Annotated in this window: 51 protein-coding genes; 23 read left to right on the top strand and 28 right to left on the bottom strand. The window is 66.1% G+C overall.

What is annotated here, in order from left to right; all coding sequences use genetic code 11:
* Positions 1 to 1,023: 1,023 nt before the first annotated feature.
* From ACWEKR_RS31165 to ACWEKR_RS31135, 7 genes are all read right to left on the bottom strand, one after another.
* Complete coding sequence (locus ACWEKR_RS31165) at positions 1,024 to 1,986, bottom strand: hypothetical protein (RefSeq protein WP_452357504.1); 963 nt, start codon at positions 1,984 to 1,986, stop codon at positions 1,024 to 1,026.
* Positions 1,987 to 2,504: 518 nt separating this feature from the next.
* Entirely contained in the window at positions 2,505 to 2,780 is a 276-nt protein-coding gene (locus ACWEKR_RS31160) for a hypothetical protein (protein WP_452357503.1), read from the bottom strand.
* A gap of 99 nt (positions 2,781 to 2,879) precedes the next feature.
* Positions 2,880 to 4,307, bottom strand: a complete 1,428-nt coding sequence (locus tag ACWEKR_RS31155) for an EndoU domain-containing protein (RefSeq protein ID WP_452357502.1) — start codon at positions 4,305 to 4,307, stop codon at positions 2,880 to 2,882.
* 5 nt (positions 4,308 to 4,312) lie between these two features.
* Positions 4,313 to 4,609, bottom strand: coding sequence for a WXG100 family type VII secretion target (locus tag ACWEKR_RS31150; RefSeq protein ID WP_452357501.1), 297 nt, complete (start codon positions 4,607 to 4,609; stop codon positions 4,313 to 4,315).
* Positions 4,606 to 4,950, bottom strand: coding sequence for a WXG100 family type VII secretion target (locus tag ACWEKR_RS31145; protein ID WP_452357500.1), 345 nt, complete (start codon positions 4,948 to 4,950; stop codon positions 4,606 to 4,608). The genes ACWEKR_RS31150 and ACWEKR_RS31145 overlap by 4 nt, the downstream gene beginning before the upstream one ends.
* Positions 4,951 to 5,351: 401 nt before the next feature.
* Positions 5,352 to 5,717 (bottom strand): IS3 family transposase, encoded by a 366-nt coding sequence (locus tag ACWEKR_RS31140; RefSeq protein ID WP_452357499.1) that lies wholly within the window; start codon positions 5,715 to 5,717, stop codon positions 5,352 to 5,354.
* Positions 5,718 to 5,719: 2 nt separating this feature from the next.
* Positions 5,720 to 6,136, bottom strand: coding sequence for a transposase (locus tag ACWEKR_RS31135; RefSeq protein ID WP_452357516.1), 417 nt, complete (start codon positions 6,134 to 6,136; stop codon positions 5,720 to 5,722).
* A gap of 101 nt (positions 6,137 to 6,237) precedes the next feature.
* Between ACWEKR_RS31135 and ACWEKR_RS31130 the strand changes: the two genes are divergently transcribed.
* The 6 genes from ACWEKR_RS31130 (at position 6,238) to ACWEKR_RS31105 (ending at position 17,444) form a co-directional block, all read left to right on the top strand.
* A complete protein-coding gene (locus ACWEKR_RS31130) occupies positions 6,238 to 6,933 on the top strand; it encodes a vWA domain-containing protein (protein ID WP_452357498.1) in 696 nt (231 codons plus the stop codon).
* A gap of 22 nt (positions 6,934 to 6,955) precedes the next feature.
* The gene (locus tag ACWEKR_RS31125; RefSeq protein WP_452357497.1) at positions 6,956 to 8,326 is read left to right on the top strand and encodes a protein kinase domain-containing protein; all 1,371 of its coding nucleotides are present in this window, start codon (positions 6,956 to 6,958) and stop codon (positions 8,324 to 8,326) included.
* Positions 8,316 to 11,621 (top strand): DEAD/DEAH box helicase, encoded by a 3,306-nt coding sequence (locus ACWEKR_RS31120; protein WP_452357496.1) that lies wholly within the window; start codon positions 8,316 to 8,318, stop codon positions 11,619 to 11,621. The genes ACWEKR_RS31125 and ACWEKR_RS31120 overlap by 11 nt, the downstream gene beginning before the upstream one ends.
* 7 nt (positions 11,622 to 11,628) lie before the next feature.
* The gene (locus ACWEKR_RS31115; RefSeq protein ID WP_452357495.1) at positions 11,629 to 13,128 is read left to right on the top strand and encodes a helix-turn-helix domain-containing protein; all 1,500 of its coding nucleotides are present in this window, start codon (positions 11,629 to 11,631) and stop codon (positions 13,126 to 13,128) included.
* 124 nt (positions 13,129 to 13,252) lie between these two features.
* Positions 13,253 to 15,523, top strand: coding sequence for a hypothetical protein (locus tag ACWEKR_RS31110; protein ID WP_452357494.1), 2,271 nt, complete (start codon positions 13,253 to 13,255; stop codon positions 15,521 to 15,523).
* Position 15,524: 1 nt separating this feature from the next.
* On the top strand, positions 15,525 to 17,444 hold the full coding sequence (locus ACWEKR_RS31105) for a hypothetical protein (RefSeq protein ID WP_452357493.1): 1,920 nt from the start codon (positions 15,525 to 15,527) through the stop codon (positions 17,442 to 17,444).
* Between the two features lie 375 nt (positions 17,445 to 17,819).
* On the opposite strand, the gene ACWEKR_RS31100 is transcribed toward ACWEKR_RS31105, so the two are convergent.
* A complete protein-coding gene (locus ACWEKR_RS31100) occupies positions 17,820 to 18,566 on the bottom strand; it encodes a hypothetical protein (protein ID WP_452357492.1) in 747 nt (248 codons plus the stop codon).
* A 504-nt stretch (positions 18,567 to 19,070) separates the two neighbouring features.
* Between ACWEKR_RS31100 and ACWEKR_RS31095 the strand changes: the two genes are divergently transcribed.
* Positions 19,071 to 20,165, top strand: a complete 1,095-nt coding sequence (locus tag ACWEKR_RS31095) for a fatty acid desaturase family protein (RefSeq protein ID WP_452357491.1) — start codon at positions 19,071 to 19,073, stop codon at positions 20,163 to 20,165.
* Positions 20,166 to 20,353: 188 nt separating this feature from the next.
* Here ACWEKR_RS31095 and ACWEKR_RS31090 read toward each other — a convergent pair whose 3' ends face one another.
* The 3 genes from ACWEKR_RS31090 to ACWEKR_RS31080 form a co-directional block, all read right to left on the bottom strand.
* A complete protein-coding gene (locus ACWEKR_RS31090; RefSeq protein WP_452357490.1) occupies positions 20,354 to 20,863 on the bottom strand; it encodes a putative immunity protein in 510 nt (169 codons plus the stop codon).
* A complete protein-coding gene (locus ACWEKR_RS31085) occupies positions 20,860 to 21,465 on the bottom strand; it encodes a putative immunity protein (RefSeq protein ID WP_452357489.1) in 606 nt (201 codons plus the stop codon). Before ACWEKR_RS31085 ends, ACWEKR_RS31090 begins: the two co-directional genes overlap by 4 nt.
* A gap of 329 nt (positions 21,466 to 21,794) precedes the next feature.
* Positions 21,795 to 25,346 (bottom strand): WXG100-like domain-containing protein, encoded by a 3,552-nt coding sequence (locus ACWEKR_RS31080; protein WP_452357488.1) that lies wholly within the window; start codon positions 25,344 to 25,346, stop codon positions 21,795 to 21,797.
* 327 nt (positions 25,347 to 25,673) lie between these two features.
* Between ACWEKR_RS31080 and ACWEKR_RS31075 the strand changes: the two genes are divergently transcribed.
* The 3 genes from ACWEKR_RS31075 (at position 25,674) to ACWEKR_RS31065 (ending at position 28,704) form a co-directional block, all read left to right on the top strand.
* Entirely contained in the window at positions 25,674 to 27,389 is a 1,716-nt protein-coding gene (locus ACWEKR_RS31075) for a WXG100 family type VII secretion target (protein ID WP_452357487.1), read from the top strand.
* A 342-nt stretch (positions 27,390 to 27,731) separates the two neighbouring features.
* Positions 27,732 to 27,884, top strand: coding sequence for a hypothetical protein (locus ACWEKR_RS31070; protein WP_452357486.1), 153 nt, complete (start codon positions 27,732 to 27,734; stop codon positions 27,882 to 27,884).
* Positions 27,885 to 28,053: 169 nt separating this feature from the next.
* Positions 28,054 to 28,704: a hypothetical protein gene (locus tag ACWEKR_RS31065; RefSeq protein ID WP_452357485.1), complete on the top strand. Its 651-nt coding sequence runs from the start codon at positions 28,054 to 28,056 to the stop codon at positions 28,702 to 28,704.
* Between the two features lie 87 nt (positions 28,705 to 28,791).
* Here ACWEKR_RS31065 and tuf read toward each other — a convergent pair whose 3' ends face one another.
* From tuf to hppD, 7 genes are all read right to left on the bottom strand, one after another.
* Entirely contained in the window at positions 28,792 to 29,982 is a 1,191-nt protein-coding gene (gene tuf / locus ACWEKR_RS31060; protein ID WP_063024777.1) for an elongation factor Tu, read from the bottom strand.
* Between the two features lie 100 nt (positions 29,983 to 30,082).
* Positions 30,083 to 32,185 (bottom strand): elongation factor G, encoded by a 2,103-nt coding sequence (gene fusA / locus ACWEKR_RS31055; protein ID WP_195092041.1) that lies wholly within the window; start codon positions 32,183 to 32,185, stop codon positions 30,083 to 30,085.
* A 137-nt stretch (positions 32,186 to 32,322) separates the two neighbouring features.
* Positions 32,323 to 32,793: a 30S ribosomal protein S7 gene (gene rpsG / locus ACWEKR_RS31050; RefSeq protein WP_014353063.1), complete on the bottom strand. Its 471-nt coding sequence runs from the start codon at positions 32,791 to 32,793 to the stop codon at positions 32,323 to 32,325.
* Between the two features lies 1 nt (position 32,794).
* Complete coding sequence (gene rpsL / locus ACWEKR_RS31045) at positions 32,795 to 33,169, bottom strand: 30S ribosomal protein S12 (protein ID WP_039801925.1); 375 nt, start codon at positions 33,167 to 33,169, stop codon at positions 32,795 to 32,797.
* Positions 33,170 to 33,511: 342 nt separating this feature from the next.
* The gene (locus tag ACWEKR_RS31040; RefSeq protein ID WP_452357484.1) at positions 33,512 to 34,069 is read right to left on the bottom strand and encodes a DUF3558 domain-containing protein; all 558 of its coding nucleotides are present in this window, start codon (positions 34,067 to 34,069) and stop codon (positions 33,512 to 33,514) included.
* A 10-nt stretch (positions 34,070 to 34,079) separates the two neighbouring features.
* Positions 34,080 to 34,601, bottom strand: a complete 522-nt coding sequence (locus ACWEKR_RS31035) for a DUF3558 domain-containing protein (protein WP_452357483.1) — start codon at positions 34,599 to 34,601, stop codon at positions 34,080 to 34,082.
* Between the two features lie 56 nt (positions 34,602 to 34,657).
* Entirely contained in the window at positions 34,658 to 35,860 is a 1,203-nt protein-coding gene (gene hppD, locus ACWEKR_RS31030; RefSeq protein ID WP_452357482.1) for a 4-hydroxyphenylpyruvate dioxygenase, read from the bottom strand.
* A 160-nt stretch (positions 35,861 to 36,020) separates the two neighbouring features.
* On the opposite strand from hppD, the gene ACWEKR_RS31025 reads away from it, so the two are divergent.
* Positions 36,021 to 36,545, top strand: a complete 525-nt coding sequence (locus ACWEKR_RS31025; RefSeq protein WP_195092048.1) for an Lrp/AsnC family transcriptional regulator — start codon at positions 36,021 to 36,023, stop codon at positions 36,543 to 36,545.
* Between the two features lie 10 nt (positions 36,546 to 36,555).
* Here ACWEKR_RS31025 and ACWEKR_RS31020 read toward each other — a convergent pair whose 3' ends face one another.
* Positions 36,556 to 37,668 (bottom strand): winged helix DNA-binding domain-containing protein, encoded by a 1,113-nt coding sequence (locus ACWEKR_RS31020; protein ID WP_452357481.1) that lies wholly within the window; start codon positions 37,666 to 37,668, stop codon positions 36,556 to 36,558.
* A gap of 18 nt (positions 37,669 to 37,686) precedes the next feature.
* Positions 37,687 to 38,661: an NADPH:quinone oxidoreductase family protein gene (locus tag ACWEKR_RS31015; RefSeq protein WP_452357480.1), complete on the bottom strand. Its 975-nt coding sequence runs from the start codon at positions 38,659 to 38,661 to the stop codon at positions 37,687 to 37,689.
* Between the two features lie 145 nt (positions 38,662 to 38,806).
* On the opposite strand from ACWEKR_RS31015, the gene ACWEKR_RS31010 reads away from it, so the two are divergent.
* From ACWEKR_RS31010 to ACWEKR_RS31000, 3 genes are all read left to right on the top strand, one after another.
* Positions 38,807 to 39,136, top strand: a complete 330-nt coding sequence (locus ACWEKR_RS31010; protein WP_452357479.1) for a type VII secretion target — start codon at positions 38,807 to 38,809, stop codon at positions 39,134 to 39,136.
* Positions 39,133 to 40,260, top strand: coding sequence for a transglycosylase SLT domain-containing protein (locus tag ACWEKR_RS31005; protein ID WP_452357478.1), 1,128 nt, complete (start codon positions 39,133 to 39,135; stop codon positions 40,258 to 40,260). Before ACWEKR_RS31010 ends, ACWEKR_RS31005 begins: the two co-directional genes overlap by 4 nt.
* A 188-nt stretch (positions 40,261 to 40,448) precedes the next feature.
* On the top strand, positions 40,449 to 41,243 hold the full coding sequence (locus tag ACWEKR_RS31000; RefSeq protein ID WP_195092057.1) for an acyl-[acyl-carrier-protein] thioesterase: 795 nt from the start codon (positions 40,449 to 40,451) through the stop codon (positions 41,241 to 41,243).
* Positions 41,244 to 41,807: 564 nt separating this feature from the next.
* Here ACWEKR_RS31000 and ACWEKR_RS30995 read toward each other — a convergent pair.
* The gene (locus ACWEKR_RS30995; RefSeq protein ID WP_452357477.1) at positions 41,808 to 43,478 is read right to left on the bottom strand and encodes an FAD-dependent oxidoreductase; all 1,671 of its coding nucleotides are present in this window, start codon (positions 43,476 to 43,478) and stop codon (positions 41,808 to 41,810) included.
* A 181-nt stretch (positions 43,479 to 43,659) separates the two neighbouring features.
* Between ACWEKR_RS30995 and ACWEKR_RS30990 the strand changes: the two genes are divergently transcribed.
* Positions 43,660 to 44,151, top strand: a complete 492-nt coding sequence (locus ACWEKR_RS30990; protein WP_452357476.1) for a SixA phosphatase family protein — start codon at positions 43,660 to 43,662, stop codon at positions 44,149 to 44,151.
* 23 nt (positions 44,152 to 44,174) lie between these two features.
* On the opposite strand, the gene ACWEKR_RS30985 is transcribed toward ACWEKR_RS30990, so the two are convergent.
* Positions 44,175 to 44,378 (bottom strand): hypothetical protein, encoded by a 204-nt coding sequence (locus ACWEKR_RS30985; protein WP_159849860.1) that lies wholly within the window; start codon positions 44,376 to 44,378, stop codon positions 44,175 to 44,177.
* A 58-nt stretch (positions 44,379 to 44,436) separates the two neighbouring features.
* Between ACWEKR_RS30985 and ACWEKR_RS30980 the strand changes: the two genes are divergently transcribed.
* The 6 genes from ACWEKR_RS30980 (at position 44,437) to ACWEKR_RS30955 (ending at position 48,603) form a co-directional block, all read left to right on the top strand.
* A complete protein-coding gene (locus ACWEKR_RS30980) occupies positions 44,437 to 44,808 on the top strand; it encodes a glyoxalase superfamily protein (protein ID WP_159849858.1) in 372 nt (123 codons plus the stop codon).
* 97 nt (positions 44,809 to 44,905) lie between these two features.
* Positions 44,906 to 45,337: a MerR family transcriptional regulator gene (locus ACWEKR_RS30975; protein WP_452357475.1), complete on the top strand. Its 432-nt coding sequence runs from the start codon at positions 44,906 to 44,908 to the stop codon at positions 45,335 to 45,337.
* Positions 45,334 to 46,344 (top strand): aldo/keto reductase, encoded by a 1,011-nt coding sequence (locus ACWEKR_RS30970; protein ID WP_452357474.1) that lies wholly within the window; start codon positions 45,334 to 45,336, stop codon positions 46,342 to 46,344. Before ACWEKR_RS30975 ends, ACWEKR_RS30970 begins: the two co-directional genes overlap by 4 nt.
* Before the next feature lie 22 nt (positions 46,345 to 46,366).
* On the top strand, positions 46,367 to 46,660 hold the full coding sequence (locus tag ACWEKR_RS30965) for a putative quinol monooxygenase (protein ID WP_452357473.1): 294 nt from the start codon (positions 46,367 to 46,369) through the stop codon (positions 46,658 to 46,660).
* Between the two features lie 162 nt (positions 46,661 to 46,822).
* A complete protein-coding gene (locus tag ACWEKR_RS30960) occupies positions 46,823 to 47,617 on the top strand; it encodes a GNAT family N-acetyltransferase (protein WP_452357472.1) in 795 nt (264 codons plus the stop codon).
* Positions 47,614 to 48,603, top strand: a complete 990-nt coding sequence (locus ACWEKR_RS30955) for a pirin family protein (RefSeq protein ID WP_452357471.1) — start codon at positions 47,614 to 47,616, stop codon at positions 48,601 to 48,603. Before ACWEKR_RS30960 ends, ACWEKR_RS30955 begins: the two co-directional genes overlap by 4 nt.
* 152 nt (positions 48,604 to 48,755) lie before the next feature.
* Here ACWEKR_RS30955 and ACWEKR_RS30950 read toward each other — a convergent pair whose 3' ends face one another.
* Both ACWEKR_RS30950 and ACWEKR_RS30945 read right to left on the bottom strand, forming a co-directional pair.
* Positions 48,756 to 49,232, bottom strand: a complete 477-nt coding sequence (locus ACWEKR_RS30950) for an SRPBCC family protein (RefSeq protein WP_452357470.1) — start codon at positions 49,230 to 49,232, stop codon at positions 48,756 to 48,758.
* The gene (locus ACWEKR_RS30945; RefSeq protein WP_452357469.1) at positions 49,229 to 49,561 is read right to left on the bottom strand and encodes an ArsR/SmtB family transcription factor; all 333 of its coding nucleotides are present in this window, start codon (positions 49,559 to 49,561) and stop codon (positions 49,229 to 49,231) included. The genes ACWEKR_RS30950 and ACWEKR_RS30945 overlap by 4 nt, the downstream gene beginning before the upstream one ends.
* Before the next feature lie 277 nt (positions 49,562 to 49,838).
* On the opposite strand from ACWEKR_RS30945, the gene ACWEKR_RS30940 reads away from it, so the two are divergent.
* Entirely contained in the window at positions 49,839 to 50,462 is a 624-nt protein-coding gene (locus ACWEKR_RS30940) for a hypothetical protein (RefSeq protein WP_195092075.1), read from the top strand.
* Here the strand turns inward: ACWEKR_RS30940 and ACWEKR_RS30935 are convergent.
* Positions 50,459 to 51,313 (bottom strand): helix-turn-helix transcriptional regulator, encoded by an 855-nt coding sequence (locus tag ACWEKR_RS30935; protein WP_452357468.1) that lies wholly within the window; start codon positions 51,311 to 51,313, stop codon positions 50,459 to 50,461. The genes ACWEKR_RS30940 and ACWEKR_RS30935 overlap by 4 nt on opposite strands.
* Positions 51,314 to 51,413: 100 nt before the next feature.
* Between ACWEKR_RS30935 and ACWEKR_RS30930 the strand changes: the two genes are divergently transcribed.
* Positions 51,414 to 52,424 carry an aldo/keto reductase gene (locus ACWEKR_RS30930; protein ID WP_452357467.1) on the top strand — a complete coding sequence of 337 codons (1,011 nt, stop codon included), beginning with the start codon at positions 51,414 to 51,416 and terminating at the stop codon, positions 52,422 to 52,424.
* 96 nt (positions 52,425 to 52,520) lie between these two features.
* On the opposite strand, the gene ACWEKR_RS30925 is transcribed toward ACWEKR_RS30930, so the two are convergent.
* The 3 genes from ACWEKR_RS30925 to ACWEKR_RS30915 form a co-directional block, all read right to left on the bottom strand.
* The gene (locus tag ACWEKR_RS30925) at positions 52,521 to 52,991 is read right to left on the bottom strand and encodes a PaaI family thioesterase (protein WP_452357466.1); all 471 of its coding nucleotides are present in this window, start codon (positions 52,989 to 52,991) and stop codon (positions 52,521 to 52,523) included.
* A 143-nt stretch (positions 52,992 to 53,134) separates the two neighbouring features.
* The gene (locus ACWEKR_RS30920) at positions 53,135 to 57,088 is read right to left on the bottom strand and encodes a DNA-directed RNA polymerase subunit beta' (RefSeq protein ID WP_452357465.1); all 3,954 of its coding nucleotides are present in this window, start codon (positions 57,086 to 57,088) and stop codon (positions 53,135 to 53,137) included.
* 99 nt (positions 57,089 to 57,187) lie between these two features.
* Positions 57,188 to 57,405 (bottom strand): hypothetical protein (locus ACWEKR_RS30915; protein WP_356968766.1); only part of this gene is annotated, 218 nt, incomplete at its 5' end.

Genomic DNA, 57,405 nt, shown 5'->3' with positions numbered 1-57,405 from the left:
TCCGAAGGGGACGCCATACCCGTAGACACAGACATCCTCAGCCGAGGACGCCGTCAGACGAGACTGCGAACACCCTCACCTCACCAACACCGCCCAATGTCGAGCAGCCACCCACGTCCACTCCCGCGCGAAGACCGCCGCACCCATCTGAGCAGCTCAACCTCGTCTCCTTCTCGGGCCCAACGTCATTGTCGCTAATATCATTCGACGTACCAGGTCTCGAAACGGTTTTAGTCGATCGCGATGCCATAGCGATCTACCCGTCGCGTCGACACAATCTCAGGCACCGACCCGCTTACCGGGCGGACCGCAGGGCCGACACGGCGGGCGAACACCATGCCTGGCCCACGACCAACACCGTGTCGACTCAACTCATCCCAAACTCGCAGCGTGACAACGTGATTCCCGTGAACGAGCCGGACAGCAGATTGACACATAACCCCAGGTAGGACAGCCACGCAGGGCTGCGCGTGACCACCTGTGAACACAGAAAAACCCCGAACCGACAAGCCCGGGTTCGGGGTTCGAGTCCTGCTGTCACCTACCGCTCGGCGGAGGTGGGGACGGCAGGCGTCCAGCGAGGCGATGCGACGTCAAACTGGAGTAGTCACCGACGATGGCCACGCGTTGAACGCCGCATCGTCGCTCAGCCTAGGACGAAATCCGCTTCGACTGCCATCGACCAGAGTAGATCCCTAGGTCACCCACGTTGCTTCTTCGATGTTCCCGGCCCAGGACACATCGAAGAAGGGAACGGCAAGCGACCGGCACAAAGCCCGTCACGACGCTCAGATCGAGTAGCGGCCTACGACGACCAGGCGTATTCCCGTTGCCCATGTTTTGCGTGTCCTGCCGAGTACCGGTACCTGCGACGCTCGATTGACCTGACCCCGCTGGTTCGATCAGGTGGACCGAATCACGGGGTCCAGTCACGATGAAACCTGCACCGTGAGAATTCAATTCGGAGTCATGACCTTCGGGAAGATCGAAGCCCCGGACTTTCGGCTGGCTACCCGCTGCTGCTCACTGGTATTGCGGCACTCGCACCACGACGATGCCTGCGACGTTGTCGGGCATGTTTGATACCACGCGGTCCTCGTTGAAGTCGCCCGCGGTGATCTCAAGGACGTAGCCGGGCGGAGCGTGCCGCAGAGGGTTGAGCGTGTGCTCGAAGTACCTTAGACCCCAGTGCCCGGTGTCGTCGGGGACGTCGCAGAAGACCGAGCCAAGCTGGTCATGACCGCCATAGTGCGCACTTACGACACTCGTCGATACTGCGCTGAACTGCTCGGAGCGAGCTCTCAACACCCGGTCGATCATCGAACGGGCGACTGCTCGTGTGCCGTCCTGCCGATTCTGTAGGAAGTCCGAGAGTTCCGGTGCGAGCTGGTTCTTGAGCGCCGGTATCAGCGGTGGGCTCGCCGGGGGCCGTGTCCACATGTCCTCCAGTGCCACAGACCGCCCATAGGTCGAGGCAGCGTCACTCACAAGCAGTTCGTCTGCAAGCAGGGCAGGCATCAGGGAGAGAGTGCGCTTGACGCAATGGACACAGCGCCCGCTCCGGTGAACGTCCGGGCAGCGCTCCCACCTCCGGTAGCCACCTGTCCCGAGGTAAAGCGCATATACAGGCAGGAGGCCCAGCGCCGCAGCAGCGGAACGCAGCACCTCGCGTTGCGAGCGCGCCGCGCCCCTCGCTCCGTAGCCGAAGTCGAAGTTCCACTTGCTCCTCGTCACGGTCACGCGCTTCGCCTGGACGAGCATCCCGTAAGCGTCCGCGCCGTCCACCCACCACCAGACCCAGTCGGCACCACTGAGAACTTCGGCTCGCTGGGTAAACGGAACGACGGTAACTGCCCGGGAGGTGTGGGCTGTCACGATCTCAGTAATTGTCGTCTCGCTCCACCGCAGGCCCGTCCGCTCGCACGCAGCCATATGCCGAACGGCCTGGACGCGAGCCCATCTGAACGCATTCTCGACCGCCGTCATGGTCTCATCCTCCTACGCGAAACCGGACAAGAGTGCACCACCGCCGCCCGTCAGCTACCACCGACAGTTCCACCGCGCGACGCCCACCCATCCCCGAACAATCACCGTCCGTGGTCACGCGACAGCCCAATAGGCGTAAGACACCGCGACACTGAGATCCGGTGCGTACCCATGATGACCAGTCGTTGCCCGGTTGCCCAGGGGCTGCGTGTCCATCGCCCCGGGACCGAACCACAGGGATCAGGCCAGTCTCCGTCTCCGCGTCGCTGACCGCGGCACCCGATCGGTACGCAGTAGCGAAATCTGTAGGCACACGACAGGCCCAGCGTCCAGCCGGGGTGATGTACTACCCACCCGCCCTTGACCCCTAGAGCCCCTCAGAAGTCGAACCACCCGGCCTGCTGCGGCACAGTACCGGCAGCCACCCTGACCAAGAAACCGCTACCGGAGATATAAGCCGGAACCGCACCGCCGCCGCGCACGACTCCGCCGTCCGCCCCCGATCGGAACACAAGGATCTACGCGGTGACCACGTTAAGCTCCGAGAGCACGCCTTGGGGATCGTTGAGGTAGCGGCATCCCTCCACTGGGGGATTGAACTGGCCGAGCACGTTCGCCACGGCATCGCGTTCCGCTTCAGTGACCGGGATCCGGCGCTTGATCAGACTGGCGCACAGCACGTCGACGAGCATCGCCCACTCACCCACGTCGCTATAGGTCCGGTAGCTGTCGACCAGGTCGGAAGGCAGGCGGTCGGCGACGCTTTCGAGAAGGTCTCGCGAGTCCTTGCTCATCTTGTTGAGCCGACGGTTACGGGCTTCGATAGCTTGCGGGTCTCGCTGACGCTTTCGCGCTTCTCGTGCCGCCCTGTCCGGATTCATCGCTCTCCTAGCCTATTTGATCGGGTCGCCATTCGCGTCGTTCCTGACTACACCCTCGCCGCCGATGGGGTAGCCGGTCACCACTGAGCCGTCGGGAGCGACGATGACTTCGATTTGGACGCCGTTGCGGGTGCCGTTGACTTTCCAGTTGCCGTTGTCCTGGAGGACTGGCGGCTGGTCCGGGTTCTTCGCGACGTCGACTATTCGGTCGATGATTTTGTCGTCTTCCCAGTCATCGGTGTCGGGGAACTCGGTCTTGTTGGGCATTCCAGTCCCGGGCGCGTGCCCACCACCGTTGATGTCGTCACTCCCGTCGCCGTCGAGGATATGGATCCGTCGTTTGTGAGAAATAGTAATGTTCGCCGGGTTGGGCTTCGCCCCCTCCACCTTGTCCCACTGGTTCCCGCTACTGCCACCATCGGTCAGCTTGACGGTCATTGCCGCGATACCGTCGAGAGCGGCTTTGGTGCCGCCCTGAGCGAGGTCGGGGATGGCCGAGAACACGCCCGAGCCGGCAGAACCAACGGAGGTGACCGCCTCGTAGATGTGGATGAGGTCACTGGCATGAACAGCAGTGCGGATAACCGCTGCCGTCGCCGTGACGACTTCTGTGGTCACCGCAGCGCCACCGGCGGCGGCAGGCCCAGCGGCGACACCGCCTGTTACGACGGCTAGGACTCCGACGACCGCGATCGTGACAGCTATCGATGCGGCGAGCTCCTTGTTGGCGTCGGAGACGGCTTTCTGGATGTCGGAGCGCATTTTGTCGAGAGCGTCGTAGTGTCCCTGGACCGGTCCGTATAACGCTTTCGCGGCCTGAGCCAACAGTTCCGCGGCTTTCTGCAGCGTGGACAGTTTCTCTTCGATCGCGATGATGTTCGGGTCGGTACTGTCTGCGAACTTGGCATTGATGCCCTTGATCCGCTCTGCGGCCCCGGTGATGTTCGTGTGCTCGGAGAACGTTTTCCACGCCTCTGCGGCAGTGTGCAACTTGGTGACGTCCCCGTTGGGGATCTTGCCGACCTTCTCCAGTAGGCCCGTGATCGGGCTGTCGATTCCGGATCCGTTGTCCCCCTTCGCGGTAGCGGGGAGGTCCATCCCGGTGTCGTACAGCAGTTCGGACTCTGTTGGACGTGTCGGTTCGGCGCCGCTGGTGGTGGAGCGGTTAGCCTGCCACCAGTTGTAGCCGGTGGCGGCAAGCACATCGCCGTATCGCTGCAGTGCGTTCGCCAGGGCCGCTGTCAGTTGGACTATATCGCTGGCGTACTGGTCGTAGGCGGTGATCCATGCCTGGCACTTCTCGTGGTTGCCTGCCATTCCGCCGCACTCGTGGACCAACGTGGACAGCAACGGACCCAACGCGAGAGAGATGTCGCTGGCGAGCAGCTGGCATTTCTTGGCCGCATCGAAGTAGATGCCGGAATCGATGGTCCATCCCATGGGCGTTATCCGCCGTTGAGCATCTGCTTGTTGACCTCGGCAGCGTTGATGTACTTCGTGTGTGCCTTGCGGGCGGCGTCGCTCATGTCGCGGACGCCCTCCGCGAACTCCCGCGCGGCTGTGACCCATTTCGTATGCGCTTCGAAATAGGCCCGGCCTGCGACACTTTCCCAACTGGTACCGGTGAGTCCTGCTACCTTGTCGTCGATGTCGTCGAGGTGATCACTGATGAATCCGGCCAGGCCGGACAACCTGGCGACGATCTGGTCCAGTTGGTCGACATCGACGGTGAACTCGCTCACGGAAGCTCCAGGCTGGATGCCGAGGTGTTCAACGCTGATGCGTTGGTGCAGTCGCGGCTTTCGTAGGTTTGGGCGGAAACACCAAGCTTTTCAGCCATCTCCCTCAACGCCGTGATGATCTGACCTCCCCCATCGCGGACCTCGGACCACCCTGCGGAGAAGTCGGTCGCTGCGCCGCCAGACCAGCCCCCGTCGAGCAAAGTCGCGACGTCCTGAGCTACGGATCGCAAGGCGGACTGCAAGGATTCCGCTAGCTCGTAGGTGTATTGCCCAACCTCTCTAACCTCCTCTGGCACAACCGAAATGCTTGCGCCGGAGGCTGAATCTCCCCCATCAGTCATGGCTGGACCGTAGCGATCACCTCCAGGGGTGTCAATCCCGCTGCGTAATGCAACGCAACACCCCGTCCGACACCGCTCGCTCAACCACACGGTGTCGTACTGATCAGTCTCTCAGATTGGGATACGTACCCGTGTGGCGCATTCGGAGGCGACCTACCTGCTACTCATCGAGGGCAGCTGCTGGGCGATGTCGCTTCTCCTCGTCGCTATTCCCTGGCCGGGATCGGTCGTCTTCACTGGAGCGCTGCGCTCCGGCTGGGTCACTGGTGGAAGACGACGGAGCCGTATGGGGACACGCAGTAGGGACTGCGCCGCGGTGGTGCGATCCGTAGGAGACCGATGAGAATGGGCTCGGTGATGAATATCGACGAGTGCATCACCGCCGGCGACTCCTGGGATGGTCACCGCCTTGCGGACGGGGTCGCATCCGCCACCCACAGGCGGTTCGGGCGATCGGCGGTGAAGACGCGTTCGACCAGATCGGGTGCCGGTGCGTGCAACCCGGCGCCTCGCATGATCCGTTCCACTCGTTTACGGCCGACCGCGATCCCTCGCCGAGCCAGCATCGCATGCACCCGGGGCGAGCCATAGCTCCCGCCTGAGCTGGTGTGGATATCGACGATCTCGGCCAGGAACGGTTCGTCGGCGATCTGCCGCGCCGACGGCGCCTGCAGGCGTTTGCGCCACCAGTAGTAGGTGGACGAGGCGATACCGAGCACCCGCAACACGAGTTCGACCGAGTGCGGGCTGTCTTCGACGAAGCGCACGATTACCTCGGGGTCTGGTCGAGCTCCGAGGCGAAATAGGCGCTCACGGAACGCAGGATGTCGTTGGCCCGCTCCAGCTCCGCGACCTGCTTACGCAGCCGCTTGTTCTCCTCGGCCAGATCGACATCCGCCGGTTCCGGACGCCGGCCGGCATCAGCCTGGCGGATCCAGTTCCGCAACGCTTCGTGATGAACACCCAACTGCTGCGCCAACTTCCGGACCGTCGGTTTCGGGTCCGAGTCCTGATACAACCGGACCGCCCGAGCCTTCAACTCGTCCGGGTACTTCTCGACCGTAACAACTCTTGACGTCTGCTTCGATAGTCCGCATGGCAACCATGCTTCCGCGGTAGGAAGTCCACACGGCAAGTCCGAAAGCACCCTGCCGCAGGAGATCGTGCGTCCAGAATGCCGGTGCATGCACTCGGCAACAGCCATTGACACCGAACGTACGCGATCCTACATTGGAGGGCTTTGCGTTCAGAGGCCGATCGTTGGGTACAACGCCCAGGGGGATACATATGAACGAGCCGACTACCACCTCGCATTCGACGGGTGGCACAGTTCCGCCCGCAGGATCCGGCGGCCCACGTGGCCGTACTCCTCGCCCACTGCCGGTGTTGGTGCTCGCCGACGTGAGCGGCAGCATGGAAGGCGAGAAGATCATCCAGCTCAATCGGAGCATCCACGCCATGTTCCGCAGTTTCGCCACCGCCGATACTCCGCGCGGACTGGTCCACGCCGCCGTGATCACCTTCGGCGGCGAGTCCGCGGTTCTCCACCAGCCGATGACTCCCGCCAACGAATTGCAGTGGACGGACATGGCCCCTGGCGGCCGCACCCCGTTCGGCCACGCACTGCAACTCGCGCGCGAAGTACTGGAGGACGAGCAACAGGTGCCCACCCGTGCATTTCCTCCGACCCTTGTCCTCGTATCGGACGGCGCGCCCACCGACGAGTGGATAGACCCACTGGACGATCTCTTGGAGACCGAGGTCTGCCGGTCCGCGTTACGGCTCTCACTCGGCATCGGCGTGGACCGTACGTCGGAAACCACGCGCCCCCTAGAGATGTTCAAAACCCCGGGGATGCCGATGATGACCAGCGAGAACGCACACGAGATCAGCACCCGTTTCCGATGGATCACCGCGACGATGACGCAGAATTTCCAGAGAATGCCCGGTTCTCGAAGCATCAGCATCGAGGATCTGGCCTGACATGCATACGTTTCATCCCGACATGTCAAGGGAGCACCCTTCCAGCGTCGAGACCGCTGACGGAACCATCGTGGCCCTGCGGCCGGAGCCCATCGGTCACGGCGGTGAGGGAACGATCTACCGCGCGGAGAACGGGCGATCGGCGGTCAAGATCCTAAATACCAAGTCCAAGAACGCGGATGTCATCGCTCTCAGGTTGAAGAGACTCGCTTGGCTGCCGCTGGAGAACATTCCGGTCTGCCGACCAGTCGCACTTCTGGCACCGCCACATACCGGCTACACGATGGAACTCCTGGAAGACATGGTCGCGCTGCGGGCCATCTGCGGCGTCCCGGACAAGGACTTCGCTACTTGGTATGCCGAGGGCGGTGGACTACGGCGCCGCTTGGTCCTGCTGTCCCGGTGTGCGGAGATATTGAGTGCACTGCACGAGCGTGGTGTCGTCTACGGCGATGTCTCCCCCGGCAACATCCTCATTTCCGAGCACAACGACTTCGACCAGGTATGGCTGGTCGACGCCGACAACCTCCGAACCGAGACCAGTGTCGATGATCGAAGGCTGGGCACCCCTCTGTACACCGCGCCGGAAATACTACGCGGTACCAGCGGAAATACGCCTGCCACCGATATGTATTCGTTCGCGGTTGTCGCCTATGAAACGCTCACGACGAACCACCCGCTGCTGGGTGACTTCGTGGCGGACGGGCCCCACGAGTTGGAGGATGACGCCCAGCTGGGCCTGCTTCCCTGGATCGATCACAGCACGGACCTGCGCAACCGCTCGACGGTCGGATTGACGGCCTCGCAAGTCACAACCGCCGCACTACGCGATCTTTTCACCCGCACGTTCGAGGACGGAATGGTCGAGCCCCGCGTACGCCCAGCCGCCTCGGAGTGGGCGAGCGCACTGTGGTCCGCGGCAGGCCGGACCGTGCGCTGCACCGCATGCCGGCAGACCTACCTGGTTGCGAGTCAAGCTTGCCAATGCGGCAGACCACGCCCCGACGTCATGGTCATCCATGTCGCTGAGCACTTCCCAAGGGTTGGCGAGTTCCACTCCGACACTGTGCCGATTCCGGAACAGACGCTCGTGCTCCAAGCCGGTGCAGAACTCGTCGTACGCGCCCGCACAACTCACGTGGACGCGATCGACGGCGACCGAAACGAAATCACTTACACATGGCACGGTGACGACACCGTGGAAGTCCGCAATGTCGGTCAGACCGTGATCCGGCGCGTTCCACCCAGGGGAGGAAGCGGCCAGCAGTTCTTTCCCGGTGTACGAGTGACCGACGACCGTAACGCTCCCTGGGCGTTGCACTTCGGCTCGGAACGTGAGCGTCATCGCGTCCTGTGCCTCGGGACGATCGGGGGAGGCGGCGGTGCGCGCTGACAACTTGACCATCGGCGAGCAACTGCTGGTGGAAGTCGAACTCGCGGAACGGCGCCTACCGAAGTGGTTCAGGCCGCCGCGGCCAACCTGTGAAGAAATGCAACTGACCGTTGTAGGCGGCAGGCCCGTTGTGCACTATCAGGACCATCCTCCGGTGAACATCACCGCCCGCGGTGACGTTGTCGAGCTGTTCACCGATCCCGCCACCGCGGTTGTCGCCTGGGTCGCGGCTACGCGCGCCCCGTCGACAGTCGCTCTCCAATGCCACGTGTTCCAGAAAATTCCCCTGCCCGGACAGTTGTCGATCGCGATCGACGACGCTGTGATGGAGAAGGCTCGCATCGCCGCAAAGGCACGGTCAGCCGACTTCGATGCGATAGCCCGCTGGTTCACAGACGAGTTCGTCCTTGCACCGTCCGGAATCTGCGACCAGCCGCGCATCATCTATACAGGTCGGCCCGGAGATGGCCCGGATCCGCACGCTACCACGGCATTCCGATTGCACGGGCGTCGATGGGCAGCCGATATCGCCTTACGCGAAGACCGGCTCCAGGTGGTACGGATGACCGACTCGTCTCGGCATGCCGACCGGCTGCGGCCGTGCCTGAGTACGTCCACAGTACGTTTCGTCGACCGCAGTTCGGCCACCGTCGCCGATGAGATACTGCGCGCGGCATTAGCCGGGTTGGGCAAGGACCGGAAATCGTATCTGGAGCTGTGGCACGAATACAACGAGATCGAGCGGGAATCTCTCCTCGTCGCAGCCAGGGCGATGGGTTGGGCCGCATATCACAGTTGTTCGATCCACGCCGACGGGCAATGGCGTTTCGATATCGCCACCGGATCCAACGGCGACAAACTGCTCGCTACCCTGGCTGCCACCAGTTCTGCGGTCGAACTGGAGGTTGCCGCCGAACTACCACCTGAGTTCTCCGGCGGCCGGGGCCGTCATTCTCGTGGCATCCCTGGCGAACTCTCCACGGTGAACAAGGTCAACCGGACGTTGCATATGGCGCTCGACGGCGATCGCGACCCTTCTCCCTCCGGGTACATCTACCGCTCGTTGACCGGCGATCGTGTCCGGCTGGCCCGCCGCGACGACGCAAGGGAACGGATCCAAAACGGACACGCCGAAATGCCTGGGCTACGACTGCTCATCGAGGGAATTCCCTTGAAGCGCGCTGCGACTTCCTCCGGGCGTGCGCGTCAGCGGATCATCGATTCCGCATTGCGAGCCACGTTCGGGACGGCTGAGCCTACCGCCACTCAAATCGCGGCGCTCCGCATGGCACTGGAGACGCCTGATGTGCTACTCGTCCAGGGACCACCGGGAACCGGCAAGACTCAGTTCATCACTGCTCTGCTGACCTGTCTCGACAGGCTGGGCGACCGAGCGGTGACGATGAACCGGACCCTGCTCAGCAGTTTCCAGCAGAACGCGGTGGACAATGTGTCCGGACGCGCGCGGCACCACGGCCTTCCGCCCACCCGGGTGAGCCCGAAGGGCGATGCCAACCGCGAGAATGTGCGGGAGTGGCGCGACGAGACAGTGGCAAAAGTCAGCGCCCACCTGCAGGTGATTCGCCCCGAAGTCGGTACTCGCGACGTCGTCACGCGGGTCCGACGAATAGTTTCGGCCTATCGGAGTTCGCCGACCAACGACACCGATCTACGGGACATGCTGAGCACTCTGCACCAGCTGACCGTGGACGTCCTGCCTCCTCCTTTGCTCGGCAGATTGACCAAGTTGGAGAGCGAGCTGTCCGCCCGAACACGCCAGCACACGGCCCTGATCGACCACGAACGCCTCGATGCGCTCCGAGTGGTGCGTTCGATTCGCGCCACTCCCGTCGCTTTCGATGACGACGGGCCGGCGAGAGCACGGTTCGCTCAGAAGTGTCTGAGCCGAATGGGGCTGCTCGACGAAGACGGTCGCGCACTGCTGACGCAGGCGGGTACAGCATCCACGGCCGCGCCCCGGCTGCTGTCCGCACTGTCCGATCTAAAGTTGGAGCTCTTCGATCGGCTTCGTCCGCGCCTTACTGCCACGGACGGGCTCGCGAATCGCAGGTCCGACGTAGAACTCCTGCTCGAGGAGATCTCGGATGCGGTAGCCGAAGCGCACGCCGACTCCGGGGACGGCATCGACGATGTCATGCGCGCCTATTTGGACAATCTGCGGCAAGGCATCGCCCCCGTCGAGCAGACGCTCTCGCGCTACAACTCCGTCTTGGCCGCGACGGTGCAGCAGACGAACTCGACGGAAATGAGCAGAATCCTGGACGCACCACTCCCCGTGTTCGACACAGTCATCGTCGATGAGGCAGCCCGGGCAAACCCACTGGATCTGATGATTCCCTTGGCGTGTGCACGAGGGCGCATCATCCTCGTCGGCGATCACAAGCAATTGCCCCACGTGCTGGAGCAAAAGGTCGAGCGAGAACTCCGGCGTAGCCGGACTCGGGGAGATTCCGATCTGTCCAAGAGCATGTTCGAGCGGTGGTTCGACATGTTCTCGTCGGAACGACCGCCGGTACGGACCATCCGATTGGACGTGCAGTTCCGCATGCATCCGGAGTTGGGTCGCTTCATGAGCGAAACCTTCTATGGCGGTACCAAAGCTGTGACGTCCCACTCATCGACCCATTCCCTCACGCAAGAGCTGGGCGACTACGCGGGCAAAGTGGCGGCGTGGATCGATGTACCCCTTTCGCAGGGAGGTGAGCGCAAGTCGGGGACGAGCCGGTACAGACCCGTGGAAGCCAAGCGACTCGCCGAGGAGCTATCCGTTCTGGCACAACGCGACGCGGACCGGAATCTGACGTTCGGTGTCATCACCTTCTACCGCGCGCAGAAGGATCAACTCGAAGAGGAACTGGTCGAGCTGGGTCTAGGGGTCAAAAACGAGCAAGACGAGTTCCAGCCGATCCCCGCTATGGCGTTCACAGCCGGCGAGCGGCCTAGACCTCGACTGAGTGTCGGCACGGTAGATGCCTTCCAAGGGATGGAGTTCGATGTGGTGCTGCTTTCGGTGACCCGAAGCAGCAAGCCGGCGCAGAACCCGGACGACATGGCCACAGCGGTCCAGCGGTACGGCCATCTGCTCAGCGACAGCCGCATGTGCGTGGCGATGAGCAGGCAGCGCAGGCTACTCGTTGTGGTCGGCGACGCGGCCATGGCGCGTCGGGGCGCCATGCCGGATGCCATCGACAGCTCCAGGCGAGCAGCCGCGGAAGGGATTGTCGGATTTCTGGAACTGTGCCAAGGGGCGTACGGTGCCGGCATTCGACTTTGACTCACCCGTGCTCGCACCGCGCCACACCGCGTACTCCAGCCCGAACAGCTGGCTGTTGTGGCCGACCTTCCGCTATCGGGTGGTCGCCCCGGTCGTCCACGAGGACAGCCTGAACATTTTCCAGGAAGCGGTACTCGGACTCGTCCGGGCAGGACTGCGGGAAGAGCGTGAGATGGCCGACCTGCTCGGCCTCGCGCCGGAGTTGGTGTCCCTGGTGATCTCCGATCTCCGCGGCCAGCGATTGATCGACCACCGCGGTGTCATCACCTCGACCGGGCGTGCTGCCCTGCAGGACGGATTCGCCGAGCCCACCTCGAACGTGGTGACACATGTGTTCCAGGACGTCTTCACCGGCACCTTGCTTCCGATCGAGGACGCGTCACCACAGTGGGCTCAGGTCGAGTGGCGGCGTAGCAGACGTGCCAGGCTCATCCTCGGCACCGCGGGCGCGCCGAGGGACCAGGACGCGCTGGCCATCGAGGCAGGTTCGCCCAGGGTGGATCCCCCGACTGCGGACCATATAGTCGAAATGGTCTCGAGAGGGATTCGCTCCCGACGGGACGGCGTCAGCCGAGATCGGGCATGGACCCGCTCCGCACCAGAACGGGTGATCAAACGCGTCGCGCTGATCGGAGCGCCCGATCCCACCTACGTTCCGCTCGTTGTCCAGCTCGACAAACGTGGAGACAGCGGAGCGGAAAGCACCACCTGGTCGGTCGTCAACACTATGGCGGGTGCACCCAGTACCTACCTGCGGCGACTCGTCGCAACCCGCGCGCAGCACAGCGGGCCTCTGCGTGACCGGATCGACAGGCTCGTCGGCAGGAGCAGCGAAGCGCTGTTGGCGGAGTACGACCGGCTCGACGTCGAATTACGCAGACGCATCGGGGAAGGCTTGGAAAGCCGCTTCACCGCTTCGATACGAGCACATCGTGAACTGCTCGAACTGCTGACCTTGATAGAGCGAGATGTCGAGCGCACGCGCACCGCTGGGGACCACTCGACCGAGGTCGCGTCGGTCGTACAGCGAACGTGGCAAGTCCATGAACTCGTTCTTCGGGAGATCGTGGCGCGGCATCGAGTACCGGATGGCGTCCTCGCCCAGCTGAGTGATCCACTCGCGGGCCCACTCAGCAGAAGTTGCGCGACGATCGGTCTCCAAGTCTCGGAGCACAGGCCGCTGCGGAGCTCAGCCGAAAAGCTCCGGCGCGATCATTCGAAGACCCATCACACGAATACTCCCACCCTTCTCGCGCTGTGTGTCCTGTCGGCCGAAGCCGGAGACGCCGAGCATCCGTTTCGGCGTCTGACCACTTCTTATCCAACGCTGATCACCAGATTGACCGCGATGTCGGGGGATCGCAACAGCATCGCGCACGGCGGACCGGACGAACTCAACATTGAATTCGCGGAATCTGCCTGGCGGCTGACGCAGGACACCGTGTCGGCGTACTTGAACCTTCCACTGTTCACCCAGACTCTCGCAAAGGAAACTCCCGTTGGCTAAGAGAAGGCCGAGCCGCAACTCACGAGTTTCCCACTCCGTTCCCGGAGCGGGGAAAGCGACAGCCGGGAAGGAACATAAGGCCGTCTTGGCCGCTCAGATGGCCGCGGCAGTGGACACACAACTCATGGCCGCGGCCACGGCCGAGAGTCTGCCTGTGCCGGAGTGGTCCGATACCGGTCAGGAGCAGTCGCTGATCGCCGCGTTCGAGATTCTCGACAGTAGACGCAAGATCTACGAGGCATGCGCAGCCTCAGCGGCGAATCGACTGCGCGCCATCGAAGCACGCGAGCAAGAAGTCATCGACGCGAAGCAGAATCTGTCACTGGAGCGGGAAACACTGGCCGCTGCCGCCGAAGACGTCGAGCGCACCCAACAGCAGCTCCGGGATGCCAAGGCGACACTAGCGTTGCGGGAGGCGGAGATTCGCGCTTCGGAAGCCGAAGCGAAGGCCGGATTCGTCGCGATCGGCGAGACAGCACGAACTGAACTGGAAAAGGAGCTGGCCGAACGACGCGAGAGAGCCGATGCCGAGATCATCGCCGAACGGAGAAGGACGGCCGAGCACATCGAAGAGCTCGAGCGCGACGCCCAGCGACGACGAGCCGATCTCATGGCGGAAATCCGCGCCGCCGAGGAACGAGTTCGTCTGCGCGACATCGAGCTGGCCGAGCGCGAACAAAGGATCCGGCGCGATTGGAGGGCACTGCGGGAACAGTCGATGGAACTCGACGAGCGTGAACAAGCTATCGCCAGCCAGACGAGGAGCACGCTGGCCGCGGAAAGCGCGGAAACCGAACGTATTCGGCACCTGTCCCAAATCGAAGTCGAATCAGCGCAGCTCCACATCAAAGAGCTGACCGAACGCCTGCGCAAGGCCCAGGAGGCTCTGATGTCCCTTGGCTCGAACCCCACGGCGATTCTCGACGAACTCGCGCGCCTACGGGAGCAGAACGCCGCCCTGCAGGACAAACTGGCGGCCAGATTGTCCGATGACGACGTGGAAAAACTCCGGTTCCTGGAACGGAGTGTGCAGGAAATCTCGGCCGAACGAGAGCGCTTGAGTTACGAATGCCAACGCCTCAAAGGCAACGTTCTGGCCAACGAGATAAACCTCCTCAAAGTCAGGCAGCTGGAGGACGCCGAACACGAGTTTCATGTGATCTCCCGCGGATATGAAGCGCGCATCGCTGAACTGCAGGCGACCATAGAGCAGGTGTACAACGACCGACCGGATCCGGGAACACCGCTGTTTCCACGATGCGTCGGAATGGATGACGACCCTCAACTCACCGAATCCGGTGTCCTGCTCCACGAGCCAGTCGACTTGTCCAAGCTGACACGGTCGTTGCAGGCGACGATGTTCCGTGAGAGCAAGCGCGCGTACCGCATCAGCGACATCGCGGTTTTCCTTGGTGGCATGGCAATGAGCCGACTGCACCTGCTGGAGGGAATGAGCGGTATCGGCAAGACATCGTTGCCGAAAGCCTTTGCCGCGGCGATGCATACCGACTGCGCTGTCATCGAAGTCCAAGCCGGCTGGCGGGACCGGTCCGACTTGTTCGGGCATCTCAACACCTTCGAGAAGCGCTTCGAGGAAAGCGACTTCCTCCAGGCACTCTACCGAGCCCAAACCCCGCGCTACCGCGGCCGGCCGTACTTCGTCGTGCTGGATGAAATGAACCTTTCCCGCCCTGAGCAGTACTTCTCGGTCATCTTGTCGAAGTTGCAGAACGACGACGGCAAGCCGATCAACCTCGTCGGCGCACCCGCGGGACGCGAACCCGCGCTGCTGGTCGACGGCATCGGGATCCGGCTACCCGACAACGTGTGGTTCGTCGGCACGGCGAATCAGGACGAGTCCACGCTCGAATTCGCCGACAAGACTTACAACCGGGCACATCTCATGGAGTTGCCCGCGCATCGGCCGCAGGTCGTCGACCGCCGAGACAGTGTGCAGCCACTGTCGTTGCGTTCGCTCCAATCGGCCTTCGACAACGCCGAACAAGAGCACAGCTCGGCTGTCGCGCTACTCACCGATCTGATAGGAAACCTCGCCGACGATCTCTGGCAGATCGGCAGGCTGCAGGTGAGCCCGCGAGTCGAAGATCAGTTGCGCAAGTTCGTCCCGGTGGTGATATCCGCGGCGAACGGCGCGAGCCCGAATGAGCAGCACGACTATGGTGACGCCGACCAGGACGGGCGGTCGCTGGCGGCGGATCACTTTCTCGCGTATAAGGTGCTGCGGTCTATTCGCGGGCGCTTCGATGTGACAGCCGATCGGATCGAGCGCCTTCGCGAGTCGTTGATCTTGCACTGGGGAAGCTCCGATCTCGTCGGTGCGCCGATCCGATGCTTGCGCATGTTCGACGAGGAGCGTCGCCGGAGGGAAGGGTGATATGGCTGTTACTCCCGGTCACCCGAAATTTGTTCCGGGCGAATCGAGCGCGCAGGCGATCTCGCGCGAGTTCTCCGAATCGCTCGGCCGAGACGACACCGCGCCGATCGACCACGAGGGCAAACCCGATCTGCTGGTTACCGCCTCAGTAGTCGCACTTGCCGACCGGCTTGCCGGTGAACCGGTCACCGATTGGGTTTCGCAGAGCGTATTCGTACCGGACGCGTCGGCCAGAGCAGTCCTGACCGAACTCGATGTCACGATCACCGAGACACTGGGAATGCTCGCCGACGTGTGCGCCCGGCCGCAGGACCGACTCGACCACACGACCGAACTCGTCCGAGCGGGGCTGGCACGCAGGGTTCCGCCCCGAGGTCTGACGAGACTGGCAAGCCACACCGCGGATTGGGCCGGCATAGAATACGGCACCGTACATCCTCTTCGGCTGCTTACGATTCGCTATACGGCCGACGTCGACTTCTATGAGAATCGGGTCGCGGCCCAGCTCGTCGACCGCCTCAGCAGCTACGTGAACAGGCGACTCGCGGAGCTGCACGTGTTGGCTGCGGGCTTGGCGGACCTGGACGAATACAACCGGGCACTCGGCCGACGACAGTCGTGGCGAGCGCAATGGCGGATAGCGCAGCTCGTTTCGGATGTCATGGCGGATCACCGGTCATCGGTCGCGGTCGTCGCACAGAGTATCGAGACGCTGACCAAACTCAGAGACAGTCTGGGGATGCTGAAGGGGACGCCGCTACTGCGCCGGGCCAACCGGCGGATCCGGTTGCCGATGCGCTTGATGCGCACCAATTTGTTCGTCCAAGAGCGGCGGTATCGCAAAGTAGGCCAGCTCTGGGAGGGCTGGGCGACACACGAGACCACCGCAGTCGAATGGCAGAAGCAGGCGGAGGCTCGCTTCGCCGCGGCTTACGGCTCCTACGTCATGATCATGACCGTTCGTTCCCTGACCGTCCTCGGTTACGCATTGGAGAGCGGGGGGACGCATTCGGTCCGCCTACGTCGGCACGGGGAGGAACTGACCGTGAGCTCTGGCGTCGAAGGCACGGTCACCATCTCGACGGAGCGAGGAGCGCTCGCCAGATTGCTCCCGATCACAGTCGACCTGAGCGCGGCGGTTCCCGACCATGTTCGCGCACAATGGGTCTCCTATCTGAGCCGCGACAGGACCGTGATCGTTGTCTATCCCGGACTCCGGTCCGCACGAACGGCTCTACCCGAGACCGATCGCGCGATACTGCACTCGTCGCCCGGAGGCGTCGTCCCGCTCAGCCCACTGGAGATCGAGGGCGAGGAGCGCTTGGCTCGCGCACTGCGCTGGCCACTCCAAGGCCGACGCTACCTCGACTACCCACTGGCCATCGAGACGAAGGCTCAGTTCCGGCCGGCTGGCTGGTTCCAGGCAGGGCCGCGTGGATATGTCCAGGTTCTGCGCAGACCGCACCGCGACGAAATCGATGCGGTCATGCGGGAAACGACATCGCCTCAACGCGATGACGTCCGGCGACCTGACGAGGTAGCCGGCTTGGTCATTTCCGAGGTCGACCGGGTTATGGCCGTCATCGATACCTGTCCGCTGTGCTCGGCGGAACGGGCACGACTGCAGCCCCGGGACTCCGACACCTTCAAATGCCGGTGTGTCGCCTGCTCTGCCACATGGGGGTTGAACCGGTGTGGGTCATGCGGCCAGCGCTACCCGTTCCTGCTTGGCCTCAACGCAGTGGTGGACAGCAGTGATGGGGATCGCCTGGATATGACGGTTGGGGCGGACCTGCTCGCCGAGACCTGCTCCTCGAGCGAGCCCGGCCAAGAGCCCAGATTCCACTGTTGCTGGTGTGACCATTGCGGTGGTATGCCGACCTGCGGCTGTACGCCCCGCGACTTCCCCATCGACGTATGAAGGGCCTGTTGAGCCGACCTTTCCACTGACTCGACGCACCACCGCCTCCCGAATGAAGGTCCTCGACGAGTTCGATGCCCTGACGCCCGGCGTCATTCAGGCGCGTCGTCGAAGAGTTAGCCGATCTCCATGAAGTTGCCGACCTACTCGGGAAACTATCCGCTTCGATCACCCACCGTCCACCCGAAACCGCACATCGTCTCCCTTCCCTCGTTCGACGCACCCTGCCCTGGGCACGACGTATAAGGGAATGGGGTCAACCGGTCCGTGCAGGCGCACCGCAATCGTCAGATCCGGTACGTGCCCGTAATGACCAGACGTTTTCCAGTTGCCCATGTTTCGCGTGTCCTGCCGAGGGCACCATATTGTTGCAGGTCAGGCAGGGGAACGACAATCGTCGTTCCCCTGCCGTTCCTTTGGGCGTCCGCCGGTCGATGAAACGTTCACGACGCCACTCGGATACCTAGGCGAGAGAGCACTCGGCGCTGCACGGCAACGCCAGTCACCCTGAGCAACATCGTCAGGCCCGAACGGCGGACAGAACTCCTCATCGCTCGAGAGGATCCGGAGGTCGGGCTTCACTCGGACAGTGTCGCCATCCACGTGCGTACCCGAGTGGAGCGTCAGGTCGGTCAGATCGGGAAGCGGTGGCAGCGAAACAGACTGGCCGTACAGGTCGAGAGTCAGCGACTTCAGCCCGGGCACGTCGCTGAGCACATCGAACGTCGCGACATCGACCCCGGACAGAATCAGATGACGCACCGGAACTCCACTCAGTTGCCCGAGATCCACGCGCGCAGGGCCACCCAGGAGGAGTCGATCCCACGACCGGACGTGGCCCTCGTGAGTCCGTGTCAGCGGTCCTAGATCCATGCCGTTCTCATCCCACAGCAGAGCTTCGCGCACCGCTGGCAGACAGATCATCGGCTGAAGGTATCCAACCCATTCGAGGTCGGTGGTGAGCCGTCGCCGAAGGAGTATCGATGCCGCGTCGGGTGCGGCCGCTGACGCAGTCCCCGCCACAGCCCGTTGCCATGGCGCGCTCAGGGTCTCCCAGAAGGTCTCCCATGGCAGGTCGAAGCGGGACTCCCACTCGGTGATCAGCGATTGACTACCGTCCACCCATGCACCTTGCGGTCGAGTTCGATGTCGTCCACAGCGACCGCTGGACGAGAACGCTTCAGTTCAGCATATTCCACCACACGACTTGTCTGTGCCGGCAGTCCCCGGGTGCCGGGTTACCCAAGGGCCGAGCCACCCGAACTAGACAACCCTGTGTCGCAGTTTCGCCCATGGCCGGAGTGCCTGACTTCAGTACGCGAGTAAAGGGCGCTGTGCGTCGCTACCCGATGGCCAAGGCCACCCTTGACCAGTCCTTCCCATGCACGGACGCCCGGTCCGGCGACCCGGATGTGTCGGCCGATAACCGGTCATCTGCCTCCGTATGCGGTGAACAGCGAATATCACCCCGCAGTCCGATTCCAATGTCATACCAGAGGGTTACAGCTGACGAGAATCCGGCCGATAGCTTCGGAGTATCGACATCGGCGCCCCGCCCCGACATCGACCGGCCGGCATCGTCGACGGTTGGAGGTGGCGTCTCCGACTCAGCACTCAGGAAGATCTATGACGACACCTGCCTTGGTCCCCGAGTCATCTCCACGCTCACCGCGGCGCGGCGCGGACGGTGACTACGCCCGTCTGTTGCGCCGGATCTCCGACGCGGGGCTGATGAACCGGCGTCCCGTCTACTACGCCGTCCGGCTCGGCCTCGTCGGGATCGCGTTCGCAGCGGGGTGGGCAGCGTTCGCCCTCGTCGGCGATTCGTGGTGGACGCTGCTGGTCGCCGGGTTCATGGCGGTGACGTTCGCGCAGATCGCACTCGTCATGCACGATGTCGCACACCGCCAAGTCTTCCGGCTACGGCAGCCGACGGAGCTCATGGGACGGCTCGTCGGCAACGCAGGCATCGGCCTGGGCTACGGCTGGTGGCAGGACAAGCACACCCGGCATCACGCCAACCCGAACCACGAGGAACTCGACCCCGACGTCGCGCCCGACATTCTGGTCTGGTCACAACAGCAGGCACGGTCCAGCCGCGGTCTGCCTCGTCTCATCGGGAGGGCGCAGGCGTTCCTGTTCTTCCCGCTCCTGTTGCTGGAAGGCCTGAACCTCCATGTGGCCGGTGTACGTGCGCTCAGAAATCAATCGGTCAAACACCGCGGATTGGAGGGCGCGCTGCTGTTCGGCCACTTCGCCACCTATCTGGCCGCACTGTTCGCGATTCTGCCCGCCGACAAAGCATTCGCGTTCCTCGCTGTCCACCAAGGCCTCTTCGGCCTGTACATGGGCTGCATTTTCGCCCCGAACCACAAGGGCATGCCGACCTTGACCGGTGACGAACGCCCCGACTACCTCCGTCGCCAGGTCCTGACCTCCCGCAACGTCCGGGGTGGCGCGTTGACCGACATCGCGCTCGGCGGGCTCAACTATCAGATCGAGCACCATTTGTTCCCGAGCATGCCGACGCCGAACCTCCGGCACGCCCAGGTAATCGTCCGCGACTACTGCACCGAAATCGGCGTGCCCTACCACGAAACCGGACTGATCTCCTCTTACCGCGAGGCGCTGAGGCACCTGCACCATGTCGGCGCTCCCCTGCGCACTCCCGATCGGCACCCGGATGTCGCTGAACGCGATCTGGGCATCGAACGCCGATGACACACCAGTGCGTCGACGGCTGGGTTGCCGGAAGCGCCACCGCCGCAACGCGCGTGGGTGATCGGTCGGGCTCGACGAGACACCGACGGTCCTCGAGTGAACGCGGTGAGTTCGCGAGCGGGTGCAGATCCTGGCCTCGGGGATCGGATTCCGGGACAGCGGTCGAAAAGGCGAAGATGCAGCGAGACTCAGTCGGAGAAGACCGACCAGCAGATGCTGTCGCGCCGGGCCTGGTCTTCGAGGACCAGGTTGCGGATTGGGGCGGGGAGCTGGTCTCGCTGCCAGTCACGCTCGCTCCGGCCTGCCTGGGGATCGTCGGGGTGCGCGCTTCGAACGGCTTTGATCGCGTAGGCGGCGGCACCGAGGTCGTGTTCGGCGACATGTCCAACGCATGCGGCTTGCCCGGCAGCGTAGGCGGCGAATCTGGCCGCGCCGGTAAGCGGGCGGGCGGCGCCCATCGCGTGTCCGCCTGCCGCGCGGGCCTGCATCATCGGCATGTCGCCTCGCGCCCACGCTCTGGCGGCGGCGATGGCGTCTCGCGGGCGTGGATCGTCGGGCTGTTCGTGCTCGAAGTGCCCGAGAACGTGCTCGGCGCACGTCGCCGCCCACAGCGCGAGCAATTGATGGTCGGCATCGGTCAGGGAGCCACCTCGACGGATCGTCACCATCCGGGGGTCTCGGACCTTGGGCAGGATCATCGCCCCTCCGACACTCGTCCGTGGAGCGGTGGCGGGGTGCGCGGCCGGTCGCGCAGACGGTTGTCGAGCTCGTGCACGAGCCGGCTGACCCGGTTCGCGCCCGCGCCGATCCTCGGATAGCGGTGAAGGACGTCGATCAACAGTGGCGTCGCGAGGTCGACGATTCGCTCGACCGGGTCGGATGCGTATTCCGCACTGGGGTGCAGCTCGAACACTCGGATGGTGTGCGCGGATGCGCGCAGGATGTGATTGACCTGAACCGCATCCGCCAGCGGATGCAGGTACGCCGACGCGGCGGCATCACCCGCGGCCATCGCGGCGTGAAACGGTATGGGCGCCGCCGCTTCTCTTCCAGCACGGTGGGCGGCGGGTGCCGTCACCCGCTGGGCGCGGGAGCGGTGCTCGCCGTGAACGAACGCGGCGGCGGCGGCGAGCGCGTCGCGGGGTCTGCTGTCCTCGGGGTGACACGCCTCGAACAGCGGGAGTACCTGCTCCGCCGAGGCCATGGCAAAGGCCGTCACTGCCCTGAGCTCGTCCATGGTCAACACGAAGTCCGGAGTGCGCTGCTTGCGCCGGGGAGGAGGGTCTGACCGGAGATTCATACCCTCTGATCGTAACTTTGAACGTTCGGTTGAAGGTTGTGGCCGGATAAACAGGGGATATGAACGAAAACATTCAAAGTGATGCCGCAGCAGTCGCGAATGACCTGGCAGTCGGATCACGTCACCGAGATGGCAGCGCGATTTCAAGGGTCGCTCGAATGGCGCCGCCAGGCGAAGGCCATACGCGCGACGAGCTGGGAGTCACCGATGTGCGAGTCGCCCGCTGGATCACCGACCGGAAAACTCCGGAGTAGGGAAGGGATACGTACCTGCGATGAACGGACGTTGCTCGATTACCTGAGTCTTGTGCGACCTCCCCGAGGGCACAACTACTCCTCATCGGGACCTGTTCTGTCCGCTCCAGCTTCCGCAGCCCCGTCATCGGTGTCCCGCGGCGATCGATGGCCGGAATCCATCTCATCGAGCGAAACTCGCGCACTCGCTGGTGGCTCCTGCGACCCGATCGAATCGTGCTCGCTGCCGTTGACAGCGCTGTCGTCCGAGGCCGGTTCCTGCACATCGGGCACCTCTGAGCTCGGCTGCTCCGGCGCCTGCGCGGCGGCGTCGGGTTGCGAGCCCGTGGAGGCCTCTTCGCTCCGGCTGCCGTGTACCGCCTCGAAAGCGGCAGCACTGAAATCCGGCCCTCCTTCGTCCAATTCGAACCAGAGGACTGTGCCTCCGTCAGGGCTTTGCTCCATGTCGTATCGGTGGGCGAATGCCCAGAGTCGCTGCTCGAGGAAGGCTCGCGCCATCAGCGGTATTTCGGTCCTGGCTCCGGGAGGCTGTTCCGAAGCCGGGATTGCCGAGACCTCGACTCGCAGAACCCGCGCTCCGGCCTCACCCGTTTTCGTAGCGGTCAACTCACCGCCTCCCGATGTGAGAAATACCTGCGCACTCAGCATGGCATCGCCCAAATGCACGGCGGAAAAAGCGTGTTCCTGATTGCCCCAGTCGCTCATCACCGCACGCAGGTCGCTGGTCACTCGCGCGTGGACGGCATCAGGATCGTCCGTTGCGATTGCCCTGTGACGCACATGGTCGACCGCTTCCGGTTCCGGTCCGGTCGGCGGCCGGGGCGCGGGGAGGCTCTCTGGCGGCGGAAGATGTGAGCCCCCCACCTCCGTCTCGAATGCGCCTTCACCTCGGCGCAGGTGGAGGATGGCGTCCGCTTCCCAGCGCGGTGGGCGGCCATCGGCGTCGCCCCGTGAGGGAAGGTCGGCCATGAAGGTCTCGCCGCTCGCACGCACCTGTTCCACCGCCGAGAGCGGATCGTTGCCGCCCCATACGCCCACGGTCTTCGACGTCAAGCCCGCATCCTCCAGTCGAGCCGCCAGCGGATGCGCATATGCGCCGGTCGTCATCGCCCACTCCGCAGGATCCCGCGTGATGTGGAGGCGTCCCACGAGGACGACCATCTTGGCGTTCGGATCCGCCGCCATGACCTCGGTGATGTTCTTGGCCATGGCGGATTCTCGGACGTCGCGCAGTGCCGACCCGTGTGGCGAGGCGGGATGCGCGACATCGAAGGGAACGATCGTAATTCCTTCCGCGGCCATCGCTTCGACTACCTCTCGATAGGTTTTCCAGCCTGGTCCGAACCGCACCCCGGTGAGGTCCGGACGCAAACCGGCATTGAGCGCGTCGATCGCGGGATGGTGTGGCGCCTCGATGCCGTAGTGCGTTACGCCGGCTGCGCGTAACGCTGCCGCCTGCTCCTGGAGGAACTGCCGAGCGGCGACGTTGGAGTGGTCCTCTCCGAGCAGCAGGATTCGGTTGTCTCGTATCAGCTCACCCCAATCGACGGGCCGTCGATACTCCAGAGCGTCCCTGAGTGGCTGATCGTGGGCATTGAAGACATCGGTGCTCCCGGACAGGTCGTCGGACGGATTCCAGAAGTCATCCGCTGCGGATTCGGGTTCGTCGGGTGACCGATCCCCTCCCTCGTCGATCGGCTGCCGGTCGAGAACTTCGTCGGCGGGCGAACGGTGCGGTGTACCAGGTTCGCCCGGAGTGCCGGCATCCCCCTCTGGCCCGGGGGTCCAACCAGGCCTATCGGCGGGTGGCCGCACCGATACCCCAGGGCCGTCCGGCGCACGTCCGCCGTCGCGGTTCGAGACCGAAGCCGGAGCTTCGCCACTCGGCGGCGGTGCAGCCACGTGGGGCGGGATGACACGGCGCAGGTCACCCCCACCCGCGGCATGCTCCTCCAACGCGGTCATTCGCTGGAGCATGCCGTCGTACCAGTCCCGGCGGCCCGCGGCGTGGAAGACCGGGCTCAGCTCTTCGACACGCTGCCGGATCTCGTGCATTTCCGAGCGAGTGAGAGCGTGGTCGTTCCACAGGATTTCCTGGCTGTCTCCGTAGCTCAGGAAGTTCTCCGCGAACGGCCCGGCGACATACTGGGCATCGGGGAAGGTCTCGAATGCGCGGCTGTGGTCTATTCCCCACACGTTCTCGTCCGGATCGACCATCCAGTTGTCGCTGTTGCGATCGGGCATGCGGATCAGCACGTCCATGACGCCCTGGCGCATTCCCGCAGGACCGCTGAGGACCTCCGGTGGGAACGCTCTTCGCGGATACGTCTCCGCCGCCACCGTGCCGGGCACGACTTCCATGTAGACGTGGTCGCCGATGACATGCACCGCGGGCACCCGAGCGCCCACCGCGTCGCCGACCAGCGAACTGAGGAACTCCGCGTGCGCGTGCTGCGGATCGGAGACCACCTTGTGGATCACCTCTGTGCCGTCGTGGAAGATCAGCCGCTCCACCACTCTCGCCGATTTGCCTTCGGTGCCGAATCGCTCGATCGTCTCCACCCGCGGTGGTTCACCCGAGCTCAGCAGCTCGTTGACACGTGCGGCGAACTCCCAGTGGCGCAGACCGAGTCGAGGCGTGTCGCTTTCCGAACGCACGGTGTTACGGCCTGCGGTGTGGACTCGGATCGCAGAACCCGCCGCGCCGACGAAACCGCTGCCGAAGCCGGTGATCGCGGATTCGCGGACCATCTTGAACAGGTCACCGAGGCTGTGGATTTCGTCCAGGTGGATCAACACCGAGGGCACCGCGCCGGCCAGACCGCCCGCGAGGCCGCCCGCGCCGCCGAGCAGCATCGTGCCGCCCAGATGCGCGGCGAGCCGGCCGGAGGGAGTCACCGCTGTGCCGCGCGTCCAGCCCAGCACGCGCGGCGCGAGCCTGCGGCCGACCTCCGCCCCCGCGACGCCGCCGACCACGCCACCCAGGAGCATTTCCAGGAAGGCGCCCACGTCGAATTTGTCGCGCACGCCGTCCTGCAAGTCCCACAGTTGTGCGCCGCCACTGATCGCGGCACTGGTCAGAAGGCCGATCTTCGCCGCGTGGACGGCGGTGTGCAGCGCGGCTCGTTGCGCCGCGCCCGCGGCCGCCCGCTCCCCCACCTCCGCGGTCAGTCGCGCAGCCGCGGCGGCCATCGCCCGCTCGGCCTCGATCCGGTCGATCAGCGCCGTCGCGCCACCACCTTGGAAGAACAGCAGTGCGTCATAGGCCAATTGAGCCGCCAGCGCGATCCCCATAGCGATCAGCAGATGTTGCGTCTGCACAGCCGAATCGGCGACGTCGTGGCACTGCTTGCCCAGGCTCTGACACACCGCCGCCTGATCACGCATGGATTGCACGACTACGCGATGGCGTTCGGCCAGCGCCGTGGACGTGGCGCCCTCAACGGCTTGCTCGGCGCCCGCCGCCTCGACCTCGTACCGGTCGGCCGAGGTGTTCAATTCACCGGAAGCAACCAGGTACGCGTCCCCACTACGACGCATTCCATCGACGTCGGTCTCCGGCCAATGACCGAGGACCAATTCCCTTACAGCCGAGGGGACCTCGGCGAGCAAACCGCTCGAATCCATCGCAGCTTGCCTCCCGGCACCCTCACAGTCGCTGCGAGACCATCTAGACATATCGGACGGCGTTCACTATTCCCAATCGTGGTGACAGTCCCGACCAGAAGAGACGGCGGTCGACAGGAATCGCGACATGGTGACGAACGGTTGAGAATGCAACTACTGGGCGCGGCGAGGATTCACACTCATATCCCCGAATACAGAATTTCCGCCGCGGCAACACTTTGCGGCCGGAGACAGCCTCGATCGAACGCTTCGTGCGGCGGCAATCTCGCCGTAGGCGAGCAATGCGACCGCGGTATCCGCGACAATGGACCGCGGCAGGGAGTGGGTGTGGGCGACAAGTTTTCGGTCGATCCGGATAAGCTGCGCGACCACGCACCGCGGTTCGACATGATCGGGGCGGATGTGGCGGCGACCGTGCAGAAGCTGCGCGCTGCCCTGGCCGGGGAGGGCGAACCGTGGGGCAAAGACGATGCCGGCCGCGCTTTCGCCGAATCCTACGTTCCGGAATACCAGCGGACGATGACCGACTTGAACAGCCTCGTCGAGGCGCTCCAGCAGGCCGGCACCGACCTGCGCCACCTCGCGGAGAACTTCGAGATCCAGGACCAGGCCGTCGGGCGGCGGATCCACAATGCGGCCACCGGATTTCAGAACGACCCCGCCCTGAGTCCAGTGCGGACCGACGCCGCTACCACCCATCGGCTCGACTCCGGCGCTACGGACGTACCCACTGCCGCACAGCCGTTCGCGGGATCTCCCGTGCCCACTGCGGCCGTCCCCGCGGCAGCGCCGAGACAATCGGTTTCCGCCGCTACCGCACCGGCCGATCGGGCACCGCTCTCGCCGATGTCGCCTGACCGAACCCCTGGCACGCCCGGCGACGGACCCGCCTCCGGTCACCGGCCGGGCCAGGCCGAGGGGGATCCGAACGGCGCCGATCATCACGGCGCCGAGCAGCCGGGCTCACCCGGCCCCAGCGTGCATCCGGCGCGTCAAGCGGAGGCCGCGCTCACCCGCCCCGCGCCGGGCAGTCGGCCGTCGTCACCGTGGACGAAGGCCACCGCCGCAACGAGGCAGACCGCCGCCGCGCAAGCCGCCGCCACACAAGCCGCCGGGAGAAAGGCCGGCGCGGTCGGGCCGAGCACCCCGTGGTCCAACGCCGCGCCAGGTCGACCGCCGAAAGTGTCCGCCCCGGACGCGGGCACACCCGGCTCTCCGCCGCGCGTGCCCGGCCGGCCGACCGCACGACCGGATCAGAAAGACGAGAAGCCGGACCGGAAGGTGAACGCCTCCGCCGAGTCGGTCGCGGCCCGTCTCGCCAGAGAACTGGCCGAGCGTCACGGCGTGCGCGCCTTCGGCTTCGACACGCCGGGCATAGCGGTAGAAGTGTTGACCGAGATCGTCGCCGCAGTGGACGACGTGCTGCCGCGATACCCGCAGATCACCCTGCGCGCGATCGGAATCGAGGAACTGCCGGACGGCGAAACCGCCTTGCTGGAATGGGATTCGGTGACGATCTCAGGGGCAGGGCGTGAGTCCGATGGCGCTCCCGATTCGTCCGGGAAGCGTTTTCCGGGGGCGGCTGAAGGACTGTCTGCCGCACGCATAGTGCTGGCGGTACGCGCCGCCACCGATCCGCGGTATTTGCAGCAGACCGTGGCCATTGCCGAGGACGCGGGCCTGCTCGCCCAGGGATGCGCACAACGGCCCGTGTATTCGACGGTCGTGCGGGAACTCGGCAGAGCGCTGGACGGGGCAGGCGGCTTCCGCGCTCGCGCCGCCGCACAGCGCGCGCTGCTCACGGCGTATCTGCCGCAGCTGAATCCGGAGGACAAGGGCTCGTTGCGTCGCACAGTGTCCGGCTTCCGGGAATGGCGGTCGCAGTTGCACGGCCACAGCTTCGACCGTGGACGTTTCCGGCCCGCCACCGCTCTGGCCGAGGCATTCACCGACGTCGTCCTCAACGCCACACAGGCCGCTCCGCCCGCGCAGGTGCTGCACCGCCTGCTGGTCACCACCGCGATCTCCCCCACGCCTCCGTAGCCACCGGTCCGGGTGTGCAGAGCAATCACGCGGGACACGCACCAGTTCCTCCTGCTCATCGAAGTATCCGACTATCGGAGTCAGGCCGAATGCGATAGCGACGTGCGCGCGGCACGTCGATTCCTCGCATTTCAGCAAGATATCGCGTCGAGTAGGACAGGCCGCGACAGAACCTGCCGAGTATCGGGCAGCGCGGACAGGAGCTTGCCCGGTCTCGGAATTCACCACCGAATCGCCGTACCCCGGTGCTTCGATCGTGGAAGCGGGCGGCCGAAAGCGACGAACCGCGCCGGCCATTCGCCTGAATTGCCGGTTGGATACCGAGAGCGAGAAAGACGAATCATGGCAAAGGGTCTGAAGTGCCGGGTCTGCGGCTACTACATGTACGCCCAGCGAGAAGACGACCAGCCGATGGGCCGCTGGGTGTACTACGTCTGCCGCAGCTCGAGCTGCTCCAACCAGGAAAAAGTATTCGAGTCCTATGCCGGCAGGTAGCGAGCGCCTGACCCTCGTGCACACGCCGCGCGTCGAATAGGGCGGAGAAGAAACACGCGCTCGATCGCGTTCTCGTGCAGCCTGAATCACACGTGAAGCCGTTGCGCGCCAGCGGTTCGCGCACTCCACGGGAAGTGTGCGAACGAGCGCAGCGGCTACCGTGTGCGGTATGCGGTGGGCTGTGTTGATCGGTGTGGTGCTGGTTTCGAGTGCGTGTTCGCAGACCGTCGGCGGCGATCCGCAGCCGGTTCCGGGCCCGCCGCCAAGCACGTCGGCGCATCCCTCCAGTCCGGAAACCGAATTTCCGGATCGCATCGCTTGGGTACGTCAGGGCAACCCGGTCGATCTCGGCGCCTTTCATTCGGTCCGCCTCGACGGCGGGCCAGCAACCGACCTGCGGGACGACATCGCGTTCACCAGCCCCACCGGCAAGATCAGTTGCATCACCGGCACCGCGCTGAAGATGGACGGCTTCGACTGCATGGTGGAATTGAACGATCCCGCTCCGGCACCCGGCGAAGGCTTCGGTAATTGGTTCGGCGGGTACGTCACCTACTCGGGGCCACGGATGACCGTCGGTCAGTTCCGCGGCGATCCCGGTCTTTTCATCCACGGCGAAGGCCCGACCTTGCCCTATGACAGCACCATCACTTTCGGCGACTACCTCTGCCGCCTCGCCACGAGCGGCCTCACCTGCGTCGATCCCACGAAAGGAACGGGCGTACAGATGAGCAGTGCGGGCGTCGTCCCGCTCGGCTGCCTGCGCGAGGTCCCGGCGGCGGAGCGGGAACCGGCCGTCGGCCGCGCTTACGCCTGCTGAGCATCGAGCCGGAAATTCGGTCGGCCCCCGAAAACGCGAACGGCGCCGCTCCCGAAGGAGCGGCGCCGTCACCAGCGATTCAACGAATCACTTGATGATCTTCGTGACGCGACCGGCGCCGACGGTGCGGCCACCCTCGCGGATCGCGAAGCGCAGACCCTCGTCCATGGCGACCGGCTGGATCAGCTTGACGGACATCTCGGTGTTGTCACCGGGCATGACCATCTCGGTGCCCTCGGGCAGGGTCACAACGCCCGTCACGTCAGTCGTACGGAAGTAGAACTGCGGACGGTAGTTGTTGAAGAACGGGGTGTGGCGGCCGCCCTCGTCCTTCGACAGGATGTACGCCTGGCCCTCGAACTCGGTGTGCGGGGTGGTGGTGCCCGGCTTCACGACGACCTGGCCGCGCTCCACGTCCTCGCGCTTGATACCACGAACCAGCAGACCGACGTTGTCGCCCGCCTGGCCCTGGTCGAGCAGCTTGCGGAACATCTCGATACCGGTGACCGTGGTCTTGGTCTTCTCCGGACGGATGCCGACGATCTCGACTTCCTCGTTCACGTTGATCACGCCACGCTCGACGCGACCGGTGACAACGGTGCCACGACCGGTGATGGTGAACACGTCCTCGACCGGCATCAGGAACGGCTTGTCGGTCTCACGAACCGGGTCCGGGATGGACTCGTCGACCGCGGCCATCAGCTCCAGCACCGACTCCGACCACTTCGGGTCGCCCTCGAGCGCCTTCAGACCGGAGACCCGCACGACCGGCGCGTCCTCGTCGAACTCCTGCGAGGCCAGCAGCTCGCGGACCTCCATCTCGACGAGCTCGAGGATCTCCTCGTCGTCGACCATGTCGGCCTTGTTCAGCGCGACCAGGATGTAGGGCACGCCGACCTGACGGGCGAGCAGCACGTGCTCACGGGTCTGCGGCATCGGGCCGTCGGTGGCGGCGACCACGAGGATGGCACCGTCCATCTGCGCCGCACCGGTGATCATGTTCTTGATGTAGTCGGCGTGACCCGGCGCGTCGACGTGCGCGTAGTGGCGCTTCTCGGTCTGGTACTCGACGTGGGAGATGTTGATCGTGATACCACGAGCCTTCTCCTCCGGCGCCTTGTCGATCTGATCGAACGCGAAGCTCTCGTTCAGATCCGGGTACTTGTCAGCCAGCACCTTGGTGATCGCTGCGGTCAGCGTGGTCTTGCCGTGGTCGACGTGACCGATGGTGCCGATGTTGACGTGCGGCTTCGTCCGCTCGAACTTCGCCTTCGCCACTTCTTGGTCCTCCTGGACTTGTTGGTGCGTGCAGTTGCAGCAGTGCGGGGATCATCCCCGCGGACACGGGGATAGGGTCTTACAAACGGCCGGGAGCCATTTACTCGCCGGTCGCCTTGGCGATGATCTCCTTCGACACGTTGGCCGGAACCTCCGCGTACGAGTCGAACACCATGGAGTAGTTCGCCCGGCCCTGGGTCTTCGACCGCAGGTCACCGATGTAACCGAACATCTCCGAGAGCGGAACCAGCGCCTTGACGACACGGGCACCACTGCGTTCCTCCATGGCCTGGATCTGACCACGGCGGGAGTTCAGGTCGCCGATCACATCGCCCATGTAGTCCTCGGGCGTGGTGACCTCGACCGCCATCATCGGCTCGAGGATCACCGGACCGGCCTTGCGAGCCGCTTCCTTGAGCGCCTGCGCGCCCGCGATCTTGAACGCCATTTCCGACGAGTCGACGTCGTGGTAGGCGCCGTCGAGCAGCGTGACCTTCAGGTTCACCAGCGGGTAGCCGGCGAGCACACCGTACTGCATGGCGTCCTGCGCGCCCGCGTCCACCGAAGGGATGTACTCCTTCGGCACGCGGCCACCGGTGACCTTGTTCTCGAATTCGTAGTGCGCGCCGTCCTCGCCGACGAACGGCTCCAGCGCGATGATCACCTTCGCGAACTGGCCGGAACCACCGGTTTGCTTCTTGTGCGTGAACTCGAGCTTCTCGACCTTCTTGGTGATCGTCTCGCGGTAGGCCACCTGCGGCTTACCGACGTTCGCCTCGACCTTGAACTCGCGCTTCATGCGGTCGACCAGGATGTCGAGATGCAGCTCGCCCATACCGCCGATGACGGTCTGGCCGGTCTCCTGGTCGAGCTTGACCGAGAAGGTCGGGTCCTCTTCGGAGAGGCGCTGGATCGCGGTGCCCAGCTTCTCCTGGTCGGACTTGGTCTTCGGCTCGATGGAGACCTCGATGACCGGGTCCGGGAAGGTCATGGACTCCAGCACGATCTGGTTCTGCGGATCGCACAGGGTGTCACCGGTGGTGGTGTCCTTGAGGCCGATGACCGCGTAGATGTGGCCGGCCGAAGCCGCGCCCACCGGGTTCTCCTTGTTGGAGTGCATCTGGAACAGCTTGCCCAGACGCTCCTTCTTGCCCTTGGTCGAGTTGATGACCTGGGCGCCGGAGTCGACCTTGCCGGAGTACACGCGGACGTAGGTCAGCTTGCCGAAGAACGGGTGCACCGCGATCTTGAACGCCAGGGCCGCGAACGGCTCGTCGGCGCTCGGCTTGCGGGTGAGCAGTTCCTCTTCCTTGCCGGGCACGTGGCCGGTGGTGGCCTCCACGTCCAGCGGCGAGGGCAGGTAGTCGATGACCGCGTCGAGCATGGGCTGCACGCCCTTGTTCTTGAACGCGGACCCACACAGTACGGGGTACAGCTCGGAGTTGACCGTCATCTTGCGGATGGCGCCCTTGATCTCCTCGATAGTGAGCTCCTCGCCGCCGAAGAACTTCTCCAGCAGCGCCTCGTCGGACTCGGCCACCGTCTCCAGCAGGATCTGGCGGTACTCCTCGGCCTGCTCCTTCAGATCGTCGGGGATCTCGACGACCTCGTACTGCTCGCCGAGCTTCGTCTCGCCCCGCCAGACCTTGGCGTTGTTCTCGACCAAGTCGACGATGCCCTCGAAGGTATCCTCCGCACCGATCGGCAGCTGCAGAACCAGCGGCTTGGCGCCCAGGCGTTCGACGATGGTCTTCACGGTGAAGTAGAAGTCCGCACCGAGCTTGTCCATCTTGTTGACGAAGCAGATCCGCGGCACGTCGTACTTGTCCGCCTGACGCCACACCTGCTCGGACTGCGGCTCGACGCCTTCCTTGCCGTCGAACACCGCGACGGCGCCGTCGAGCACGCGCAGCGACCGTTCCACCTCCACGGTGAAGTCGACGTGCCCGGGGGTGTCGATGATGTTGATCTGGTTGTCTTTCCAGAAGCACGTGGTAGCCGCGGAGGTGATGGTGATACCACGCTCCTGCTCCTGCTCCATCCAGTCCATCGTGGCAGCGCCGTCGTGGACCTCACCGATCTTGTACGTGATGCCGGTGTAGAAGAGGATGCGTTCAGTTGTGGTCGTCTTGCCCGCATCGATGTGGGCCATGATGCCGATGTTGCGGACCTTGTTCAGGTCGGTGAGCACGTCCTGTGCCACGGAAATCTTCCCCGCTCGTAGCTAGTTGGGATTATCGGGGACGACCCTGTGGTCGCCTCTATGTCAACGCCGGACGCGGCCGGTGAGTGCCGCGTTCCGGCTGTGCCTCCCGACCCAGACGACGGGCCGGGCAGACGTCACCAGCGGTAGTGCGCGAAGGCCCGGTTGGACTCGGCCATCTTGTGGGTGTCCTCGCGGCGCTTGACCGAGGCGCCGAGGCCGTTGCTGGCGTCGAGCAGTTCGTTGGCCAGGCGCTCGACCATGGTCTTCTCCCGGCGCGCACGCGAGAAGTTGACCAGCCAGCGCAGGGCCAGGGTGTTGGCGCGGCCCGGACGGACCTCGACCGGAACCTGGTAGGTGGCGCCACCGACGCGGCGGGGCTTCACCTCCAGCGACGGCTTCACGTTGTCCAGCGCGCGCTTGAGGGTGACGACCGGGTCGGTGCCGGTCTTCTCCCGCGCCTGCTCCAGCGCACCGTAGACGATGCGCTCGGCGGTGGACTTCTTGCCGTCCAGCAGGATCTTGTTGACCAGCTGAGTAACCAGCGGCGAACCGTAGACCGGGTCGTTGATCAGCGGACGCTTGGGTGCGGGGCCCTTGCGTGGCATATCAGCTCTTCTCCTTCTTGGCGCCGTAACGGCTGCGGGCCTGCTTGCGGTTCTTCACACCCTGGGTGTCCAGCGAGCCGCGGATGATCTTGTAGCGGACACCGGGGAGGTCCTTCACACGACCGCCGCGCACGAGCACCATGGAGTGCTCCTGCAGGTTGTGCCCCTCGCCCGGGATGTAGGCCGTGACCTCGACCGAGCTGGTGAGGCGAACACGCGCGACCTTGCGCAGCGCGGAGTTCGGCTTCTTCGGGGTCGTGGTGTACACGCGGGTGCACACGCCACGACGCTGCGGGCTCCCCTTCAGGGCCGCGGTCTTCGTCTTGGCGACCTTGTCGCGGCGACCCTTGCGGACCAGCTGGTTGATGGTTGGCATAGACCGGCTTTCCTTATTAGTTAACGCGGTGTGTGGACTTCATGTCTGTTTTAAGTTCGCGGCGCTCCCGGGGCCCTTCGTGGCGGCAAGCTTCCACTGCCGGGCCCGTCGTTCACACCGCTGTCATCGAGCTTTCACTCGCACGTCCGGCCACGTTTCTCGCGTCCCGAGGTCGGGCGTGTCGCGCGCGGCGCGGAGCCCTGATTCCGGGCACGCTGGATTCGTCGGCCGCTTTCGCTGGCCTACGGTCACGCACGAACTTGCCCGCATGCTTCCGGGCACAGCGATCCACGATACCCGTGGCCGGGACACAGGGTCAAAGCGGGTCGGTCCGATACTTGTCTACCTGGCCAGGTTCAAGGTCATTTCCATCAGCTTCTTCGCCGCGTCGCACGGATCGGGGTGCGCCGAGCCGGGCCGGTAGTTGATCCACCAGCCGATCACGCCGTTGTCCGGCGCGCTGGCCGTCACACCGCAGGAGTCCGGGTCCTTCGGCCTGCGGATCTGCAGCGCCAGCGAACTCTGGATGGTGATATTGGTGGTCTCGTATCCGAGCTTGTTGTTCGTCTGCTTTTCGTTGCTGAGTGTTCCGTTCTCGTACCAGTTCAGCGTGGCCATCCCGTTGCCGCCGGGCGCGCCGAGCAGGTCCCACATGCAGACCGCCCCGAAGAACGACTCGCTGACCGTGACGCTCTCGCCGATGGCCTTGCCGATCTGATCCTCGGACAAGATCTGGCATTCGCGCAGCAACTTGTCCAGCCTGGTGTTGACCGGCTGGCTGCCGCCCACCGGCTGCGCGGTCCCGGAGATCACCTGACTACATCCGCCCACGGACAACGCGAGCGCCACGGCGACGGCCGCGGACGCGCCGCGCCTGCGCAGGTCTCGGCCGACGTTCACGCGCCACACCTCACTGGATCCGCTGCAGAGTCAGCTCGGCGAGCGCGCGGCTGCGCTCACAGGGGTTGCCCGAAACGAATGGGCCGGTGTTGGTCGACCATTCGAAGAAATCGTCGCCGAGCTGCACCGCGAGATCGCAGATCGTCCCACCGGGATCCAGGGCGGCGAATCCGTCCCGCCCGGATATCTTGATCGGATCGGGCGCGCGGCCGTTGACAGTCACCCACGCTCGTTCGCGTTCGATCGGACTGCCACGGTAGGACGCGAAGGTGATGCTGGCCGAACCGATTCCGGCCGACTGCCAGTTGCAGCCGACCGCGTTCCGGAACACTCCGGAGATCTGGCCGAGGCCACCGAGATTGCGCACCTCGTCGTCGGTCACGTGACCACACTCCCCGACGAACGGGCCCAGCGCCACCACTTTCGGCGCCGGACGCGACGGGCCCGAGTCGTCGGACTCCTCCCCCGAACCGCAACCCGCCAATGCGAGCACCAGGGCTGTCGCGATACCGACTGCCGACTTGATCCGCATGGCAAGAACTCTACCGACGCACCAGCCGGAGTGGCTCGACGAGATCGCCCCCCGCCTCACAGATTCCCGCGGGCCTGCTGTTCTCGTTCGATTGCTTGGAACAGCGCTTTGAAGTTCCCCTTCCCGAATCCGAGGGACCCGTGGCGCTCGATGAGTTCGAAGAAGATCGTGGGGCGGTCGGTGAGCGGTTTGGTGAAGATCTGCAAGAGGTAGCCGTCTTCGTCCCGGTCGACCAGGATGCCGCGGCGCTGGAGTTCGTCGACCGGGACACGCACCCGGCCGATGCGGGCGCGCAGTTCCGGGTCCTCGTAGTAGGCGGCGGGTGTCTCCAGGAATTCGACGCCCTCCCGGCGCAAGGCGTCCACGCAGGTGAGGATGTCACCGGTGGCGAGCGCGATGTGCTGGACGCCGGGACCGCGATAGAACTCGAGGTACTCATCGATCTGCGAGCGTTTCTTGCCGACGGCCGGCTCGTTGAGCGGGAATTTCACCCGGTGGTTGCCGTTGGCCACGACCTTGCTCATCAGCGCCGAGTACTCGGTGGCGATGTCGTCGCCCACGAACTCGGCCATGTTCGTGAAACCCATGACCCGCCGATAGAACTCCACCCATTCGTCCATCTGCCCGAGTTCCACGTTGCCCACCACGTGGTCGATCGCCTGGAACAACCGGGTGGGCGCCCCGTCGCGCCGCTCGTAGCCGGAGCGGCGCGCGACATAGCCCGGCAGGTACGGCCCGTAATAGGCGGAACGATCGATCAAGGTGTGCCTGGTCTCGCCATAGGTGGCCAGCGCGGCCGAGCGGACGGTGCCGAAGTCGTCGGTCTCGTCGTGCGGTTCGACCAGGATGGTCGCGCCCTGGGCGCGCGCCCACGCCACACAGCGGTCGACGTCGGGCACCTCGAGGGCGATGTCGACCACGCCGTCGCCGTGCCGGTCGTGGTGGGCGACCAGCGGACTGTCCGGATGTACCGCTCCGGTGATCACGAAGCGCGCCGCGCCGCTGCGCAGGACGAACGCTTTGTGATCGCGATTGCCGGTCTCCGGCCCGGAGTACGCCTCCAACCGCATCCCGAAAGCGGACTCCAGGAAATGCGCGGTCTGCGTGGCGTTGCCCACCACCCAGACCAGGGCGTCCCACCCGATGACCGGAAACGGGTCACCGCTGGCGTCGTGGTCGACCAACCCCACCAGCGTGCGCAGTTCGCCGTCGCTGGGAACGGCGCCGGATCGGGTCTCCGGCAGGTGCTCGATGGTCATGGTCCAAGGAAATCGCCGGGTCCGTCGAGTAGGCAACAGCGCCAACTCGCGGTAGGCAATGTGGCGAATTCGGCTAGCAACCCGAGGGTGATGCTGGACAATTTGAATAGCATCAGAGAGACGGGCAGCAAGCCCGCCCGGTGCTCGAACGGAGGCCGTCATGGCGCGCACATCGGCGAAGCTCGACGAGCTCGACCTCGCCATCCTCACCGCGATGCACGAGTACCAGAAGGCGGGCATTCTCGAACTGTCCCGCCGGACCAAGGTCGCCAGGGCCACGGTGCAGTCCCGGATCGCGCGCATGGAGGAATCCGGTGTGATCGCCTCCTACGACCCGCAGATCGACGTCACCGCCGCGGGGTTCGACGTGCAGGCGTTCGTCACGCTGGAGATAGCCCAGGGTGCGCTGGACGCGGTGGCGGCCGAACTCGACGCCATCCCCGGTGTCCTCGAGGCCTATGCCACGACCGGCACCGGCGACGTGCTGTGCCGGATCGGGGCCGACTCGCACGCCGGGTTGCAGGCCGTGCTGCTGAGCATCGACCGGACCTCGTCGGTGGTGCGCTCGCACAGCGTCATCGTGCTGTCCACCGTGGTGGCCCGCCGGGCGCTGCCGCTCCTGCGCACGCTGAGCCCGACCGGGACCACCAAGGCGCCTGCCTATCGCCCCGTCCGCGACCAATAGCCGATCCGGCTCAGGGGCGCAGGTCGGCCCCCGGGTCGAGAATCTCCACACTTCCCTGCTTGCCCGCCTCGAGGAAGGCCAGCAGCGCGTGTGCCTCCGACTCGACCTCCGCGCGCTCCGCCTTCGTCCACGTCCGCGTCGGACTGATGCGGAGCCTGGCGGTCCCCGAGTTCGCGAACACCTTGTACAGACCCGCGAGAAAGCCGTCGACCAGAACCGGGGATACCTGGGCCGCGAAAGCGCGCAGCGTAGGCGCGGCCCCGTCCGGCACGATCCGGGTCCGGTCCTGGTGCGACAGCAGGGCGTTGTCGTACCACCCCAGCAACCGCACCGGGGCGGGGATGCCCGGATCGGCCAGTTCACCGTCGGCGACGTCGTAGAGCGTGCGGCCGCGTTCGTCGGTGTAGGTGCGCACCCGGTCGCCGAGTTCCGCGACGGCCTGCTTCATGCCGGGCAGTTTCGACCAGGTCTGCATGTCCATCGTGCTCGCCGGGCCGAACGCCCGCAGGTAGCGGAAGATCAACTCCGCCAACGGATACGTGGGGTCCAGCGGCGCACCCAGCCAAGGCTCGACCCGCGACCAGATCGGCCTGCTGTTGTCCTTCCACTTCCCGCGCGGCGGGGTCTGCAAGACCGGCAGCTGATACAGCCAGGTCTGCACCACCGCACCCGGATCGCGGTCGGGATAACGCTCGGCGGCGCGGGCGCGCAGGTCCGCGGCGGACATCGGCTCGTCGCCGAGCACCGCTTCGCCCTGCGCGCGCACCTCCTCCGGGTCGAGTCCCACCATGGCGCCGTAGTTGAAGCCCTTGCGGAACGGCACTTTCTCCAGTTCCGGCTGCACGTGCGGCGCGATCCGCAACGCGTCGGGGGGCGTGACCAGATGAATGGTGCCGCGCATCAAAGTGATCCGGACCAGGGAGCGGTCCTCCAGAGCGTCCGACACCGTCGCCGGGTCGAAGGCCGCGACGCGGCTCCAGAGCGCGACGAACGGCGGCGGCGAATCCTGCGCCTGCAACCCCACGAGATGCTCGCACATCTCGGGCACCGTCCACCGCGAGCGGTCGAGCAGATGCTGACGAGCCAGCAGGGTCCGGTTCAGTACGCGGTTGGACAGTTTCATGACGTGGGCCCGGATGCGTCAGCGCAGCGTGACCACGACCTTGCCGGTGGCCGTCCGGTTGTCCAGCGAGGCGACCGCCTCCGCGGCCTTGTCCAGCGGGTACAGCACCGGATCCGGCGGCGCGATCTTGCCGGAGGCCAGCAGCGGCTCCACCTCGGCCCACTGCTCCTGCAGATAGCCGGGATGCGACATCACCCATTCGCCCCACGCCGCGCCGGTCACCTCGACGTTCTTCAGCAACAACCGGTTGACCTTGACGGTCGGGATCTCCCCGGCGGTGAAGCCGACGACCAGCAACCGGCCCGCCGAGCCGAGCGAACGGATGCTGTCGGTGAAGCGGTCGCCGCCGACCGGGTCGAGCACGATGTCGACGCCACGACCGCCGGTCAGCTCCTTCACCGCCGCCAGCCACCCGTCGGTCAGCACCACGTCGGTGGCGCCGTTGGCGCGCGCGACCTCGGCCTTCGCCTCGGTGCTCACCACGGCGATCACCCGGCCCGCCCCGAGCGCGGCCGCCAGCCGCAGCGTCGAGGTGCCGATGCCGCCGGCCGCGCCGTGCACCAGCACCGTCTCGCCTTCGGCCAGCCTGCCCCGGGTGCGCAGGCAGAAGTGCACGGTCAGGTCGTTGAACAGGATGCCTGCGCCCGCCTCCAGCGAGACGTTGTCGGGAAGGCGGAACACCATCTGCGTGGGCGTGACGGCCGTCTCGGCCATCGCGTTGCCGAGCATGGTGAGCGCGACGACCCGGTCACCCGGCCGCACGTGCGCGTCCTCGGGGGCGTCCCGGACGATGCCCGCGACTTCGCCGCCCACGACGAACGGCAATTCGGGCTTCATCTGGTACAGGCCGCGCGTCATCAGCACGTCCGGAAAGGCCACGCCGGCCGCGTGCACGTCGATCACGACGCCTCCCGGGAACACCGCGGGCTCCGGGATGTCCACGATCCGAACCGCTTCCGGTCCCTCCAGCTTGCTGACCTGGGCTGCGCGCATGTGCCGACCTCTCTGTCCACGCACCGGCATGATCCGCGCCGGCGCCACACCGACAACATAACGGGCGCCACCCGAGGACGCCCGTCCGGACGCCCGATTTTGCTATGCTGGCCGCGACCTCGCGGTCGGGAGGGAAGGGGGATTCATGGTCGAGCAAAACCAGCCGCTACCTGCGACGACGATGCAGGTCGATCCGGCGGCGCTGCGCTCGTTCGCGCAGATGCTGCGCACCGAGGCCACGTCCGTCGCCGAGCTCGGCGGCGAGGGCTTCGGCGCCCTCACCGGGGCGCTGCCCGGCACCGAGTTCGGCCCGGTGGCCGGACGCGCGAACGATGCCATGCATCGCTGTCTGGAACGGGTCGGGTCGCGGCTCACCACGATCGCGGACAACCTGCACAACGCGGCAGGCAAGTACGAGCTGGCCGAGGACGACTTCGCGGCCAGGCTCCGTGCGATAGGGCTCCAGTTGCCATGACCCTCACCATCCCAGACGTCGAGAGCTGGCAGCCGGAGCAGCTTTCGGCGGCGGGCGCGCTCGCCGGACGGATGTCGCAGGGGCTCGACACCGCCGTCGCCAAAGGCGCCGACGACACGAAAGCCCTGTCCGACGCGAAGCAGTGGTCCGGCTCCGCGGGCGACGCCGCGAACGCCAGGATGCAGACCGAGAAGACCCGCGCCTCCGCGGTGAGCGCCGCCCTGCTCGAACTGCAGACCGCGCTCACCGCGCTGGTGCAGAACCTGACCGACGCGAAAGCCAAGGTGCTGAGTCTGCGCGATGACGCGCTGAACCAGACGCCGCCGTTCGACGTCGCCCCCAACGGCACCGTGGACGCCAAGACGCGGATCGACTATCTCCGCGGACACGCGGACAAGGCCGACGTCGAGGGGCTCGTGTTCCAGGAGGCGCTGCAGGCCGCCACGCGCACCTGGGAGCTGACCAACGCCCTGAAGAGCGCGCAGGACGTGGCCGGCCAAGTCACGGCCCAGGTGCAGGGCGCGGTCGGGAAACTCGAGGCGGCGTTCGCCGGGCTCGGTGAGCCCGGTGCGAACGTCCCCCCGGCGGCGCCCACCGCGCCCGCCGCCACCGCACCGGCCGCCACGTCGGGCGCCCCGGTCGCCGCGGCTTCGCCGGACCGCTCCAGCCAGCTGACGTCCGGGCACAACAACTCGCACGGCACCTCCTCCGGCACGACGTATCAGGGTGGTCCGAGTTCGTCGGCGCCGACCGGCCCGCTGCCGAGCGGTGACGTCGCGCGATGGATCGCCGAGGCCAAGCAGAAGCTCATCGCGATGGGCTACGACCCCGCGCAGATCGACGAGCGGGCCATCGCGCTGATCATCGAGCACGAATCCGCGGGCAACCCCTACGCGGAGAACCGCTGGGACAGCAACTGGGTCGCGGGGCACCCGTCGAAGGGCCTGATGCAGACCATCGACAGCACGTTCGACGCCTACAAGGCGCCCGGCCACGACGACATCTGGAATCCGGTCGACAACATCATCGCCGGAGTGCGGTACTCCATCGACCGCTACGGCTCGCTCGGCAGCGTTCCCGGGGTCGCCGCGGTCAACTCGGGCGGCGCCTACCAGGGCTACTGAGCCGATCGGGCCCGCTCCCGGCCAGGTCGCGCACGCAAGACCCTGTTTCTGCTGGCCCAGGTCCCGGCAGACGGACTATTAAGGAGGTAGGGACGGCTCGACGCGAGGGTGTGACGTACGCCCCGTAAAGTCGTCACAACAGCACCGCATGAAGAAACGCGGCACACCGTGCAGCGCGAGGAGCACAAGTGTCACTCGATCAGCCACTCGCCCCGCTTCCCCAGGAGGGCATGGGCTTTGCTTCGGCGTGGCCCATCCGGGCTGGTGATGTGGATCCCTACGACCGGTTGCGGTTCGACGCCGTCGCCCGCTACCTGCAAGATATCGCCTGGGAAAACCTGCATAGCACGTTCTTCCACCGGACCGACCCGAACTGGATCGTCCGGCGCACGGTCATCGACGTCATCCGGCCGATCCTGTGGCCGGACGAAGTGCGGCTGCTGCGGTGGTGCTCGGCGATGTCCACCCGGTGGACCAACATGCGCGTGCGGATCACCAGCGGAAACGGCGGACTGATCGAGACCGAGGGCTTCTGGATCAATATCAGCGAGTCCACCGGCATGCCCGCGCGGATCAGCGACGAGGGCCTCGCCTACCTCGCGCGCACCTCTACCGAGCATCGCCTGCGGTGGCGGCCGTATCTGACCGACGCCACCCCGCCGGAGTCGGACACCGACTTACCGTTCCCGGTGCGCGCCACCGATATCGACCAGTACAACCACGTCAACAACGCCTGTTACTGGCAAGCGGTGGAACAGTTCCTGGTCGAATACCCCAAACTGCTCGCGGGCCCGCACCGCGCGGTGATCGAATACGTGGCCCCGGTCTTGGCGCGCCAGCACGTGAGTGTGCGCAGCCGCTACGAGCCGGGGGATCGCACCGGGCAACCGGTGCTGCGCCTGTGGTTCGTGGTCGGTGGAACCACGACGACCGTCGTCCGCATCATGCCCTTACCCGGCCAGCCCGCCTCTCCGGGTTTCTAGGCTCCCCCGCCTCTCCGCGTCTTCAGGCCGTACCAGTCAGCAGCACTGGAGTTGCGTACAGGTCCTGCGTTGGGTGCGGCTCGGTTTTGGGCGTACCCGGTGAGTTACCCGTATGCTCGCGAAATCGGTCGGCGAGTTCCGGACAGAACGGTTCAGAGGCGGTCGCGGACCGGCCGTAGGCTCCCGCGAGTTTCGGCCAGTTTCGGATAGGACAGCTCAGACACCACCGCGGGCCGGCCGTCATATTGCCGCTAGACGAGTCGGCCGGTTCCGGATAAACGGTTCGGAGGCGATCGCAGGTCAGGCGCAATGTTCCGCGAGACTCGGCCAGTTCCGTATAGGACTGTTCAGGGCCCACCGCGGACCAGCCGCCGGGTCCTCGCGAGGCCGGGCGGCCAACTCTAGGGTTAATAGTCTGGACAGCTATCGGGGGCCCGCCGCCAGGGTCTCACGAGTGCAGGCGGGCGGGTTTGTGCATCCGTCAGGGGCCACCGCAAACGGTCGAGCGGGGAACCGGGGGCTCGCGGCCGGTCGGATCGGGATGATCCGACCGGCTCGACGGCCTCAGCCGCGGGCGGCTTTGAGCAGGTCCTCGCGGGTGGTGAACTTGACGCGCGGGCGGCCTGCGGACTTGCCCGCGGACTTCTCCGCCTGGTCGATCGCTCGCCACCCCGCCCGGTCCACCAGGTCGGCCTGGCGCTCGGCGAGCAGGGCCTTCAGCGCGGCGCGGTCGGCTTGCGGGGCAGCGAGTTTGCCCGCGGTGAAGTCGGCGAGCAGCAGTTCGACCGTCTCCTCGGAGTCGATCCGGTTCGAACCGATGACGCCGCGCGGGCCCCGCTTGATCCAGCCGCTGACGTAGACGCCGCTCAGCATGGTCCCGTCGTCGCCGATGACCCGGCCGTGCTCGTTCGGCACGACGCCGCGCCGCTCGTCGAACGGCAGCTCGCCGATCCGCTCGCCGCGATAGCCGATCGATCGCAGCACCAGCGAGGTGTCGATGCTCTCGGTGCGATCGGTGGGCCGCGCGACCAACTGACCGTCTTCCTCGAACAGCTCGTTGTGCACGATCTCGATGGCTTCGACCCGCTCGGTGCCGGTGAGCGCGGTCGGCGAGGTCAGGTAGCGGAACACGATCCGCTTGTTGCCCTCCGCCCGGCGGCCGCCCGCGTATTCCTTGGCCAGCGTGTATTTCAACGCCAGCGACGGCTCGACCTGCGGGTCGTCCACGATCGCCTGGCTGGCGTGATCGAGCGCCAGGTCGGTCTCGTCCACGACGACGTCGACGCCCTTCAGATGCGCCAGCGCGAGGAACTCCGGCGAGGTGTAAGCCGCCTGCAGCGGGCCGCGCCTGCCGAGCACGACGACTTCGCGAATATTGCTCTGCCGCAGCGCCTCCAGAGCGTGATCGGCGATGTCGGTCTTGGCGAGTTCGTCGGGATCGACGGTCAGCACGCGCGCCACGTCCAACGCGACGTTGCCGTTGCCGACGATCACCGCGCGCTCGCCGGACAAGTCGAAGGTCCGGTCGGCGAAATCGGGATGGCCGTTGTACCAGGCCACGAATTCGGTGGCGGAGTGGCTGCCCGGCAGATCCTCGCCCGGGACGCCCATCCTGCGGTCGCTCGAGGCGCCGACCGCGTAGATCACGGCGTGGTGGTGGCGCAGCAGTTCCTCGTGCGAGATGTGCGTGCCCACCTCGACATTGAGGTAGTACTGCAGGGTCTCGCGGCGGAACGCGGACTCGAACATGCCCGAGACAGTCTTGGTGCCCGGATGGTCGGGCGCGACGCCCGCCCGCACCAGGCCCCACGGCGTGGGCAGCCGGTCGAACATCTCGATTTCCACGTCGGCCCTGCGCAGCAGTTCGTCGGCCGCGTAGCATGCCGCGGGACCGGCGCCGACGATCGCGACGCGCAGGGTGCCCAGCTCCTTCGGCGGACGCGAGGGGGTGACGATCGGATCGAAGTTCGATTCCAGCGGATGCCGTTGGAAGTAGGCGGCATTGATATCGCGGAATCGCGCCAGCGAAGCGGTCAGGTCGTCCTCGGAGAAGATGGCCTCCACCGGGCACGCGTCGACACAGGCGCCGCAGTCGATACAGGTGTCGGGATCGATGTAGAGCATCTCGGTCGTCGCGAACTCCGGCTGGTCCGGAGTGGGACGGATGCAGTCGACCGGGCACTCGGAGACGCAGCTGGCGTCGTTGCAACAACGCTGCGTGATTACGTAGGCCATATTGTGCTGATCCTCGAAGAAGTACGTGGGCTGTGGCCACCCAGGGGTTGTGGTGGACAGATGAGCGGCGTTCGTCACGTCCGCCGCGAGGGTCGCTCGCTGGAGTTCGTGATGTGATGCCGCTTTCAGTTTGCCTCGAGTGTGGTCGGGGCCTCTCGCCCGGAGGGCTTACCGTATCTCCATGGCGCGGACCCTGATCCTCATGCGGCACGGCAAATCGGCCTATCCGGAGGGCGTCGGCGATCACGAACGACCGCTCGCACCGCGGGGCAGGCGCGAGGCCGCGCTCGCGGGCGACTGGTTGCGCGCGACCCAGCCGCCGATCGACGCGGTGCGCTGTTCCACCGCCACGCGGACCAGGCAGACGCTCACGGCCACCGGGGTCACCGCGCCGGTCGTCTTCGAACCGGGGATCTACGAGGCCGCGCCGGAGACGCTCATCGAGCTGGTCCGCCTCAGCGACGACGACGTGACGACGCTGCTGGTGGTCGGGCACGCGCCGGGCATGCCGTGGACCGCGTGGGAATTGGCGAGCAATCGCGATGGCGCCCCCGCGGTCGAACTCAGCCGGAAGTTCCCGACCTCAGCACTGGCGGTGCTGCGTTTCGATCGCGGCTGGGCGGACGTCGATCCGGGGACCGGGGAGCTGGTGCATTTCCACATCCCGCGCTGACCGCACGCTACGGATACGCGCGGTCAGCGCAGTAACCTGCCGCCGACCACGACGACCCCGCCGAGCACGAGTAGCAGCGCGAACGCGGCGAGTCCACCGAACAACCACCACACCACCCCGAGCGCGAGCGCGAACGGCGCGATCGCGACAGCGGTGATCACCGGGCTTTCCTTGACCGTCGCCCAGGCCGAACGAGCCCTGATCCGGTCGATGTCCTTTCCAGGCATGTTCCCAGCGTAGGCCGTAATCCGGGACTTTGTCGGCGCGCGGTGGAATGCTCGCCGGATGGATTGGAAAATCGAGCTCGTCGCCATTCCGGTGACCGACGTGGACCGCGCGAAGGACTTTTACACCAAGATCGGCTTCAACGCCGACCACGACCACCGGGTCGATGAGAACCTGCGCTTCGTGCAGCTGACCCCGCCCGGCTCCGGCTGCTCCATCTGTCTGGGCGAAGGCCTCACCGACGCGGCGCCGGGCAGTGTCCGCGGTATGCAGATGGTGGTGGCCAGCGCCGAGGACGCCTATCAGCAGTTGATCGCCGCCGGCGTGGACGCCACGCCGGTCCAGGATCTCGGCTGGGGCCTGTTCACCTTCTTCGCCGACCCGGACGGCAACAAATGGGCCGTCCAGCAGCTGCCCGACTACAGCAGCTGAATCCGGCCCTTGCTTGGAGCACACTCCAGGTGACTAGCGTCATCGATGTTCAACGGGAAGGGCGAGTGCAGTGAGCGAAACCGCCTCTCACGGGAGCGTGAGTGACGACAGGGAGCAGCCCCGGTATTCGATCGGCGAGGTGTCCGAGCGGTCAGGGCTGAGCCGGGACACGCTGCGCTGGTACGAGCGGATCGGGCTGATGAACTACATCGGGCGCGACCACACCGGCAAGCGGCGATTCAGCGACCGGGATCTGGAATGGCTGGCGCTGATCGGGCGGCTACGCACGACCGGCATGTCGGTGGCGGACATGCTGCGCTACGCCGAACTGGTGCGGGCCGGCGACGCCACGCTCCCGCAACGGCTGGCGATGTTCCGGGACACCCGCGCGGAAGTGCTCGCCAAGATCGATGAACTTCGTCAGACCCTGGCCGTGCTCGATCGCAAGATCGCGCTGTACGAGAGCAAGAGCCGAGCGATCGGGCAGGCCGTGGGCACCACGCAGGACACCGAAGGGATCAAGGTATGACAACGGTCGGCACGCTGCCCACCACCGCGCTGGGCGGCGGCGACATCCAGGTGGGCACCCAGGGTCTGGGGTGCATGGGCATGAGCGAGTTCTACGGCCCCAGCGACCTCACCGAATCCCGGGCGACTCTGGACCGGGCGCTGGAGCTGGGTGTCACGCTGTTCGACACCGCCGACGTCTACGGCTCCGGCCGTAACGAGGAATTCCTCAGCGATTTCGTCCGCGCCGAGCGCGATCGGCTCGTGATCGCCACCAAATTCGGCATCGTCCGCAAAGCCGACGACCCCGCCTACCGGGGCTTCGACAACTCCCCCGCCTACATCCGCAGCTCGGTGGAAGGCAGCTTGCGCAGGCTCGGGATCGACACCATCGATCTGTACTACATGCACCGCAAGGATCCCGCCGTCCCGATCGAGGACACGGTCGGCGCGATGGCGGAACTGGTACGGGAGGGCAAGGTCCGCGCGCTCGGCCTGTCCGAGGTGACGGGCGCCGAACTGCGGGCGGCGCACGCGGTGCACCCGATCGCGGCCGTGCAGTCGGAATGGTCGCTGTTCTCCCGGGACGTCGAACGCACCGCGGTGCCCGCGGCGGCGGAACTGGGTGTCACGTTCGTGCCGTACTCGCCGCTGGGTCGCGGCTTCCTGACCGGATCGTTCACCGGCACCGCGGACGCGAACGATTTCCGCTCCTCGATGCCGCGCTTCACCGGCGAGAACGCCGCCCGCAACGCCGAGCTGCTCGCCCCGCTGCGCGCGATCGCCGAAACACGCGGCATCACCCTGGCACAGGTGGCGCTGGCCTGGGTACACGCCCAGGCAGGCGTGCACGACCTCGCGGTGGTCCCGATCCCCGGCACGCGCAGCCGGACCAGGCTCGCCGAGAACGTCGCCGCCGCGACGATCGCACTGACCCCCGACGAGCTGGCGACGTTGGAGCCGATCGCCGGCCAGGTGTCCGGAACCCGGTACGCGGACATGTCGTTCACGTCCGCGGGCCGGGAATGACCTTCGAGATCAGGAGCCGACCATGTCGACGTTGACGCTCAACGTGCGCTTCCTCGCCAAGCCGGGTCGCGAGGCGGAATTGAAGGATCTGTTGCAAGGCATGATCGAACCAACCCTCGCGGAAGACGGGTGTCTGCGTTACGAGCTCTACCTGCATCCCACCGACCCGAGCCGGATGGTGTTGCTGGAGGAATGGACCGACGAGGACGCCTTGGCGGCCCATTTCCGGACACCGCACTTGCAGGCGCTCGCCACCGCGTTGCAGGAAGTCCTGGTCGAACCGTTCCAGCTGCGGCGGTTCACCGAGATCTCGTGAGCCATCCGGTGATCCGGCGTCGCCAGCCACGCCGGATCACCGGGCCGGCGCTCCCGGCCGCGCCGATCATCGGCGACCGGCGCGCAAACTTTCGGACCGAAGTCCGCTTATTCGGCGGCCTGGTCTGCGCCGTTCACCGGCGGCGACTAACATCCCACGAATATGAAGCCCGAAGCGCCACGCGACCGCGTCTGGATCGACAAGCAGACGCCGGCCGCGTTCCGCGCGCTCAACAGCGTCGCGAACGAGGTAAGGGCCGCGGGAGCGGCGGTGGGGCTGGATCGCCGGATCATCGAACTGGTCAATCTGCGCGTCTCCCAGCTCAATGGCTGCGCGTACTGCCTGGACGTGCATTACCGGGCCGCCCTGGCGGCAGGCGCCACCGAGCAGGAGATCGCGGTGCTGCCCGGCTGGCGGCGCGGCGGCCCGTACACCCCGTTCGAGCAGGCCGTGCTCGCGATCGCGGAAATCACGGCGACGCTTCCCGGCGAAGACGTCGTCGAGCGTGAGTACGCTGCGGCGCGCCGGTATCTGACGGATGACCAGTTGTCCGTCGTCATCTGGGTGGCCACCACGATCGGCGCGTTCAACCGGGTCTCGATTCTCAGCAGACATCCGGTCCGCGCCCGGAAGGAGAAGGGAACCATGACCGAATCGGCTTCGCAGACCAAGGTCGTCCGCAACGACGAGCGGCATCGCTACGAGGTGTTCTACGGCGGGGAGCTGGCGGGCTTCGCCGACTACGAGGAACGCGACGACGAGACGGTGTTCACGCACACCGAGGTCGACGGCGCGTTCTCCGGCAAGGGCCTCGGATCCGTCTTGGCCAGGAGCGCGATCGAGGACGTCATCGAGCGCGGGCGCGTGATCCGTCCGGTGTGCCCGTTCATCAAGGCGTACCTGGACAAGCACCCGGACTACGACAAACACGTGATCGGCAAGGGCGTCGATCGGTGAGTGATCTGGACCCCCGCCCCGCCGAGACGCTGTGCGAGCCCGCGCCGGGCCCCGGCCCGGTCGCGGAGCGGTATCCGGCCCGTGAGGTGCCGCTCGGCGGGGTGCGCGGCGTCTACGTCGAACGCGTGCTGCCGCAGCGCGACCTGCCCACCGTGGGCGCGTGGTGCTTCCTCGACCACTTCGGCTCGCCGACCGTCACCAAGACCGGCGCGCCGCCGGACATCGATCCGCATCCGCACATCGGCCTGCAAACGGTGACCTGGCCGTTCGAGGGCCGCATCCGGCATCGCGATTCGGTCGGCTCGGACGTGGAGATCGAACCCGGCCAGCTGAACCTGATGACCTCCGGACGCGGCATCGCGCACTCCGAGTACGCCGTCGCGGGCGCGCCCGCGGGGCAGGGCCTGCAGCTGTGGATCGCCCTGCCGGGCGACCACACCGGCATCGCCCCGCATTTCGAGCAGCACCGCGAGCTGCCGGTCGTGGAGGCGCCCGGCCTCCGGGCGATCGTGCTGATCGGCACGCTGGCCGGGAAGACCTCGCCCGCGATCGCTTACACCCCCATCGTCGGCGCCGATGTGCGACTGACGGCCGGAGCCGACGTCACCCTTCCGCTCGACCCTCGTTTCGAGCACGCGGTGCTGGTGATCGAGGGCGAGGTGACCGTCGCGGGCGAGGAACTCACGCCGGGCCCCCTGCTGTACCTGGGTACCGAGCGCGACGAACTCCGGCTCGGCAGCACCCCGGGTGCGCACTTCGCGCTGATCGGCGGCGAGCCGTTCGGCGAGGAGCTGGTGATGTGGTGGAACTTCGTCGGCCGCAGCCACGAGGACATCACCGCCGCCCGGGCGGATTGGGAGAACCACGACGTCACCCGATTCGCCGACATCGCAGGCCATACTCCGCAACAGCGCATTCCGGCGCCGCCGCTGCCCGGACTGCATCTGAAGCCGCGCAAGCGCCGGATCGGCCCGGCCCGGGACTGAGTCGCGGTACCGCGCGCACCCGCCCGACTTCCGCTCGGCCTGTGTCCGTCGGCCGTTCGGATCTCCTGCGCCTCGCAGGTTTCCCGCCGCGACGGTCAGCCGCCGCACGCTTCGGCTCCGCTCCCACCACCGGAGCCGAAGCGTTGTCCGGCTCAGCCGCGTGCGAGCAACGCGTCCAGTGCGCGGTAGCTCTCGTTGAGCCCGGATTCCATGCCCGACTGCAACATTCCGTCCCGCTCCTGCGGCGTGTGGAACTGACTGTCGGTGACCACCTTGGTACGACCGTCGCCGAGATCCACGAAGCTGACGCTGTCGATCGCCACGTGGGCGGGCATGCCGTCCCACTCGAAGGAGTACACGATGCGCTCCTGCGGGGTGACCTCGCGGAAGCGGCCCTCGAAGCCGTGGGTCTCCCCTTCGGCGTGCTCGACGAATCGCCAGTGCCCGCCGGGACGAAACTCCCAGCGCTCGATGTCGAGCCGGTTGCCGCGCCCCCACCACTGGGCGAGCAGCTCGATCCTGCTGTAGGCGTCCCACACGCGCTCGCGCGACGCGTCGAAGACCCGCTCGATGTGGATCGTGCGGTCGGTGTCGGCCGTGATGACGGCCTCGTTCGTGGTTGTGCTCATCGCTCCTGCTCCGTTCGTTCGAGGAATTCGCCGAGACGGTCCAGCCGCGCTTCCACCATCCGCCGGTAGCCCTGCATCCAGGCCACCTCGCGGTCGAAGACGTTCTCGCCGAGGCGGCAGTACCGCACTCGGCCGCGCTTCTCCGTGACCACCATGCCCGCCGCCTCCAGCAGCTGGATGTGCTTCTTGACGCCGGTGAGCGTCATCTCGAAGCGTTCCGCCAGCTCGCTGACGGTCGCGGGCCCCTGGCCGAGGCGTTCCAGAATCCCACGCCGGGTGGGATCCGCGAGCGCCCCGAAGGAGGCATCCAAGAAGTCATACTGAACCATCTAGTTCAGTGTTTCGCATCGGGGCGCGGTCGTCAAGAGGGAATCGCCGGCGACTCGAGCGACGGTCGGCCGCGAATACACGAGTCGCCGCAGCCCCGGGGTAAGCGGCTTTTCGGCAGCCCGAGGCCCCACCGCGAGCACCCGGCGGCGAAGCAGGGCAGGAACTTTCGCGGGGGCATTCGGTGAAGAACTGTGACTCGGCACTTCTGATCGGGCCCCGCGAGCGGTATCTTGTCCGGACGAACCGGACACGGGGGCGGGACACGGAAAGAGCACGATGAGGATCTCCCAAATCACCGCGACGACTCTGGTGGCGTTGGCGGCCACCGCACTCACCACGAGCGCCGCGCACGCGCAGCCCGCGCCCGCCGACGCGCCGCTCGATCTGCACGGCACGTTCCACCAGGTCGCCTACGAGGTCGCGGCCACCGAGGACCGCCGCGCGGCGGTGGCGACCCTTCAGGACGGGACCTTCGAGCTGACCCACGACGACCGAGTGGTGACGGTCGCCGATCGCGACGGGCAGATCGTCGCCGCACTGCCGATGACGCTGCGCATCGGAGACCAGCGCGTGTCCCTGCGGCCCGTGCTCGAGGACGCGGGCCACCGGCTCACCGTGGCGCCGGTCGCGATGGCCGACGCGCCGCTGCGCGATATCGGCGCTCAGGAGCGGTTCTACGCCGAGGCGGAGAAGGCCATGCCGACCATCCTGGCCGGAGCCGGGATCGGCGCCGCCATCGGCTTCATCGTCGGCTTTCCGCTGGGACTGTTCGTGATCGACTTCATCACCGTGCCGGTCGCCGCGGTCGCGGGCGCCGCGATCGGCGCGATGGCCGGGTATGTCATCGGCGGCGGACAGCCCGCCGTCGACGCGGCGCTCGAGTACGTCACCGCGCCCTAGTCGAGCCGGTCGGCGGGCGTCAGCCGCTGCGTACCGATCACCCGCAACAAGTCCAGTTTCTCCGCCGCGTCCGTGCCCGGACGCGGTAGGTAGACCAGCAGGCGCTGGGCGGCGTTGGGTGTGAGCAGCGTTTCGCAGACGGTGTCGATCAGGCCGACCTGCGGATGCCGAATGCGCTTGGTGTCCGAGAGCCGCACGGCTACGTGGTGCTCGTTCCAGAGCCGGTCGAATTCGGGACTCGCGGAACGCAGCTCGGCGACCAACGCGGTCACGTCCGCGTCGCCCGCTCGGCGCGCGGCCGTCGCGCGGAGATCGGCGACGTGGTTGCGGCCGAGCCGGTCCCAGTCCTCCTCCGGGAACAGGGCGCGTGCCGAAGGGGCGGTGAACCAGCGGTAGGCGTAGTACCGATCCCACCCGCGACGGTCGCCGTGATCGCCGACGAGCAAGGTGTGCATCCGGTTCTGCACGAGAACCTCGCCGAGATCGGTGACGACGGTGGCCGCGGTGTCGTCCAGCTTGGCGAGCAGGTGCATCAGGCCGGGGCCCACGTGCTTGTCGGTCGTCTCACGTCCCGGCGGGGCGTGGTCGCACAGATGGTAGAGATGATCACGTTCGTCGTTGCCGAAACGCAGCGCACGCGCGAGCGCGGCGAGCACCTGGGTGGACGGACGCGGGCCGCGCGATTGCTCGAGCCGGGTGTAGTAGTCGGTCGAGATGCCCGCGAGCAGGGCCACCTCGTCGCGACGCAGCCCCGGCGTGCGCCGCCGGACACCGGGCGGCAACCCGACTTCGGCGGGCGTGAGCTGCTCGCGGCGACGGCGCAGGAAATCGGCGAGTTCGGGGCGGTCCATGCCATAACTGTCCCTCGGAACGGCGTGCTCAGCCAGGGATCCCCGCTCCTCCGATAAGCGATCTCTCCCGCGTCGCTCCCGACCGGCGCAGGCTGGTCCCATGACGACAACGAAGATCGACCGAGTGCGGCTCGGGGCCACCGGCCCGACCGTGAGCCGCATCGGCCTCGGCGCGATGAGCATGTCCGGCGCGTACGGCGCGACCGACGACGCCGAATCGACCGCGACCATCCACGCGGCGCTGGATTCCGGCGTCAACCTCATCGACACCGGTGATTTCTACGGTGCGGGACACAACGAGATGCTGATCGGCAAGGCCATCGCCGAGCGCCCCCGCGCGGACGTGGTGCTGAGCGTGAAGTTCGGCGCGCTGCGCGGGCCCGACGGCGCTTTCGTCGGCGTGGACAACCGGCCTGCGGCGCTGCGCAATTTCCTGACCTACAGCCTCCAGCGGCTCGGGGTCGACCACATCGACATCTACCGCCCTGCCCGGCTGGATCCGGACGTGCCGATCGAGGACACCATCGGCGCCATCGGTGAGCTGATCGAGGCCGGATACGTGCGTCACGTGGGCCTGTCCGAGGTGGGTCCGGAGACCATCCGGCGGGCGGCGGCTGTGCACCCCATCGTGGACTTGCAGATCGAGTACTCGCTGATCTCCCGGGGCATCGAGGAGCGAATCCTGCCGGTCTGCCGCGAACTCGGCATCGGTGTCACCGCTTACGGCGTGCTCTCCCGCGGCCTGCTCAGCGATGCGATCCAGCCCGGCGCCACCTTCGCCGCGAACGATTTCCGCGCACACAGCCCGCGTTTCCAGGGCGAGAACCTGGATCGGAATCTCGAACTGGTCCGCGCGCTGAACGCGATCGCGGCGCGCGAGGACGCCTCGGTGGCGCAACTGGCCATCGCCTGGGCGCTGACCCGTGGCGACGACATCGTGCCGCTCATCGGCACCCGCCGCCGCGAACGCTGGGCGGAAGCCGTACGCGCGCTGGATCTCTCGTTCACCGACGAGGAGCTGGCCGGCATCGAAGCGGCCGCGCCCGCCGACCGGGTTGCGGGCGAACGCTACGCCACGGCACAGATGGCGATGCTCGACAGCGAGCGCTGAGTCGCGTCCGGAGCACGGATTTCGAGCCGCCCGGCGATCGCGCGGACATTCCACACCGGATGCAGGGCGACAAGCCCCCGAGCCTTGTCGATCCGATCAAGACCGGCGCGGCCGGAGTACCGCCGTGAATAGCGCTGCGGCCACGGTCTTTCCGGTGCGGTCGGTGATGTCCACCGGCACGTCGAGTTCGAGCGGCACTCGCGCCTCGATGTCCGCGCGCATCTTCGCCAGTGTCTCGCCGGAGAACGCGGACGTGGCGCGGAACGGCCCCGCTGCGCCTTTCGCGCGGGCCCGATATTCGATGCGTCCGTCCTTGGCGACGATGAACGTATCGCCCATCAGGTCCACGATGCCCGACACCGACGCGCCCATCGCGGCGGTCTCGGCCATCCCGAAAAGCACGGCGGCGTGCAGGTCTCCGTTGTGGTTCAGGTGTTCCGCTCGCGGCACGATCGACACCACGTTCCGCCCCGCCGCGAACTCGTCCCACTCGACCCCCGCGTACTGGATGAATCCCAGCTTCCGGAACCCGGCTACCACCAGGTCCCCCAACGCCGTGTCGTCCACCGCCACCTCCGGAACAGAATTGAAACCTGTTCTACTTTCCTACTGGTTCCCCTCGCGGTTGTCCACCATCGGTCACCCGTCCTCCCGAAAACGAATCCGGTCCCCGCTCCGAACGGAGCGGGGGCCGGATGTCGTTGCGCGGATTACCGATAGTCGCTGAAGCCGTAGTCGTCCAGCGGGACTGCGGCGCCGGTGGTCTGACCGAAGCTGTCCGGGCTGTAGTAGGTGTCGTCGTAGGACGGCACCGCGTACGCGGCGGCACGGGCTTCCTCGGTCGGCTGCACCTGGATGTTGCGGTACCGGTTGATACCGGTACCGGCCGGGATCAGCTTACCGATGATCACGTTCTCCTTGAGACCGATGAGCTTGTCGGAGCGGCAGTTGATCGCCGCGTCCGTCAGGACTCGGGTGGTCTCCTGGAAGGACGCCGCCGACAGCCACGAGTCGGTGGCCAGCGACGCCTTGGTGATACCCATCAGCACCGGGCGACCCGCCGCGGGCTCGTTGCCCTCGGCGACGACGCGACGGTTGGCGGCCTCGAACTCGGCGCGCTCGGTGAGCGAGCCGGGCAGGAACTCCGTCGCGCCCGAGTCGATGATCGTCACGCGACGCAGCATCTGGCGCACGATGACCTCGATGTGCTTGTCGTGGATCGACACACCCTGCGACCGATAGACCTCCTGGACCTCGTGGACCAGGTGGACCTGAACCTGACGCGGGCCCATGATGCGCAGCACCTCGTGCGGATCCGCCGCGCCTTCCAGCAGCTGCTGGCCGACCTCGACGTGGTCACCGTCCGAGAGCAGGCGCTCGGTGCCGTCGTCGTGCTTGAACACGCGCAGACGCTGCCGCTTCGAGAGCTTGTCGTAGACAACCTCTTCGCCACCGTCATCCGGGATGATGGTGATCTTGTAGAAGCGATCGTCGTCCTCCAGCCGCACGCGACCGGAGACCTCGGCGATAGGCGCCTTGCCCTTCGGCACGCGCGCCTCGAACAGCTCCTGCACACGGGGCAGACCGCCGGTGATGTCGTCACCCGCGACACCACCCTGGTGGAAGGTACGCATGGTCAGCTGGGTACCGGGCTCACCGATGGACTGCGCGGCGACGATACCGACGGCCTCGCCGATGTCGACCAGCTTGCCGGTCGCCATCGAGCGGCCGTAGCAGGTCGCGCACACGCCGGTGCCGGTGGTGCAGGTCAGCACGGAGCGGACCTTCACCTCGGTGATGCCCGCCTCCAGCAGCGCCTCCAGCGCCGGGTCGCCGAGGTCGGCGCCCTTCGCCACGATGACGTTGCCCTGCGCGTCGAGCGCGTCGGCCGCGAGCGTCCGCGCGTAGGTGGAGGTCTCCACGTGCGCGTCGCGGATGATCGAGCCGTCGAGCTGCTTCTCCGCGATCGGCACCACGATGCCGCGCTCGGTGCCGCAGTCGTGCTCGCGCACGATGACGTCCTGCGAGACGTCCACCAGACGACGGGTCAGGTAACCCGAGTCGGCGGTGCGCAGCGCGGTGTCGGCCAGACCCTTACGAGCGCCGTGGGTGTTGATGAAGTACTCCAGAACCGTCAGGCCCTCACGGAAGGAGGACTTGATCGGCCGCGGGATGAACTCACCCTTCGGGTTCGTCACCAGGCCCTTCATACCGGCGAGGGTACGGGTCTGGGTGAAGTTACCCGTGGCGCCCGAGTCGACGATCGTGATGATCGGGTTGTCGGCCGGGTAGTGCGCGCGCAGCGCCTTACCGACCTCCTCGGTCGCCTCCTGCCAGATCTTGACCAGGGCGTTGTTGCGCTCCTGGTGATCGAGCGCACCACGCTGGTACTTCTTCTCGATCTGATCCGACTGCGCCTCGTAGCGCTCCATGATCTCGGCCTTCTCCGGCGGCACGAGCACGTCGGACATGGAGACCGTCACGCCGGAACGCGTGGCCCAGTAGAAGCCTGCGTCCTTGAGCTTGTCGACGGTCTGCGCGACCACGATCATCGGGTAGCGCTCGGCGAGATCGTTGATGATCGTCGCCTGGCGCTTCTTGGGCATCTGCTCGTTGATGAACGCGTAGTCCGTGGGCAGCAGCTCGTTGAACAGCACCCGGCCCAGCGTGGTCTCGGTGGTCCACGCGTCGCCGCGCCGCCAGCCCTCCGGGAACAGCTCCGCCTCGACGTCCTTCGGCGGGCGCTGGTCGGTCAGCCGGACCTTGATCAGCGAACGCACGGTGAGTTCACCGCGGTCCACCGCCATCTGCGCCTCGGCGGGCGAGGAGTACACGCCCTGCTCCGGGCCGTCGGCGGTGGCAGGCTGGTAGGAGCCCTTCGCGCCCTCTTCCAGACGGGTCAGGTAGTACAGGCCGGTCACCATGTCCAGACGGGGCATGGCCAGCGGCCGGCCGGAGGCGGGCGACAGGATGTTGTTCGACGACAGCATCAGCACGCGCGCCTCGGCCTGCGCCTCCGCCGACAGCGGCAGGTGCACGGCCATCTGGTCACCGTCGAAGTCGGCGTTGAACGCCTCACAGACCAGCGGGTGCAGCTGGATGGCCTTGCCTTCCACCAGCTGCGGCTCGAAGGCCTGGATACCGAGACGGTGCAGGGTGGGCGCGCGGTTGAGCAGCACCGGGTGTTCGGCGATGACCTCTTCGAGGACGTCCCACACCTGCGGCCGCTGCCGCTCCACCATCCGCTTGGCGGACTTGATGTTCTGCGCGTGGTTCAGGTCGACCAGGCGCTTCATCACGAACGGCTTGAACAGCTCCAGCGCCATCAGCTTGGGCAGACCGCACTGGTGCAGCTTCAGCTGCGGACCGACGACGATGACCGAACGGCCGGAGTAGTCGACGCGCTTACCGAGCAGGTTCTGGCGGAAGCGGCCCTGCTTGCCCTTGAGCAGGTCGGACAGCGACTTGAGCGGACGGTTGCCCGGTCCGGTGACCGGACGGCCGCGGCGGCCGTTGTCGAACAGGGCGTCGACGGACTCCTGCAGCATCCGCTTCTCGTTGTTGACGATGATCTCGGGGGCGCCGAGGTCGATCAGTCGCTTGAGGCGGTTGTTGCGGTTGATCACGCGACGGTACAGGTCGTTCAGGTCGGAGGTGGCGAAGCGGCCACCGTCGAGCTGAACCATCGGGCGCAGCTCCGGCGGGATCACCGGAACGGCGTCGAGCACCATGCCCATCGGCGAGTTGCCGTTGGCCTGGAAGGCCGCGACGACCTTGAGCCGCTTGAGCGCGCGCAGCTTCTTCTGGCCCTTGCCGGTACGAATCGTCTCGCGCAGCGACTCGGCCTCGGCCTCGATGTCGAAGCTCTCCATCAGCTTCTGGATCGATTCCGCGCCCATGGCGCCGGTGAAGTACTCGCCGTAGCGGTCGACCAGCTCGCGGTAGAGCACCTCGTCGACGATGAGCTGCTTGGGCGCCAGCTTGGTGAAGGTGTTCCAGATCTCCTCCAGCCGGTCCAGCTCACGCTGGGCGCGGTCGCGGAGTTGGCGCATCTCCCGCTCGCCGCCGTCCTTGACCTTGCGGCGGACGTCGGACTTGGCGCCTTCGGCCTCCAGCTCGGCCAGGTCGGCCTCGAGCTTCTGGGCGCGGGCCTCGAGGTCGGCGTCACGCTGGTCGGCGACCGCCTTCTTCTCGACCTCCATCTCGGCCTCGAGCGTGGACAGCTCGTTGTGCCGCAACTCCTCGTCGACCGCCACGATGACGTAGGCGGCGAAGTAGATGATCTTTTCCAGATCCTTCGGCGCCAGGTCGAGCAGGTAGCCCAGACGCGAGGGCACGCCCTTGAAGTACCAGATGTGGGTGACCGGAGCGGCCAGCTCGATGTGGCCCATGCGCTCGCGGCGCACCTTGGCGCGAGTCACCTCGACGCCACAGCGCTCACAGATGATGCCCTTGAAGCGGACGCGCTTGTACTTGCCGCAGTAGCACTCCCAGTCCCGGGTGGGACCGAAGATCTTCTCGCAGAACAGGCCGTCCTTCTCCGGCTTGAGCGTGCGGTAGTTGATGGTCTCCGGCTTCTTCACCTCGCCGTAGGACCACTGACGGATGTCCTCGGCGGTGGCCAGGCCGATCCGGAGTTCATCGAAGAAGTTGACGTCTAGCACGTAACTTCCTTTCCCCTGTGCGGGTCGAATTCGAGCAAAAGTTCACTAGTGAGTTATGTGCGGGGCCGGATGCCGTTTGCGCGGCATCCGGCCTGCCGCCTAGTTCGCCAGATCGTCGACGGTGGCCGCTTCGTTCCTCGACAGGTTGATGCCGAGGTTGGCCGCCGCACGCTCCAGGTCCTCGTCCTCGCCTTCGCGCAACTCGATCGCGGCGCCGTCGGACGACAGCACTTCGACGTTGAGGCACAGCGACTGGAGTTCCTTGAGCAGGACCTTGAACGATTCCGGGATGCCCGGTTCCGGGATGTTCTCGCCCT

The sequence above is a fragment of the Nocardia sp. NPDC004573 genome, from assembly GCF_053602135.1.
Note: the sequence above shows the minus strand (reverse complement) of the source record. Positions and strands in the feature narration are given on the sequence as shown.

What these genes read in the sequence shown, in the direction of transcription:
- ACWEKR_RS30935 (WP_452357468.1), bottom strand. Translation starts at nt 51,313, where the DNA reads ATGGACCGCCCCGAACTCGCCGATTTCCTGCGCCGTCGCCGCGAGCAG.
- ACWEKR_RS30985 (WP_159849860.1), bottom strand. Translation starts at nt 44,378, where the DNA reads ATGCCTGGAAAGGACATCGACCGGATCAGGGCTCGTTCGGCCTGGGCG.
- ACWEKR_RS31015 (WP_452357480.1), bottom strand. Translation starts at nt 38,661, where the DNA reads ATGCGCGCAGCCCAGGTCAGCAAGCTGGAGGGACCGGAAGCGGTTCGG.
- ACWEKR_RS31105 (WP_452357493.1), top strand. Translation starts at nt 15,525, where the DNA reads ATGGCTGTTACTCCCGGTCACCCGAAATTTGTTCCGGGCGAATCGAGC.
- ACWEKR_RS30970 (WP_452357474.1), top strand. Translation starts at nt 45,334, where the DNA reads ATGACAACGGTCGGCACGCTGCCCACCACCGCGCTGGGCGGCGGCGAC.
- ACWEKR_RS31130 (WP_452357498.1), top strand. Translation starts at nt 6,238, where the DNA reads ATGAACGAGCCGACTACCACCTCGCATTCGACGGGTGGCACAGTTCCG.
- ACWEKR_RS30945 (WP_452357469.1), bottom strand. Translation starts at nt 49,561, where the DNA reads ATGGTTCAGTATGACTTCTTGGATGCCTCCTTCGGGGCGCTCGCGGAT.
- ACWEKR_RS31110 (WP_452357494.1), top strand. Translation starts at nt 13,253, where the DNA reads ATGGCCGCGGCCACGGCCGAGAGTCTGCCTGTGCCGGAGTGGTCCGAT.
- ACWEKR_RS31155 (WP_452357502.1), bottom strand. Translation starts at nt 4,307, where the DNA reads ATGGGATGGACCATCGATTCCGGCATCTACTTCGATGCGGCCAAGAAA.
- ACWEKR_RS31005 (WP_452357478.1), top strand. Translation starts at nt 39,133, where the DNA reads ATGACCCTCACCATCCCAGACGTCGAGAGCTGGCAGCCGGAGCAGCTT.
- hppD (WP_452357482.1), bottom strand. Translation starts at nt 35,860, where the DNA reads ATGACCATCGAGCACCTGCCGGAGACCCGATCCGGCGCCGTTCCCAGC.
- ACWEKR_RS30980 (WP_159849858.1), top strand. Translation starts at nt 44,437, where the DNA reads ATGGATTGGAAAATCGAGCTCGTCGCCATTCCGGTGACCGACGTGGAC.
- ACWEKR_RS31085 (WP_452357489.1), bottom strand. Translation starts at nt 21,465, where the DNA reads ATGAATCTCCGGTCAGACCCTCCTCCCCGGCGCAAGCAGCGCACTCCG.
- ACWEKR_RS31145 (WP_452357500.1), bottom strand. Translation starts at nt 4,950, where the DNA reads ATGACTGATGGGGGAGATTCAGCCTCCGGCGCAAGCATTTCGGTTGTG.
- rpsG (WP_014353063.1), bottom strand. Translation starts at nt 32,793, where the DNA reads ATGCCACGCAAGGGCCCCGCACCCAAGCGTCCGCTGATCAACGACCCG.
- ACWEKR_RS31160 (WP_452357503.1), bottom strand. Translation starts at nt 2,780, where the DNA reads ATGAGCAAGGACTCGCGAGACCTTCTCGAAAGCGTCGCCGACCGCCTG.
- ACWEKR_RS31165 (WP_452357504.1), bottom strand. Translation starts at nt 1,986, where the DNA reads ATGACGGCGGTCGAGAATGCGTTCAGATGGGCTCGCGTCCAGGCCGTT.
- rpsL (WP_039801925.1), bottom strand. Translation starts at nt 33,169, where the DNA reads ATGCCAACCATCAACCAGCTGGTCCGCAAGGGTCGCCGCGACAAGGTC.
- ACWEKR_RS30940 (WP_195092075.1), top strand. Translation starts at nt 49,839, where the DNA reads ATGAGGATCTCCCAAATCACCGCGACGACTCTGGTGGCGTTGGCGGCC.
- ACWEKR_RS30950 (WP_452357470.1), bottom strand. Translation starts at nt 49,232, where the DNA reads ATGAGCACAACCACGAACGAGGCCGTCATCACGGCCGACACCGACCGC.
- ACWEKR_RS31125 (WP_452357497.1), top strand. Translation starts at nt 6,956, where the DNA reads ATGTCAAGGGAGCACCCTTCCAGCGTCGAGACCGCTGACGGAACCATC.
- ACWEKR_RS31010 (WP_452357479.1), top strand. Translation starts at nt 38,807, where the DNA reads ATGGTCGAGCAAAACCAGCCGCTACCTGCGACGACGATGCAGGTCGAT.
- ACWEKR_RS31020 (WP_452357481.1), bottom strand. Translation starts at nt 37,668, where the DNA reads ATGAAACTGTCCAACCGCGTACTGAACCGGACCCTGCTGGCTCGTCAG.
- ACWEKR_RS30960 (WP_452357472.1), top strand. Translation starts at nt 46,823, where the DNA reads ATGAAGCCCGAAGCGCCACGCGACCGCGTCTGGATCGACAAGCAGACG.
- ACWEKR_RS30930 (WP_452357467.1), top strand. Translation starts at nt 51,414, where the DNA reads ATGACGACAACGAAGATCGACCGAGTGCGGCTCGGGGCCACCGGCCCG.
- ACWEKR_RS31135 (WP_452357516.1), bottom strand. Translation starts at nt 6,136, where the DNA reads ATGCACCGGCATTCTGGACGCACGATCTCCTGCGGCAGGGTGCTTTCG.
- ACWEKR_RS30965 (WP_452357473.1), top strand. Translation starts at nt 46,367, where the DNA reads ATGTCGACGTTGACGCTCAACGTGCGCTTCCTCGCCAAGCCGGGTCGC.
- ACWEKR_RS31080 (WP_452357488.1), bottom strand. Translation starts at nt 25,346, where the DNA reads ATGGATTCGAGCGGTTTGCTCGCCGAGGTCCCCTCGGCTGTAAGGGAA.
- ACWEKR_RS31095 (WP_452357491.1), top strand. Translation starts at nt 19,071, where the DNA reads ATGACGACACCTGCCTTGGTCCCCGAGTCATCTCCACGCTCACCGCGG.
- ACWEKR_RS31065 (WP_452357485.1), top strand. Translation starts at nt 28,054, where the DNA reads ATGCGGTGGGCTGTGTTGATCGGTGTGGTGCTGGTTTCGAGTGCGTGT.
- ACWEKR_RS31035 (WP_452357483.1), bottom strand. Translation starts at nt 34,601, where the DNA reads ATGCGGATCAAGTCGGCAGTCGGTATCGCGACAGCCCTGGTGCTCGCA.
- ACWEKR_RS30995 (WP_452357477.1), bottom strand. Translation starts at nt 43,478, where the DNA reads ATGGCCTACGTAATCACGCAGCGTTGTTGCAACGACGCCAGCTGCGTC.
- ACWEKR_RS31025 (WP_195092048.1), top strand. Translation starts at nt 36,021, where the DNA reads ATGGCGCGCACATCGGCGAAGCTCGACGAGCTCGACCTCGCCATCCTC.
- ACWEKR_RS31070 (WP_452357486.1), top strand. Translation starts at nt 27,732, where the DNA reads ATGGCAAAGGGTCTGAAGTGCCGGGTCTGCGGCTACTACATGTACGCC.
- ACWEKR_RS30990 (WP_452357476.1), top strand. Translation starts at nt 43,660, where the DNA reads ATGGCGCGGACCCTGATCCTCATGCGGCACGGCAAATCGGCCTATCCG.
- ACWEKR_RS31090 (WP_452357490.1), bottom strand. Translation starts at nt 20,863, where the DNA reads ATGATCCTGCCCAAGGTCCGAGACCCCCGGATGGTGACGATCCGTCGA.